The 57,671-nt window shown below is 38.5% G+C and carries 49 protein-coding genes and 1 pseudogene (1 of these 50 running past the window's edge); 22 read left to right on the top strand and 28 right to left on the bottom strand.

The genetic code is table 11. From position 1 onward, the window contains the following. Positions 1–2,177, bottom strand: partial view of a TonB-dependent siderophore receptor gene (locus HC728_RS11150; protein WP_190395498.1) — the 5' portion only. The gene continues 7 nt to the left of window position 1, outside the view; only the first 2,177 of its 2,184 coding nucleotides appear in the window; its start codon is at positions 2,175–2,177; the stop codon falls past the left edge of the window. A 558-nt stretch (positions 2,178–2,735) separates the two neighbouring features. Between HC728_RS11150 and HC728_RS11145 the strand changes: the two genes are divergently transcribed. From HC728_RS11145 to HC728_RS11120, 6 genes are read left to right on the top strand one after another with little or no spacing between them, the layout of a single operon-like run. Next, on the top strand, positions 2,736–3,179 hold the full coding sequence (locus HC728_RS11145; RefSeq protein WP_005421821.1) for a PTS sugar transporter subunit IIA: 444 nt from the start codon (positions 2,736–2,738) through the stop codon (positions 3,177–3,179). A 13-nt stretch (positions 3,180–3,192) separates the two neighbouring features. Beyond that, positions 3,193–4,590: a PTS mannitol transporter subunit IICB gene (locus HC728_RS11140; protein ID WP_190395497.1), complete on the top strand. Its 1,398-nt coding sequence runs from the start codon at positions 3,193–3,195 to the stop codon at positions 4,588–4,590. A gap of 50 nt (positions 4,591–4,640) precedes the next feature. Beyond that, positions 4,641–5,912: a zinc-binding dehydrogenase gene (locus tag HC728_RS11135; protein WP_190395496.1), complete on the top strand. Its 1,272-nt coding sequence runs from the start codon at positions 4,641–4,643 to the stop codon at positions 5,910–5,912. Positions 5,913–5,970: 58 nt separating this feature from the next. Continuing rightward, positions 5,971–6,489, top strand: a complete 519-nt coding sequence (locus HC728_RS11130) for an MltR family transcriptional regulator (protein WP_155650900.1) — start codon at positions 5,971–5,973, stop codon at positions 6,487–6,489. Positions 6,490–6,498: 9 nt separating this feature from the next. Continuing rightward, a complete protein-coding gene (locus tag HC728_RS11125; protein ID WP_012535470.1) occupies positions 6,499–7,233 on the top strand; it encodes a nucleoside/nucleotide kinase family protein in 735 nt (244 codons plus the stop codon). Positions 7,234–7,242: 9 nt separating this feature from the next. Then, complete coding sequence (locus HC728_RS11120) at positions 7,243–7,989, top strand: phosphatase (RefSeq protein WP_065604488.1); 747 nt, start codon at positions 7,243–7,245, stop codon at positions 7,987–7,989. Positions 7,990–8,077: 88 nt separating this feature from the next. On the opposite strand, the gene HC728_RS11115 is transcribed toward HC728_RS11120, so the two are convergent. Continuing rightward, positions 8,078–9,286 (bottom strand): MFS transporter, encoded by a 1,209-nt coding sequence (locus HC728_RS11115; RefSeq protein ID WP_190395495.1) that lies wholly within the window; start codon positions 9,284–9,286, stop codon positions 8,078–8,080. A gap of 9 nt (positions 9,287–9,295) precedes the next feature. After that, complete coding sequence (locus tag HC728_RS11110; protein ID WP_026029387.1) at positions 9,296–9,478, bottom strand: hypothetical protein; 183 nt, start codon at positions 9,476–9,478, stop codon at positions 9,296–9,298. Between the two features lie 380 nt (positions 9,479–9,858). On the opposite strand from HC728_RS11110, the gene HC728_RS11105 reads away from it, so the two are divergent. Next, a complete protein-coding gene (locus tag HC728_RS11105) occupies positions 9,859–10,632 on the top strand; it encodes a hypothetical protein (RefSeq protein WP_012534831.1) in 774 nt (257 codons plus the stop codon). Positions 10,633–10,685: 53 nt separating this feature from the next. Here the strand turns inward: HC728_RS11105 and HC728_RS11100 are convergent, their stop codons facing one another. Then, on the bottom strand, positions 10,686–11,147 hold the full coding sequence (locus tag HC728_RS11100) for a hypothetical protein (RefSeq protein WP_065598165.1): 462 nt from the start codon (positions 11,145–11,147) through the stop codon (positions 10,686–10,688). Between the two features lie 288 nt (positions 11,148–11,435). Between HC728_RS11100 and hnoX the strand changes: the two genes are divergently transcribed. Together hnoX and HC728_RS11090 are read left to right on the top strand one after the other, a co-directional pair. Next, a complete protein-coding gene (hnoX, locus tag HC728_RS11095) occupies positions 11,436–11,969 on the top strand; it encodes a nitric oxide sensor HnoX (RefSeq protein WP_012535379.1) in 534 nt (177 codons plus the stop codon). Positions 11,970–11,986: 17 nt separating this feature from the next. Continuing rightward, complete coding sequence (locus HC728_RS11090) at positions 11,987–13,714, top strand: ATP-binding protein (RefSeq protein ID WP_190395494.1); 1,728 nt, start codon at positions 11,987–11,989, stop codon at positions 13,712–13,714. Positions 13,715–13,780: 66 nt separating this feature from the next. On the opposite strand, the gene HC728_RS11085 is transcribed toward HC728_RS11090, so the two are convergent. The 10 genes from HC728_RS11085 to HC728_RS11040 all read right to left on the bottom strand — a co-directional run bounded on the left by HC728_RS11085 (position 13,781) and on the right by HC728_RS11040 (position 27,402). Beyond that, positions 13,781–15,256, bottom strand: a complete 1,476-nt coding sequence (locus HC728_RS11085; protein WP_190395493.1) for a peptide MFS transporter — start codon at positions 15,254–15,256, stop codon at positions 13,781–13,783. A gap of 265 nt (positions 15,257–15,521) precedes the next feature. Further along, positions 15,522–16,442 carry a M14 family metallocarboxypeptidase gene (locus HC728_RS11080; RefSeq protein ID WP_005421840.1) on the bottom strand — a complete coding sequence of 307 codons (921 nt, stop codon included), beginning with the start codon at positions 16,440–16,442 and terminating at the stop codon, positions 15,522–15,524. A gap of 22 nt (positions 16,443–16,464) precedes the next feature. Next, positions 16,465–20,859: a DUF6701 domain-containing protein gene (locus HC728_RS11075; RefSeq protein WP_190395524.1), complete on the bottom strand. Its 4,395-nt coding sequence runs from the start codon at positions 20,857–20,859 to the stop codon at positions 16,465–16,467. Further along, positions 20,852–21,286 carry an MSHA biogenesis protein MshP gene (locus HC728_RS11070; protein ID WP_065598160.1) on the bottom strand — a complete coding sequence of 145 codons (435 nt, stop codon included), beginning with the start codon at positions 21,284–21,286 and terminating at the stop codon, positions 20,852–20,854. Before HC728_RS11070 ends, HC728_RS11075 begins: the two co-directional genes overlap by 8 nt. After that, positions 21,258–22,052 (bottom strand): type II secretion system protein J, encoded by a 795-nt coding sequence (locus HC728_RS11065; protein ID WP_065598159.1) that lies wholly within the window; start codon positions 22,050–22,052, stop codon positions 21,258–21,260. The genes HC728_RS11070 and HC728_RS11065 overlap by 29 nt, the downstream gene beginning before the upstream one ends. After that, the gene (locus HC728_RS11060; RefSeq protein ID WP_190395492.1) at positions 22,052–22,606 is read right to left on the bottom strand and encodes a type II secretion system protein; all 555 of its coding nucleotides are present in this window, start codon (positions 22,604–22,606) and stop codon (positions 22,052–22,054) included. The genes HC728_RS11065 and HC728_RS11060 overlap by 1 nt, the downstream gene beginning before the upstream one ends. After that, entirely contained in the window at positions 22,596–23,120 is a 525-nt protein-coding gene (locus HC728_RS11055) for a Tfp pilus assembly protein FimT/FimU (protein ID WP_065621292.1), read from the bottom strand. The genes HC728_RS11060 and HC728_RS11055 overlap by 11 nt, the downstream gene beginning before the upstream one ends. 371 nt (positions 23,121–23,491) lie before the next feature. Next, entirely contained in the window at positions 23,492–24,337 is an 846-nt protein-coding gene (locus tag HC728_RS11050; RefSeq protein WP_190395491.1) for a DmsC/YnfH family molybdoenzyme membrane anchor subunit, read from the bottom strand. Between the two features lies 1 nt (position 24,338). Further along, positions 24,339–24,953 carry a DMSO/selenate family reductase complex B subunit gene (locus HC728_RS11045; RefSeq protein WP_005421848.1) on the bottom strand — a complete coding sequence of 205 codons (615 nt, stop codon included), beginning with the start codon at positions 24,951–24,953 and terminating at the stop codon, positions 24,339–24,341. Positions 24,954–24,963: 10 nt separating this feature from the next. After that, a complete protein-coding gene (locus tag HC728_RS11040) occupies positions 24,964–27,402 on the bottom strand; it encodes a DmsA/YnfE/YnfF family dimethyl sulfoxide reductase (RefSeq protein ID WP_190395490.1) in 2,439 nt (812 codons plus the stop codon). 335 nt (positions 27,403–27,737) lie between these two features. On the opposite strand from HC728_RS11040, the gene dmsD reads away from it, so the two are divergent. Continuing rightward, positions 27,738–28,322 (top strand): Tat proofreading chaperone DmsD, encoded by a 585-nt coding sequence (gene dmsD, locus HC728_RS11035; RefSeq protein ID WP_063649931.1) that lies wholly within the window; start codon positions 27,738–27,740, stop codon positions 28,320–28,322. Next, positions 28,322–28,879 carry a ferredoxin-type protein NapF gene (locus HC728_RS11030; RefSeq protein ID WP_017019899.1) on the top strand — a complete coding sequence of 186 codons (558 nt, stop codon included), beginning with the start codon at positions 28,322–28,324 and terminating at the stop codon, positions 28,877–28,879. Before dmsD ends, HC728_RS11030 begins: the two co-directional genes overlap by 1 nt. A 78-nt stretch (positions 28,880–28,957) precedes the next feature. Here the strand turns inward: HC728_RS11030 and HC728_RS11025 are convergent, their stop codons facing one another. After that, positions 28,958–30,052: a YdcF family protein gene (locus HC728_RS11025; protein ID WP_017019898.1), complete on the bottom strand. Its 1,095-nt coding sequence runs from the start codon at positions 30,050–30,052 to the stop codon at positions 28,958–28,960. A gap of 480 nt (positions 30,053–30,532) precedes the next feature. Here HC728_RS11025 and HC728_RS11020 point away from each other — a divergent pair, with 480 nt between their 5' ends. Next, on the top strand, positions 30,533–31,522 hold the full coding sequence (locus tag HC728_RS11020; protein ID WP_190395489.1) for a triacylglycerol lipase: 990 nt from the start codon (positions 30,533–30,535) through the stop codon (positions 31,520–31,522). Positions 31,523–31,563: 41 nt separating this feature from the next. On the opposite strand, the gene HC728_RS11015 is transcribed toward HC728_RS11020, so the two are convergent. Both HC728_RS11015 and HC728_RS11010 read right to left on the bottom strand, forming a co-directional pair. Continuing rightward, a complete protein-coding gene (locus HC728_RS11015; protein ID WP_190395488.1) occupies positions 31,564–33,411 on the bottom strand; it encodes a M3 family metallopeptidase in 1,848 nt (615 codons plus the stop codon). 160 nt (positions 33,412–33,571) lie between these two features. Further along, on the bottom strand, positions 33,572–35,128 hold the full coding sequence (locus tag HC728_RS11010) for a PAS domain-containing methyl-accepting chemotaxis protein (protein ID WP_190395487.1): 1,557 nt from the start codon (positions 35,126–35,128) through the stop codon (positions 33,572–33,574). A 476-nt stretch (positions 35,129–35,604) separates the two neighbouring features. On the opposite strand from HC728_RS11010, the gene HC728_RS11005 reads away from it, so the two are divergent. After that, a complete protein-coding gene (locus HC728_RS11005) occupies positions 35,605–36,975 on the top strand; it encodes an NCS2 family permease (protein ID WP_065598151.1) in 1,371 nt (456 codons plus the stop codon). A gap of 78 nt (positions 36,976–37,053) precedes the next feature. Here HC728_RS11005 and HC728_RS11000 read toward each other — a convergent pair whose 3' ends face one another. The 8 genes from HC728_RS11000 to HC728_RS10965 all read right to left on the bottom strand — a co-directional run bounded on the left by HC728_RS11000 (position 37,054) and on the right by HC728_RS10965 (position 45,653). Next, positions 37,054–37,662, bottom strand: a complete 609-nt coding sequence (locus tag HC728_RS11000) for a CDP-alcohol phosphatidyltransferase family protein (RefSeq protein WP_005421860.1) — start codon at positions 37,660–37,662, stop codon at positions 37,054–37,056. After that, complete coding sequence (locus tag HC728_RS10995; protein ID WP_005421863.1) at positions 37,655–38,302, bottom strand: ATP-binding cassette domain-containing protein; 648 nt, start codon at positions 38,300–38,302, stop codon at positions 37,655–37,657. The genes HC728_RS11000 and HC728_RS10995 overlap by 8 nt, the downstream gene beginning before the upstream one ends. A 13-nt stretch (positions 38,303–38,315) precedes the next feature. Beyond that, a complete protein-coding gene (locus HC728_RS10990; RefSeq protein ID WP_017019890.1) occupies positions 38,316–39,977 on the bottom strand; it encodes an ABC transporter permease in 1,662 nt (553 codons plus the stop codon). A gap of 17 nt (positions 39,978–39,994) precedes the next feature. Beyond that, entirely contained in the window at positions 39,995–41,140 is a 1,146-nt protein-coding gene (locus HC728_RS10985) for an ABC transporter substrate-binding protein (protein WP_065598150.1), read from the bottom strand. A gap of 240 nt (positions 41,141–41,380) precedes the next feature. Continuing rightward, entirely contained in the window at positions 41,381–42,058 is a 678-nt protein-coding gene (locus HC728_RS10980) for a TVP38/TMEM64 family protein (RefSeq protein WP_005421869.1), read from the bottom strand. 15 nt (positions 42,059–42,073) lie between these two features. Further along, positions 42,074–42,847: a (Fe-S)-binding protein gene (locus HC728_RS10975; protein ID WP_065639584.1), complete on the bottom strand. Its 774-nt coding sequence runs from the start codon at positions 42,845–42,847 to the stop codon at positions 42,074–42,076. Further along, positions 42,844–44,640: an FAD-dependent oxidoreductase gene (locus HC728_RS10970; RefSeq protein ID WP_065621276.1), complete on the bottom strand. Its 1,797-nt coding sequence runs from the start codon at positions 44,638–44,640 to the stop codon at positions 42,844–42,846. Before HC728_RS10970 ends, HC728_RS10975 begins: the two co-directional genes overlap by 4 nt. 29 nt (positions 44,641–44,669) lie before the next feature. Continuing rightward, complete coding sequence (locus tag HC728_RS10965; protein WP_017019886.1) at positions 44,670–45,653, bottom strand: sulfurtransferase; 984 nt, start codon at positions 45,651–45,653, stop codon at positions 44,670–44,672. A 404-nt stretch (positions 45,654–46,057) separates the two neighbouring features. Here HC728_RS10965 and HC728_RS10960 point away from each other — a divergent pair, with 404 nt between their 5' ends. From HC728_RS10960 to HC728_RS10950, 3 genes are all read left to right on the top strand, one after another. Further along, positions 46,058–47,755 carry a sensor histidine kinase gene (locus HC728_RS10960; RefSeq protein ID WP_190395486.1) on the top strand — a complete coding sequence of 566 codons (1,698 nt, stop codon included), beginning with the start codon at positions 46,058–46,060 and terminating at the stop codon, positions 47,753–47,755. Between the two features lie 8 nt (positions 47,756–47,763). After that, positions 47,764–48,381, top strand: coding sequence for a response regulator transcription factor (locus tag HC728_RS10955; RefSeq protein WP_190395485.1), 618 nt, complete (start codon positions 47,764–47,766; stop codon positions 48,379–48,381). A gap of 93 nt (positions 48,382–48,474) precedes the next feature. Beyond that, entirely contained in the window at positions 48,475–49,149 is a 675-nt protein-coding gene (locus tag HC728_RS10950) for an NAD(P)H-binding protein (RefSeq protein WP_190395484.1), read from the top strand. 55 nt (positions 49,150–49,204) lie between these two features. On the opposite strand, the gene HC728_RS10945 is transcribed toward HC728_RS10950, so the two are convergent. After that, on the bottom strand, positions 49,205–51,613 hold the full coding sequence (locus tag HC728_RS10945) for a glycoside hydrolase family 2 protein (RefSeq protein ID WP_190395483.1): 2,409 nt from the start codon (positions 51,611–51,613) through the stop codon (positions 49,205–49,207). Between the two features lie 539 nt (positions 51,614–52,152). After that, entirely contained in the window at positions 52,153–52,860 is a 708-nt protein-coding gene (locus tag HC728_RS10940) for a LuxR C-terminal-related transcriptional regulator (RefSeq protein ID WP_236733936.1), read from the bottom strand. 392 nt (positions 52,861–53,252) lie between these two features. Between HC728_RS10940 and HC728_RS10935 the strand changes: the two genes are divergently transcribed. Further along, positions 53,253–53,537 (top strand): hypothetical protein, encoded by a 285-nt coding sequence (locus tag HC728_RS10935; RefSeq protein ID WP_065621266.1) that lies wholly within the window; start codon positions 53,253–53,255, stop codon positions 53,535–53,537. Between the two features lie 34 nt (positions 53,538–53,571). Beyond that, a complete protein-coding gene (locus HC728_RS10930) occupies positions 53,572–54,000 on the top strand; it encodes a hypothetical protein (RefSeq protein WP_065621264.1) in 429 nt (142 codons plus the stop codon). Here HC728_RS10930 and HC728_RS10925 read toward each other — a convergent pair. Then, a complete protein-coding gene (locus HC728_RS10925) occupies positions 53,992–54,477 on the bottom strand; it encodes a hypothetical protein (RefSeq protein WP_012535577.1) in 486 nt (161 codons plus the stop codon). The two genes, HC728_RS10930 and HC728_RS10925, sit on opposite strands and share 9 nt — an antisense overlap. A 191-nt stretch (positions 54,478–54,668) precedes the next feature. On the opposite strand from HC728_RS10925, the gene HC728_RS10920 reads away from it, so the two are divergent. From HC728_RS10920 to HC728_RS10905, 4 genes and pseudogenes are all read left to right on the top strand, one after another. Then, positions 54,669–55,619 carry an HlyD family secretion protein gene (locus tag HC728_RS10920; RefSeq protein ID WP_065639602.1) on the top strand — a complete coding sequence of 317 codons (951 nt, stop codon included), beginning with the start codon at positions 54,669–54,671 and terminating at the stop codon, positions 55,617–55,619. A gap of 4 nt (positions 55,620–55,623) precedes the next feature. Beyond that, entirely contained in the window at positions 55,624–56,550 is a 927-nt protein-coding gene (locus HC728_RS10915) for an ABC transporter ATP-binding protein (RefSeq protein ID WP_012535171.1), read from the top strand. Continuing rightward, positions 56,547–57,270 (top strand): annotated as a pseudogene (locus tag HC728_RS10910) (ABC transporter permease); the annotation flags it as partial. The gene HC728_RS10915 and the pseudogene HC728_RS10910, both read left to right, overlap by 4 nt. Positions 57,271–57,397: 127 nt before the next feature. Next, a partial coding sequence (locus tag HC728_RS10905; protein WP_190395482.1) for an ISAs1 family transposase occupies positions 57,398–57,671 on the top strand: 274 nt, incomplete at its 3' end.

Below are 57,671 nucleotides of genomic sequence, written 5' to 3'. Positions count from 1 at the left end.
AAATTCCAACTTAATTCAGCATAGTATTGAGTACCATTTGCAAATGGCCCAAATTGCTCTGGGTATTCTTTTAATTGGTCACTACCTAGGTTCTCCGCACTGACTTTAATGCTTGGCCATGTTGGTTTGTGTTGCCAATTAATCGACATATCAATCGTAACGACTTCTGGCCAGATCGTATAATCGTCACCATAAGATTGATATGCTTGAATTAATGCTTCGTCAGGTTCTGATGCTGAAACATAATTCACTATTGATGAAACCCAGACTGTCGGATGAATATCCCACATCACGTGCAGTGTGGCATAGTGATGAGGTGTATTTTCTAGATCTAAAATAGGCAATTCATTTGAACTACAGATAGAGCCGTTACAGTCTCCCTCGATTGTCTTATAGCTGTAATTGGCATTGATTTGCAAGACATCGATTGGTTGCCATTGGATACTCACCTCCCCTCCCATAGTTTCTTGGGATAGAGGATCAACTAATTGAGCAAACATATCATCAATAATTGTGCCGCTAGAATGCTCAGAGCTATCAGGTGTAAAGTATCGATTTCCTCCTAGGCCTTTATAAGCTCTAACATTATCATGCTGACTATAGAATAGGCTTAGGCTTAATTGGAATTGATTATCTTGCCAATAACGGTAACCAATCTCATACGTATCGACAGATTCCATGTCTAAATCACGATTACCTAAGTAATGGTAGGACATCATGTAGTCATAATAATTTAGGCTACCATCAGGATTGACGGTATAAGCGCAACTACTGCAATAACTGTTCTCTTGAAATTGAGTATCTAACTCTAAACGAGAAGGTGTAATGACTGCTCGACCCCAACCCATCCATAAACGTTGATTGTCCGTTAATTTTTGTAATGCACGAACTTGAGGTTGTGAGTACCACTCTTCAGTAATATTGGCATATTGAATACGATTACCTAGTGTTATTTCTGTTGAATCGGTTATATCAACTGCCCAGTTTGCATATAAACCATAGCTTTGATTTAAGAATTTATGATCATCTATGGTGCGGACATAAGGTGAGAAGTATTGTTCTTTTTCAGAGAATTGAGCGTACTCTTCGTCAATAATACGGGCATTCGCACCAACTGTTAATATCCCCCAATCTTGAGTATTAAAGGTGTAACGAGTATCAAGATCGATACGAGTAAAACTTGCAGGTTCGTTGGTGCTGTCTGATTCACTATGAGTAACCCATACTTGGTTTTCCCATTGGTCGCCATCCAGTTTTTCATGAAGATATTGAAAACCAGCGAATAATTCTTGTGAATTCATTTCTGTGAAAAAAATATCATAATCATTTTTATGTGTTGCAGGCTCAAGAAAAGCAGGAGTGTAAGTTAGCCACTGATAATCTTCACGAGACTGGATCCCACCAAACTGAACAGAAACCGTATTTTGTAGGTTTTGGTAATCAGCACGCATACCAAAGCGTTCTGTTAATACTTTTAAATGCCTAAGGTCTTCAAAGTGCTTATCAGTGTCAGTAAACGGAGAGTGTTGCAGTGATTCAATATAGCCTGATAAATGAGTATTTTCGCTAATTTGGTCGCTGTGGTGAGCTTTAAATTCTTTGTAGTCAAAATTACCTGTCGAAGCACTTAGTTGTGCTTTGGGTGCACTTTCTGCATCTTTTGTGATGATATTTACGACACCATTAACCGCATTTCCTCCCCACATTGTACCAACTGGGCCTAACACCACTTCAATACGGTCAATACTATCTAGGCTGACAGGTAGAGTATCCCAGTTAACACCAGAGTACATTGGGTTAACTGCACTTCGGCCATCAATCATGACTAAAAGCGTATTATTTTCACCTTGGTTTTTACTGCGAGCTGAAATGGTCCAGTCGTAATCGGAAAATTTGGTAACATGAAGCCCTGGTGCAAGAATCAAAACGTCGGCAATAGAGCGCGCGCTAGAACGCTCTATCTCTTTCGAAGTAATGACATGAACAGAAGCTGGAACATCTGACAGACTAAGTGATGTTTTGGTTGCTGTGACAACTTTCGTATCGGCTAGTGATTCAAGCGGCATATTGAGTAATGCATCAAGATCATCAAATTCATTATCTGTGTTTGCGATAACGGGTGAAGATAGAGAGATACATAAAGCATACAAAAATGGAGCACGAGATAGTATCGACATGATATTGAACTAACACCAAACATAACTGAAATAAATACAAGGCATTAAGTAAATACCCATTTTGTATATTTTGATGCAATTCTTAAGTTTAAGATAATATTAGGAAAGAGATTTACGAGTTAACTCTGTATTTGTGTAATTTATTTCATCATATGGATGTGAAATTAGAATGTAATAAAAACACATTATGAGTTAATAAAAGAATATTGGTGAACTAAGTCACCTTTTGTTGTGTATTAAATCATGATTCATCAAAAATAAAATAAATATCTAATCACACTTTAAAGCTTGTCAATTGTTCAAATGTGATTGTAATCATAAAAAATAATTTTAAATATTTATATTAATTTGTGGGGTGTATCAAATTTAATCTATTGAAATGTAGTAAAACTAAAATTTGTATAAATATTACTTATTTGTTTTGTGAGATTTGTTCTTTCTTTCCTATTGACTGTGATTATTTTGAGTTATCGATCACAAAATGTCATCTATTGCCGACTGCCATCTTCTATATTGATAATAGTTCTATCAAATACAGACCAAGAAGAAGGCTCGCTCATGCTATACGATTTAATTGATCATGATTTAATTGATGTTGTTAATCACGATATTGATGCGTGGGAAGACGCAGTAAAAACAACAACGCGTTACTTAGAACAAAAAGGGTACGTAACGGCAAATTATGCCGATGCTATTATTCAATCCACATATGATAATGGCCCATATTATGTACTTTGTCCAGGTATCGCCATGCCTCATGCCCGCCCTGAGGCTGGGGTGATAAAAACAGGATTAGGCATTCATATATTCCCATCAGCCATTGAGTTTGGCTCTGATCTTGGTCCTGCCAATATATTACTTACCTTAGCTGCAAAAGATTCTGATACACATATTGAAGTTATTCAAGCATTGAGTGAGATGCTTGTAGATGAAGAAAACATTGCAAAATTAACCGCAGCAACTTCAAAAAATGAAGTGCTCGATATTATTAAAGCATATTAAGAAAGGATATCTCATGAACGCTAGAGCAAAAGTGCAAGCCTTCGGTGGTCACTTGACCGCGATGGTATTGCCAAACATCGGAGCCTTTATTGCGTGGGGCTTTATTACTGCGTTATTTATTCCAACAGGTTGGATGCCAAATGAACAGTTTGGTGAAATCGTTGGCCCTATGATTACTTATTTATTGCCGTTACTTATCGGCTATACCGGTGGACAGCTCGTCGGTGATAAACGAGGTGCTGTCGCTGGTGCTATCGGTACGATGGGTGTCATCGTTGGTGCTGATATTCCTATGTTCGTTGGTGCCATGATCATGGGACCTGTGAGTGCATGGGCGATTGTTCAGTTTGATAAACGAGTTGAACACAAAATCCCATCAGGTTTTGAAATGGTGGTGAATAACTTCTCTCTTGGCATCATAGGCATGATCTGTTGTTTGGTGGCATATGAAGTTGTAGGACCTGCGGTAACTGCGGCGAATTTATTTGTAAAATCAGGCATCGAAGCACTAGTAGCAACTGGCTTTCTTCCTTTACTTGCAGTCATTAATGAGCCTGCAAAAGTTCTCTTTTTAAATAACGCTATCGACCAAGGTATTTATTACCCACTTGGCTTACAAGCAGCAGCGGAAACGGGTAAATCCATTTTCTTCATGGTGGCATCTAATCCAGGACCAGGTCTAGGTATGTTGTTAGCTTATGCCAAATTTGGTCAAGGGCTAAGTAAACGCTCTGCACCTAGTGCGATAATTATCCATTTCTTTGGTGGTATTCATGAGTTGTATTTCCCTTACGTACTAATGAAGCCAATTATGATTGTAGCCATGATTGCTGGTGCCGCGACAGGTATAGCAACATTCAATTTACTGGATGCTGGCTTGGTTGCTGGTCCAAGTCCGGGCTCTATCTTCTCTTATTTAGCATTAACACCAAAAGGCAGCTTTATCGCGATGCTTGCGGGTGTAGCAAGTGCCACGGTTGTTTCATTCCTTGTTGCTAGTGCGATTCTTAAAATGAGCAAGAAAGAACAATCTGAAGATGAGTTTGAGCAATCGGTTATCGATATGAAAGACATGAAAGCCGAAGGTAAAGCACAGCCTCAAGCATCAGTAGAAAAAGCAGAAGCGCAACCAATTAAATTTGTCGCTTTTGCTTGTGATGCGGGAATGGGGTCAAGTGCAATGGGGGCTTCAACCTTTAAGAGAAAATTAGTTAAAGCGGGTTATGACATTGAGGTTAAAAACTTTGCGATAGAAAAAGTACCAAGTGATGCGGATGTTGTTGTAACTCATGAAAGTTTAGAAGAGCGTGCAATTAAAGCGACAGGATTACCTGTGATTACGATTACCAACTTTCTTAATGACCCTGCACTTAACGAGTTACTCAATACGATTCAGACACAACAGGCTTAACGATATTTATTTCTGGGGGATGGTACGTCCCCCAAGTAGGAGAAAAAATTATGACTCAAACAACAGCTGCGGTTATTTGTGGTGAAAAAGACATCCAATTAAGAACATTTGAATTACCGCCAATTTCTGCTGATGAATTACTGGTTAAAAATATTTCAAACAGCGTGTGTTTATCAACATACAAAGCGGCATTACTTGGTAGTAAGCATAAGCGAGTGCCAGAAAATATTGATGAAGTTCCTGTTATCACTGGCCATGAATATGCAGGGGTAATTGTTGAGGTTGGTGAGAATTTAAAAGATCAATTTAAAGCTGGAGACTCTTTTGTACTTCAACCTGCTATGGGGTTACCTACGGGGTATTCTGCGGGTTATAGCTATGAAACTTTTGGAGGAAATGCAACGTATTCAGTTATTCCTAAAACTGCTATCGATTTAGGTTGTGTATTGCCTTATGACGGTTCGTATTACGCAGATGCTTCTTTGGCTGAGCCAATGTCATGCATTATCGGTGCTTTCCATGCAAGTTATCATACAACTCAATACATATATGAACATGAAATGGGAATTAAAGAGGGAGGGACGTTGGCATTACTTGCATGTGCTGGACCTATGGGGATTGGTGCGATTGATTATGCGATTAACGGACCAGTAAAACCAAGACGAATAGTGGTTACTGATATTGATGAAGATCGCTTATCTCGTGCTGAAAGTTTAATCCCGGTTAGTGCAGCAAAAGCACAGGGTATCGAGCTGATTTATGTCAATACTATTGAGATGGAAGACCCAGTTACTTACCTTAAATCCCTGAACGATGATCAAGGCTATGATGATGTAATGGTATATGCTGCAGTTGCACAAGTATTAGAGCAGGCCGATGCACTACTTGGTAATGATGGTTGTTTAAATTTCTTCGCAGGTCCTACGGATAAAGAGTTTAAAGTGCCATTTAATTTCTATAACGTACATTATGAATCAACGCATATTGTTGGAACCTCTGGTGGTTCTACAGGTGATATGGTGGAGTCTTTAGAATTATCAGCGAAAGGTGATATTAATCCTTCATTCATGATTACTCATGTTGGGGGCCTACAAGCTGCGCCTCATACCATTTTAAATCAATTGGATATTCCGGGTGGTAAAAAACTGATTTATCCACATATCGATTTGCCTTTAACTGCAATTGATAATTTCACTTCACTTGCAAAGCAAGATCCGTTTTTCTCTGAATTAGATGCAATCTTAGCGAAGAATAATTATGTATGGAATCAACATGCAGAAAAAGCACTATTAGAGTTCTATGACGTGAGCTTAAGCGTTTAATTCTATTAACTTTATGTGGTAGCCTCTAGAGGTTACCACATACAGAGAGGTTTAAGCCTTGTCACAAAATGTTGAATTGTTAGAAACCGTAGAAGAATGTGATGATGCAACGTCATTTCTTCATGCTTCTAACAAATTAATTAATCTCAAATTAAAAGCATTACTACCGAATATCTTTGTTCAAGATGAATTGGTTATGGAGTATGCCGTTGAACCACTTTTAAAAGAAGATGGTCCGCTTGTGACAACAGATGTGGTATCTAAATTGATGTTTGCTATGGGAAAGATCTCATTGGAAACTTATGCAGATATTGGATTGTATGCCCAAGTTTTAGAATACGCGCAAAGTCAGCCAGATAAACTGTCATTTGGTGATGATATGATCTATGACTTTATTAGTAACCAAGCGATATTATCAACACAGCAAGACAGCTTTTATCTTGAGTCAATCAATCAGTTAAAGTTTTCTTCTTTTGAAGTCTTTTCTCAAATGAGATATGAATCTCTAATAAAAACCGTTCTCAAACTTTCTTGTGAAATGTTATTAGAAAAGCTAGAAGAGGAAATCACTCAATAAGGTTTCCAAATGAAAGTGAATTTAAATGTTAGTGGTTTTGATACCGAAGCGTTTTTTCCAGATAAAGACATCGCAAAAATTCACAAACCGTTAGTGGAAAAATTTACTCGGTTATACCAAGAGCAAGAAGAACGAGTCGTTATTTTTCTTTGCGCTCCCCCAGGAAGTGGTAAGTCAACATTGGCTGCATTTTGGGAGTATTTATCTCAACAATCTTCGTCCATTGAGCCTCTTCAGGTATTGCCATTTGATGGTTTTCATTACACCAATGAAATTTTAGAAAGTAATACTACACAAAGAAATGGCGAAACTATCTCGTTAAGAAGCATTAAAGGTGGATTTGAAACGTTTAATCTCACGGATCTTATTCGTAAATTAAAACAGCTGAAAACTCAGGCACCAAAGTGGCCTTATTATGACCGTAATTTGCATGATCCTGTTGATGATGCAATTCAGGTTAATAAAAATATTGTAGTTGTAGAAGGGAACTGGTTATTACTGGACGAACCTGTTTGGAGCGAACTATATAAACTTGCTGATTTTACTGTATTTATTGATACGGACGCGGAGTTTTTAAAAGACAGATTGGTTAATCGTAAAATACGAGGTGGAGTATCAGAAGAGGATGCATTAGCATTTTATGAGAATTCAGATGCGATAAATGTAGAGAAAGTACTCAATCACAGTATTAAAGCTGATTTGAATTTGTATATGAATCAAAATGGATCATTTGAAATTCAGTAGGAGAGGAAAATGAACGTTGTTGTTGATACCCACACACACACTCTTGCTAGTGGTCATGCTTATAGTACGATCATTGAAAACGCACAATCTGCACAGAATAAGGGGTTAAAACTTCTTTGTACCACTGATCATGCTCCTGAGATGCCGGGTGCCCCCCATTACTGGTATTTCAATAATCAGAGAATTTTGCCCCGCTTTCTTCATCAAGTTGGTATTCTGCGTGGTGTTGAAGCAAATATATTAAATGTGAAGGGTGAAATAGATTTACCTTTTTCATCAGATCAACATTTAGACTGGGTTATTGCGAGTTTTCATGAACCTGTATTTGCGCCTGCAAGTGAAGCAGAGCATACAGCCGCTTTGCTTAATGTGATAAAAAGTGGGCGTATTGATGTGCTCGGCCATTCAGGAAACCCTAATTATCCGTTTGATATTGAACGAGTCCTACAATGCGCACAAGAATATAACGTTGCGATAGAAGTAAACAATACATCGTTAACAGGAAAAAGCCGTAAAGGAAGTGATGTTCGCTGCGATAAAATTGTTGAAATAGGCAAAGAGATTGGTGTGTATTTTACAACAGGCTCTGATGCTCATTTTTGTGAGGAAATTGCGCGGTTAGATCTGGCGATAGCATTACTTGAAAAATACGAGATTGCAGAAGATAAGATCATTACGACATCGACATCTCGCTTTCTAAACTTTCTTTTGTTAAGAGGAAAGTTAGCTATTCCAGAATTTGAGCGTTTGTATTAATTGATAACATTGAATAGCTAATAGACAGCAAAAAGCCGATGCCCATGACGAGTATCGGCTTTGTTATTCATATTGCCTTGAGACGTATTTATACGCTTTGTAATCTCAGTCTTTCTACTGGTTTATCATTTATTGGTAAATGAATTAATGCCGCACAGAAAGCAAGTACAACTGTAGACCACCAAATTGGCTCATATGAACCGTAATAATCGTAAATACGACCACCAGCCCAAGCGCCTAAAAAGCTTCCTACTTGGTGAGTAAAGAACACTAAGCCATACAAGGTTGATAAGTAACGAGCACCGAAGATCTGACGAACTAAGCCTGAGGTCAGTGGTACCGTTCCTAACCAACAGAAACCAATTGCACCACCGAAGATAGCTGCTGTATGTTCAGTAACTGGTAGCGTTACAAATGCACCAATCACAATAGTGCGGACAAAATACAAGGCAGACATAACATGACGTTTGTTGAATTTGTCACCCATTACACCCCAAAAATAAGAACCAAAGATATTGAAGATGCCAACATAAGCCAGAGCCATGGCCGCACTTGATGCAGGTAAGTGTTTATCCGCTAAATAACTTGGTAAATGCGTTGCAATAAACATGACATGGAAGCCACATACAAAGAAACCAGCATGAATTAACCAGTACCCTCTGTGTGAAAATGCTTCTTTTAGCGCTTCAGTAAGAGTTTGAGTATCTTCTATTACTGCTGTTTGTGAGCTTGGTTTGGCGGTTTTCATGAATAATGCAAAAGCCACCATCAGTGCACATAACATTGCAAACACTTGTATTGCGATTTGCCAATTAAAATCATGTAGTAGTGTTTGTGCGCCGGGGATCATGGCAAACATACCAAATGAGCCCGCAGCTGTGGTTAAGCCAAATGCTTTAGCTGCATGTTCAGCAGGAACGACTTTTGCCACTGCACCTAAAATGATCACATAACTTGTCGCACTTAATCCAAGACCAACTAATGCGCCAAGAGAGACATAAAGCATACTTGATTCAGTTGCTATAGACGTTAAAGCAAGGCCTGCTGCATAAGCGATAGCACCAATAATAATGATACGTTTAGAACCCCATTTGTCAGATGCCATGCCTATAAATGGTTGGAACATTCCAAATAAAAGGTTTTGTAGTGCAATAGCAAAACTGAAAAATTCACGACCGGTTTGGAAGTGCTCTGAAATTGGCATCATAAAAATGCCGAATGATTGTCTGATCCCTAGACTGATAATTAAAATCCCGATCCCAAGCCATACTAGTGGTGGAAAACGAAAAATACTCATAATGTGCTCTTAGTGATGATGGTGAGAATGATGATGGCTATGGTCTTGACCTGTTTGCTGGTGGCAACCGCTATTTACTGCTTGTTGAGCAAGTAAATTTAATAAAGCGGGTGAGTTATGAACAGCTATTAGACTTAAAACCAGTAACACACTCATTCTGACCAATTGAGCGAAAATGGATTGTGAAAACATGCCGCGCTCTTAGGGTTAAAAAATAAGAGCGCGAATAGTAGGGAAAGCGAGGTAATGAGGCAAATGACCATTTGTAAAGTTGCTTATGCGTTTTTTGCATATATGACGACAATAGGATCGTTTTATGATGAATAATGCGTATTTATTGTCATTTTTATTCTTTATTTTAATGCTTGTCGTTTTTATTTCAGATATTTATTTTTATATTAATTAAGTTTAAATATGTACGTTTTTTATATTAAAGTGTTTTTTGCTTAAATATTTGCATATTCTGTTGGTTTATTTAAATAAGTATTGAGTGATGTCTGTATATATTAGTAACATTTTTCCGTTAATAATAATTAACGTCAGTTTTTAATATAAATATATGGAATATGAAAATGAATAAGATCTTTAAAAAAACGCTATTATGTTGCTCGACTGCAATTGTTTTTTCTAGCGTAGCTTCTGCATCTGTTGTTATTCATGAACAACAAAAAACACCCGCTTATTTTCAACATGATGGCGTGACAAATACTCAATTAGTTACTGATAGTTTAACGACAGTTGTTGCTGATGAACAGTACATGATTTTAGAAACAAGTAATGTTGATACTGAAACAGCTGGTACAAACTCTCATACTATTACTGTGTTTGGTTTAACAACGGGCTCTCAAGATACATCAACGGTTAAATATGATGTAATCGTTAATGATTATACTCAAGATATCGTTCCAAAATATGTTCTAGGAACAAGTGTTACAGGTACAAAACTGCTAGATGATGCAGGTATTCACATTTATTCACCTAGCACTGTTACCCTTGATGGAAAAGAATTAAATGAAGCTATTGATGCAAGTGCTGGTGCTGCTTCATATAGTTTACCATTAATTGTTGATGGTGAGTCAGTTGCTGATGTTGAATATAAGATTGAATATGGCAACAACATCATCGTAACTCCAGGAACTAACACACCGTCATATGGTTTGAACCAAGCGGTTACTCCTGAGCAATTATTTGTAGATTCAGGTGCAACTGTAGATAGTAATGAAGAAGTTGCTATTATCGGTGGTGTGAATACAGCTGAATCAGGTAGCCATACATCTAATTTAAAAATTATTGGTTTAACTACCGGTTCATCTGAAGATATCGCTATTAATTACTCAGTAAACTAATACTTTAAAAAAGTTTTTAATAGATAAGCCATGGTAGCTACTACCATGGCTTTTTATTTTATTTCACCAACAATAACTTCTTCAACTTTACTGTTTAAAAATAAATTACGTTTTATAATTGGGTTTACTGCAGCTAATGATGCAGAGACGCCAGCCCATCCCTCTGTATTTGCTTTTAATTCTACATAAGCAATATTATTTTTAATTCTAAAGTGCGTTACTCTTCCCGCATCTTTGTAGGTGGCATCGAAAATTTCTTGAGCACTTGTTTGAGATAAATCTTTAAATGATGTTTTTGGAATACACTTATTTTTATAAGAGGTCGACTGTAATGGGTTAGTTCCACCTATTTGTGAAAACTCAGCCATCGCATGACGATATGCAGAAATATCTTCAGGTAACGACAATATATATTCGTCATTATTACAAGTTACTGTATTTGAGATTAATTGGGATTCAGGACTACAGCCAGAAAGAAGTGCTAATAATGATATGAACGAAAGAGGTGCTTTCATTTTTGATTTTCTGCAAGTTAGTTATAAGTATATTTAGTTAGTTTATAGAATAAACTGTCAAAAAGGTGTCTTTATTTTGATAATTATGGAAGCGAGCGCAGACTTTATAGGATTTGGTATCCATATAGAAGATATTTATATATTAATTATTCGAATGTAATCCCAAATTGTATTTTTATTATCTATTTTGTCTGTTGATGTACTTTATTTGCGGCCTCCTTATCTTTTTGAGTATTGGTAAATTTTCTAATTTTTCCTACACTTAAATGAAGATAAAAAGGAGTGTTTATGAAAGGGATCATTTTTTCAGAGTTTTTAGAGTTAGTTGAAGATAAATTTGGGTTAGACGTTTGTCAGCAAATGTTGGATGAAAATGATGATGAAGGGGCTTATACCGCTGTTGGTACTTATGATCACAAGCATTTGGTGAAGCTTATTATATCATTGAGTAAAGTCACTGGCATAAGCATTGAAGATTTACAACAAGTGTATGGTAAATCCATTTTTCTTACCTTGTTTCAAAGTATGCCAGAGTTAGATGGACAGGCATTAAATACGTTTGAATTTATCAAACAAGTAGAAAGCTACATTCACTTAGAAGTGAAGAAGTTATACGCCGAAGCTAATCCCCCTCGCTTTAAGTTTATATCAAGTACAGAGACTGAAATGGTGATGGACTATATTTCTGCTCGTTGCTTCTCTCATGTTTGTTTTGGATTAATTTTAGGTTGTGCAGAGCATTTTAATGAGAGCATTGATATCCAGATGGCTCCTGTTTTAGATGATGGTTCTCAAGTTCGTTTCACCTTAACTAAATCATAAAAGATTAAGGCAAATAAATGGATGCGGATAAAACAATTGAATTATTGAATCGGAAAATTAAACGAGAAAAGGCAGCAAGAAAAGCGGCTGAAGAGCTATTGGAACGTAAAAGTCATGAACTCTATATGGCAAAGCAATTAGTAGAAGATACATTGTTTACTGTCCAAGAGAAGGCGGAAAAAGACGTTGTTTTACTCGAGTTTAAGAGTTATCTCGATTCTATTTTATTGGATTACAACCAACGATTATTAAGAGAGCAACCTACACAAATGTTGTTGCAGAGCTTAGTTAATGATTTAGGTTGTCTCAATAGTATCCAGTCAGTGTGTTTGTCTTTTTCATCTAATGTTAATGGTACACTCACTCAATTATACGCTGGGAAAACGCGTGATTTTGAGCCTCTTTCTCATGCTGCACATCCTGTTCAATGGAATGAAAGTCTAACTCAGATGACAGTTTTCTTTGAGCTTGAAAATATTGAATCGGGCGCAATTCAGCTTATTTTTACTGCCTCTCCAAATACAATGTGGCGCGATACAATCGAGAAACAGTTTAGTCTGATTTCTGAAATGATTAACGCTGCGTTTGAACGTAAATATTTACTTGATAAAACCCTTAAAGAGAAAAAAAGAGCAGAAAGCTCAGAAAGGGCTACAAGGGATTTCGTCGCTATGATAAACCATGAGTTAAGAACGCCGTTAAATGGTTTATTAGGATCTGCTGAACTGATGGAAGATACACAAATAACGGATTATCAAAATAAACTTCTAGAGACGATTCATCAATCAGGTCAAATGCTAAGGATCATAATTAATGATTTGCTTGATTTTAGTAAGATGAGCGCGGGAATGTTAGAGCTTAAAGTGGCGAATTTTAAACCTTGTATCTTAGTGAAAACTATCGAGCAGATTTTTACACCACAGATGGCAGAAAAGTGCTTACGATTTGATATTCATATTGCTGATAACTTACCACCTGAGCTTTTAGGTGATATTGATAGGATCCAACAAATATTAGTAAACTTAATTGGTAATGCATTTAAATTTACCAAAAAAGGATACATCAGTTTACAGGTTGGCTGGCAAGATAAGGCCTTATTGTTGATCATTTCTGATACGGGATGTGGGATCCCACAAGACAAGCAAAAATTCCTTTTTGAGCCATTTACTCAAGTTGATAACTCAAGCCAAAGGCAATTTGAAGGTACGGGGCTTGGCTTATCTATTTGTAAATTACTCGTTGATGAAATGTCTGGCGAGTTAAGTTTTAAAAGTGAGTTAGGTAAAGGTTCTGAGTTTCAAGTTAAGCTGCCATTAACTGTGGTTTATGAACAACAAATGCGTTCAAGTGAAGATAATCAGTTGTCTTTTCCAATTGAGAATCTGTCTATTCTCGCGGTTGAAGATATTAAAATGAACCAAGTAATTTTAAATATGATGCTAAAGAAACTTGGAATAACTCCTGATTTTGCCAACGACGGTATGGAAGCGTTAACCTATCTACAAGATCATGAGGTTGATATTGTTTTAATGGATTGTCGAATGCCGATTCTTGATGGATTTGAAACAACAAAGCGTTTAAGAGAGCAAGGGTATAGAAAACCTATTTTAGCATTAACCGCAGGAACCACCTCAATAGAGGTTAAAGCGTGTATAGACGCTGGAATGGACGATACTTTAAGTAAACCTTATAAAGCTGCGGAGTTGGAAGCAATGCTAAAATCGTGGGGAGCAAAGAACATATAAAAAAGCCTCACAACATTGTGAGGCTTTGAATTATAAGAATGTCTATTTGAATATTAGGACAAAGCGTTATGCTTTTTGCTCTTTCAACTCTAATTCTTCAGCTTGTTTACTGCTTTCAAGCATCTTACGAATGATTAATGAAGCAATAAAAGCGATGGCAACCATCACTACCGCAAGTACAGTGAGTAATTGGAAATAACTACCATATACTGTTTGTACAAACTCTTGAGTAATGACATGGCCTTTTTCTTGCGCAATAGATGTCGAGAATACTGCGCCAATGATGCCACTTAATGCCATCGCAACAGAGAATAGACTTACGGAGAAGCCTTCGATATGTTTTGGTGCAACAGACAGAATGAAGGCTACCACTAAGCTACCTACAATTACTTCTGCAAATGCTTGGAAGAAGTGAATAAGTAAGAATACTTCTGGACGAATAATCGCATCTTCACCCACTCCCATTACCGCCATGGTTAAAATACCAAAAGCGGTCGCAGTTAAGATGAATGCGAAGCCGATTTTTGTCGCTGTCGAAAAATGAATATCGCGTTTTTCAAGTGCTGAGAAAATCATCGCAATAACTGGACCTGCAACGATACACCACAGTGGATTCATTGCCATAGATGCTTCAGGTGCGATAGGAATAAGGTCGAATAAATCACCGCGCATAGTATTGATCGTTACCATGGTCATTGATGTCATCATTTGACCGTAGTAGACAAAGAATGCCGTTGTTAGCGCTGTCATGATTAGGATAGTGCCCATTTTAAGCGCATCCGATTTCTTTGATTTCAGCATTAAAATTACGAAGTAACCGATAGCTGCAAGACCAATGGCATAAACAATGTTTTGACCAATATCCATGTTTGAGAACATGAAGAAAACCAAGGCAATCATTGCTACTGATGTGATTAGAAATGACATCCAGTTTTGCATACTTACAGGTTTTTGATCAATATGAGCACCAACGGTTAATAGTGGTTTACGGAAGATCACTAGAGTCGCAAAAGCTAATAAAGCAAGAACACATGATAATAAGAAACTTCCGTGGAACCCTAAAACAAGAACAAACATCGGGAATAGATATTGGCCTAGTAGAGCACCAACGTTATTGACTGAATAGTTTACTGGGTAGCAGTTTTCAAAATGCTCTTGAGTATCAAAAGTACGTTTGTACAGGCTTGGGTAAGAAGGCGACATTAAGCCTCGGCCGTAGCTCGCTAATGCAATACCACACAACGCCATTGGAACATTTGTAGTATATGAACCAAGCACTAGTAGTGCATAACCAGTAGCAAAACCAAAGTAACTAATGGTTAGTGAGCGGTAAGCACCTAAAAATTTGTCAGCAATGAATCCACCAGCAATCGCAAATAATGGACCAATTGATGAAAAAGCACCAACAACCATCATGGTGTCAGCTTCACTGTAATTTAGTTCTTCAAGGAAAAAGCGAGTTAAAATAACCATTACGCCATAAAATGATAAGCCAAACATCATTTGGCAAAACATCATGGACTTATTTAGTTTGTTCCACATAAGGGGTCTCTGTTAGATAATTACTTTTCGTATTTTATCATCAAAAGAATGTAACAAAGTACGATATTCTCAAAAAAGCATCGTTTAAATATTGTAAGTAATGGTGTTTTGTGGTCGTTTGTTTCGTTATTTTATATTATTTGTTTATAATATGTTTTTTATTGTTTCTTAAGTAATCAATAATGAGAGAGGGAATAGATGAATCATTCAAAATGATTTCTTTTTGAACGATATCATCTATTTTTTAAATAAGAGAACGAAATCGTTATCGTTGAGCTAATAGGTATTCTAGAGCGCCTACAATTGCCGCAACTTGAGCGTCATTACATTCCTGATCGGTTACTTTTTCGCTATCTGGGTAGACTTCCGTTGTTGATACGTAATCTGCATCAGTTAAGCCTGCGCATAATCCTAGCTTTTTAGTCGGGTAATTAATGACTCCTTCTTGAACCACATCAGAGCCGATAATTTGGTTGTTTTCATCTGGTGGCGCAATGTGAGTTACGGTACGAACTGAATCAATAATGGCTTTTTGGAACTCTGGAGCTGGTTTTTCTGTATCTCCAACCGTATAAAAACCATCTGGAATGTAGCCTTCAATGTAAGCGATACCATCACGAGCAGCCAATGCTGGGCGAAACTCTGTTTCATCACTATCGGTTGTTTCGTGCAAATCGATATGAGCAAATACTGGTGCATCTAATGAAGCAACTAATGCCATTAACCCTGCTGACTCTTCTGCTGGGCTATTTGGATAAAATGAGCGGTTAGGATCCGTCGCTGTTGGGTTCCAACGGTTGATCACTTCATAACCCCATGGGCTTACGCAAGGAGCAACAACAATATTGAACCATTGGCTGTAGTGCTCAGCTTTTGTATCGACAAATTGCAGCGCGCCATGAACTCCAGAGGTTTCGTAACCGTGTACGCCACCACTGATCAGCAATGTTGGTTTTGTATCATCCCATTGTTTTGTTTTGATACACAGAAGCGGAAAGCGTTCAGTATCATAAGATAAAGCACCATATTGTGATACGTCGAAACGCTCAGATAGAGCCGTGATTTTCGTTACGACTTCTTCTTGATATGAGCGTTTTACTGTCATCGTTGAAAGCCATGCTGCTTTTTCTTGCTCTCCCCAAGGTTGGCCTTTAATGCCAATTGGGTAACTGTATTCGTCTTTCATTATCAATCCTTACTTTTGATGATCAGTTTGTTTGTTCTCTGTTCCATATAATACGATCACTTCCTCTATAAATGCCAAAATGAATGATCGCTTTTATAGAATCTTCAAAAGATTGGTTATTATCAGCATCTTGTTGCAACCACGGTAAGTTTAATAAAGAAAGCGTTGGTACAACTTGTCCTTGGTTGCCATTACCTGGTGCTGTGAATGTCATACTTGTTGAGCCATCTTCAACATGACTATTATCTAAACTTGCTTTTGTTGTCCCTTTTCCTACGGGTAGTGCATTAGGATCTTTACCTACATCAAAACTGAACTCAGGCATAGATAAAACGGTACAGCTGTCATCGATTTTGACGAATCGATTGCCGGTATAAGATTCCGTTTGTATTTTAGATTCAAGATCATTCAATTCAGAGCCATATGCATCTTCCATAGTGATACGACCCCATTCTTGTCGTTGAGTATCTGTGGCTGGAAATGCGTAACCCAGACAAACACCAGAAGCATTGGTTTTATGACAAATTTGGTCTTGGTCTCTTAAGTCATCTGCCGCTAATTGCAGCGTTATTGTATCTTCAACGGGGGCTTTAGGGTTGAAAGGTTTGATGTAGCGTAAATTCGCCCCTTGCAGCTGCATTTTAGCTTGTGCTGGTAACTTAATTACGCTTCCCGGCGTTGCGAAACCAGAGCGGTGACCTAAAACGGAAAGGGTTTCACTATCAATGATAGACATATTGGATGGTGAAGCCGTATAGGTTCTTAAATTCCAACCGTTGTTATAACGCCACCATGAACCAATTGTGTAGTTTTGTAATAAGGTTCCCGTTTCAGATAACGGATAAAGACTTAATGTTGGCGATTCTGTAAAGTTGAACGTTTGTCCCATGTAAGTAAAATCATTACAACCCTTTTGAATGCTTGGTTTATCTCCCAATACATTAAAGTAAGCAGGAGTAAATCGACCAATAGAGCCTGTATTTGCCGCTTTAATTTGATAAGCAGAACTGCCTAAATAGCCTTCTGGTGGGGTAACCGATATGTCAAATACACCCACTTCACTAATACTTTGAGGGACACGGTTGGTACTCCCTTGTGCTATTTGGTGATCGTAGTGGTTGGTCGATAAGTTACCTGTATTTCCTCCTAACTGTTGAGAAGGAGCAATTAACGTATGATCCAAAATTAAGTTATCTTGAGCGTAGTTTGGTGTCACTGGGTTATCAGCAAGATAGGTGTCGTTATCTCCCATCCATGCATGCGCTCTTACATTTAAATTAAAGGTTTCACCGGCGTGAGCAAAAATAGAGCAGCTTACGTCTTCAGATGAACAATTGCTGTTAGCACTTGAGTTATTTTTGTCAGTAACATAAGCACTTAAACCAACAGGAATACTGACAAATAAGTCACTGCCTTCAATGTTTTGATAGTAACTTTTTTGATATTTAGCATTTAGTTGCAGCTGGCCAGCATCTGCGTAATTTAGCGTTATTTTTGCTTCGTTATTGGTAAAGTTTAATGCGAATGTGGTTGCGGCACTTTCTTGTTTTCCAATGTCTTTCCATGAATTATTTACTAATCCATACAGTGTAGGTGAGCCAATTAAATTACTTTGCTTTGGTGTAATGTAATCAGACCATAGCTGAATGTTTTTGGTACCAGTAAATGAGCTGCCACAGCCTTTGATGGTAGCCTCAACCGGTTTATTGGCTAATTTATCAGGAACAATAACCGTCAAACCTTCTGATTCGAAGTTAAGGGTACAGTTTTTATCACTCAATGATTGGCCATTAATGCTACATAGCGTGTGACTAAATGGTTTTGTTGATGGTGATGAACTCACAACATCCAATTTAACGTTACCTTGGGTTGGTTTACCTATTGATAAATTAGCAATCCCGTTTCTAACCGTAATATTATTGCCATTTAACCAATAACCATCGCCACCTAAATTATTGGTATCTAAGGTAACATCAACATCTTCAGTAAATAGAGTTGAGCAAGATTCGTCAGCACAAGCACGTAATGTGACATTAGAAACATCACAAGTAGACCCTTGTCCTGAATGATCAAATTCAAAGTGATCAATTTGCTCTCCAATTGGTTTTGAGTAAAGTGCACACACTTTGAAATTATCAATCTCATGGGTGTTATAAAGCTGACCTGTTGAACCGGTTAATGACATGATGAAATTTTCAGGTGGCTCATCTTGATTGTATTGTGGTCTTAATACGTCAATAGGCCCAATCACTTTATTAAAGTTAGGTGCGTGCCCTGCATTTACGATACTACGCTCAACCGTTACATTTGCGTTATTTCGGTTGGTTGAGTCAATAGTAATACGGTAACGATGTGTTCTATTGTAGCCATTATTATTGTCAATATCTGGAGATACACGAGTCCCTGTGATGTAGTTATAGCCTGAATATCGTGCACCAGAACCACGTAAAACAATAGATTGAGCTGTATTATAAGAGTTGTAGTTTTTAGACCCGCCTTCTTTTGAATAGTTACCGTATTCATCGAGACCGATACCAAGCCAACCGCCCGTAAATCCGGGTTTAACGGCCTCTGAGTTATTTTTAAAGCCATAGCCTAATGGGCCACCAAAAGCACCAGCTTGTGGGGTTACCTCGGCATCAGAAAATACAATAGCTAAGCCATCAGCTCCGTTGCCGCCATAGGCCATGTAATCAAATTCAACTTCGATTTTATTACCAAGCGCAGGGTACAAATATTGGTAAGAAGAGGCGGTTGATTGTGCTCTTCGCGCTTGTGTTAATTGCAGACGGCCATTTATGACTGTTGGCGTAAAAGAACCGCTGCTTCGGCTTGTTACCCAACTTGTGGTTAGACTGTCGAAATTATCTTCATAACAGGTCATTTCGACGTTATCAGGACATGGGTGGCGTTGCTGATAAAGTTGATTAACTTGCTCATCAGTCAGTGCTTGATCATAAACGTTTACTTCGTCAATCAAACCATCAAAAGTACGTGTTAAATCGTAATCATTACCCACTTGTAATGGTTGTGTATTTTCTTTTAAGTGTTTGAGAGGATAGACTGGCTCTATAATTGAACGAACTTCCACGCCATTAACGAAAATAGACGCTTTATGTGTGTTATGAGCGTCATAGCGGATCACGATATGTGACCAACGGTTAAGAGGAATGCTTTCTCTTGTGGTTAAATTTATTGGATAGTAAGTATCTTTTAGTTCCCAATACCAATTTATTTGGCCTTGAGAGTTTAGGTGAAATTCATAGTTTCCATTTTTAGATACAATGGTATTTAAGCGATTATAAGAAGGGTAAGAGCTAGGGTTGATCCATGCACTTACTGTAATCGTATCTTCGTTAGATAACTTACTATTATGTGGTACTTCAATGTATTGCGTTTGGCTTTTTTTGAAGTCACCGTAGCCACATGTCCCCATGTTTGCCATATCAACAGGCAGTGCCGGGTTGTCTTTCTTTGGTTGAATTCGGTTTTTGGCTGTGCCGTTAAAATCGTTACCAGAACTGTCTTTAACTTCACCAATTGCACCACTCCATGAGTTCTCATCTAAGCGTAGAGATAACGCCGCTGGTGGAAGTATTGGCGGTGGGGTTAGTGTTTTGTTGATATAGGCATCGCCTTCCATAAATAGACTTCGACTAGAGGCTCGACCATCAATATGAGATTGGTTGTTTAAGGTTAATTTATCATAAGCGTAAACATAGCCTTCGATATAACTATTATCGTTGAGGTAAATATCATCATAACCAATAACGAAAAGTGAACCATTTCCTGTTTTAGTTATTTTTGCATCGTTGTTTAATTGAATGTCATTTTTTACAAATAAACGAGCGCTCCCAGTCACATTAATATGTGCTGTTCCGAACATATTTAAATTCTCGACCCAGTAATCGCCTGAACTTAAAGTGACTTGAGTGCTTTCTAATGTTAGCGTTTTGATTAGCTGCTCTTGGCTATTATGACCTAGGTAACCATCACAGGTGCCACGTAAGGTGATATTCGAATATTTTTTCTTATCAAAGTAAGATGTGCCCGAATCACAAGTTTCTGAGCGAGAAGAGTTGTTGTGAATAAATGAACCTAAATTAAGGGCTGGTGTATTTCTTCCTGTGATTGAACATTGGTGATAGCCACCATTGCCATCATCACAGCTGTCATCTGGCAATTCGTATTGGCTGATACTTGAACAAAAGTCCAAACTACGACCTTGTGTACCTTCGATTTTTGCATCGTTGTACATGGTCAGTTGTTTTGGGCTAGAGCACTTTATTGAATGCCCTTGAGCTATCCCCGGAAAGTAAGTATTTGGATTAATCGTTGGAAAAGCGAATGCGCTCAATGGCATTAAACATAAGCTAAACGCTGAAATAATCAGTGAACGAGAGAAAGGTTTAGTCATCACTACGAATACCTACTTCAATAATACGTTGCAAAGTGGTGGTTCCAAATTTACAGGTGGCTGTGCTTGTTAAGCTGTATACTTTTCGGCCAGAATCTAATGTTCCAATAGGTTTGCATTTTACTTGTGCTTCACATTGCGATAATCCATCACCCGAGAAGATATAAACACTTGGTGGATTACCTGCAACAAAGCAACTGCCTGATTTTTCCATATAGAAACGACTGATCTCAATTTGTGTCCCAGATTGAGCTGCCATATTAGTGCGAGTTCCCATAATAGAGGTCACGACATGTGTGCTCATTTTTTGTTGGTTCTTCGTTGCCATCAACGCAATAAAACCGACGACGATAAGAACAAAAATCGTCAGGATCAGAGCGGAACCTCGTTGAGATTTATTAAGGCGTATTGGCGATAAGGACGTCATGATCCAACTGCACCTCTTCATTGTTATCAGTGAAAACAAATTGCATTTTTACTAAGCCATTACGAACTAAAGACGCTTGTTCAACATTGAATGTGGCGAGTTTGATTTTTTCAGCCATTAATTGACGAGTGCCTACGCTAAGTTCATGTGGTGATAATTCAGCACGAGAAAGAGGGTAATCCGCATAGCGATATAATCGACTTCCTTCTAAGCAATAAGCGACGGGTGTTTTATAAGCATACAGTCGGTGAGCTGGAGAGTTTGCACTAAAGCTAGTTGAGCGAGTGAGTATCACATCAATCATGTGTGCATTTTCACTTGGCTGAAAATCGATATCACGCTTTACTTCAGCCATGCGACTTACGCCATTGGTTGGTAACGTTGAACGTAAATTTTGAGCGTTAACTGGCATGATGACGATGCGATCACCCGCTGAGAATCCATGTTCAGGTAACACTCGAATTTCGGTTGATTTAGCAGGTGCTAAAGGTAAGGTTTCATAAACCGCCGTATTTGTGATTGGTAGCCACTCTATGCATTGTGTCGTTTGGTTGACTTCTACGCTGTTCGGTACCGCATCACGAATTTCTTTGTGCATACGTTCCGTTACAAAACGTCCTTGAAGGATCAACTCTTCTCTCGTTGTTGTGTCCGCATAAAGAGACATACTGTGCTGAATTATGGCACCAAGAGACAAACCAACCACCGCAAGTAAAATGATAGAAATAATCATCTCAAGTAGAGTAAATCCAAGAGTTCGTTTCATTAAAAGTTACCTCGAATCACTGAAAATACGTAGTGTTGTCCTGATGGGTCGACCACATCAACAACAATACGCTTTCTGTTTCCACTAATAGCATCAGGTTCTCCATCTAAATTAGCGTCGTAGAAAACCTTAATAGAAATAGAGAAGTTAGGGTAGATACCAGCTAAATCGTTACCTAATACATCTTTTACTGAGCCAGATAGTTTATTAAAGTCATCGACATCGTTGTAGAGGGTTCGATTTGATTCTTCTACACCGGTAATAGGGTTCGTATCTTTTCCTAATCCGCTAATGGTTGTACATTGTTCCCCTTCAGGGCTATTACATGGGGGCAATCCACCATTAGGGCCACTGTTTTGGTCAAATTGACGACCTACAATTTCATCCATCACCGCAGCACCCAATTCAGATGCTTTTGTTGAGTACATTAATTCAGCATTATGCTGTGAACGAGGAACGAGTGAAGTGGTTACGATAAGTAAAGCCGCACTCATTATAATTATCGATAACACAATCGAAATTAAGCTAAACCCTTGTTGATGTTTAACAAGCATGGATATAGCCCTCTTTTTCGATACAAATTTTAGTTTGTGTTTTGGCGGTAATTAAAATTTCACATGATGTGTTTTGGCACTGTTTTATGCGTCCCATTACATCAAAATCAAAAGCAAAAGGCGTCGCTAATGTTTTGTATTGGTTTCCTATCTGTAATGCGAAATAGGCATTTTGTTTTTCTAAAATAGCCACGTAGGTGAGGTCTTGGTTTTCAAGATACTCATTATTGCGCTGGGCATCTGGGAATGAGGTTGCACATTCAGTTTCTTTATCAAGGCTAACTTGTTGTGCACGATTTTCGTTAATTAGCCATCGGTTACAGTAACCGTTTCGATTCATAGCTCGAGTTTGGGTTAAACGTAATGAACGCAATAATTCCGTTTCTAATGTTTGTGCAGAAACACTACTAATTCCTGAGAAATAGCTGTTTGCGCTGAGTGAGATAATTGAAATTAAAACAATTACTGCAATAAGTTCAATTAATGTAAATCCATCTATTTGATTACGAGTCATTTTTTCGTTACAAAATATTTAAACCGTATGAAGGTTGGGTAGTTTACGGATAAAAGTTTTTAATAGAAGTAAAATAAGAAGCATTAAAGTGAACAATGCATTATCTATGTTGTTTTTTTATGTAAAAACTCATGAGTATTCATCAAAGTTATTGCGACGAGGTTCAAATTATAATTTTTACCGAAAATACTCGTATTTTTAAAACTGTCAATGGATAAGTGAACTGTGGAGTGAAAAGGGAGAGGTTGAACACTTTAATCGAAAATATAAGTGGTTATTTTAGTATTCGTATTTGATAAGAAGTAGATGTAAAAAAGGCAATAATGCATGAAACATTATTGCCTAAAAGTAGCCGATATATGGTGTTTAAATTACATGCCTACTGACATGTGTAATCCATAAAACACGCCTCGGTTGATAAGTTCAGACACGAGAATACAAACAAAGCTTAATAATATTACTGGAAGCTTTGGTTGGCTTGACATCAAACGTGGTGAAAACATCAGAATAAAGCCAACAAATAATAAGCCAAGGCGTAAAACTTGAAGTGTTGCCATGTTAGGTATGATGTCAGATGCAAGAATGATTGCAGAACTGATATGGCTCAACCCAATCAATTGGCTAACCGTTGCAATTAAACTAATAGCAAGAGCAATTGATGCAAATACTGGTAAAGCATTATTTAACTCTGCGTGTTTATGATTAGTCGCGACCAATAACGTGTGAGCAAATGCTAGACCAGATATAGCCATGGTTAATAGGAACATTATTGGTGTGTAAATGCTGTTCCATGTTGGTACGGTATTAATTAAATACACCTTGATCATGGCATACATAAAACCAATACCGATAACCATAGAGATGAGCAATAAGCCTTTTTTCAATGCATCAGAGCCTTTATTCACCACTTTTAACAGCCAGTAAAAGCCACCTGCGGCAAAAAATAAGCTAGAAGCAAAGATCTCATTTGATAACCAAGAGCTACCAACACGATTAAGCGCATTAAATGCTCTAAGTGGACTACCTAAGTGCATTGTTGATGCGATTAATCCTAGTCCCATTAATACCCAGATAAAGAACATATTACGATGTAATCGTACATCTTCATCTTGTGATAATTTACCACTTAACGTTACGCAACCTAATACTAAAAAGGCACCGACAGCAGTTTGAGAGAGTACCGTGAATAAAATCAGCGGCCATTCATGCCAAGCCATGTTATACCTCCTTAGGGTTTGCTAGATGACCCGTTTGATCATCTGTTGGACGAGCGTTACGGTTTGGTTTAATCACAATGTTTGGTTTTGTAATTAATGATGAAGGCAAAGGAGCGACATCTGCATTTGTTCCGTATTTTTCACGTAACTCTGCAATTGGACCAAATTCAAGAGCTCTTAATGGGCAAGAACCAACACAAATCGGCTCTAAGCCTTGGCCAACACGTTCATAGCAACCATCACATTTTGTCATATGACCTTTTTCTTCATTGTACTGAGGTGCACCATATGGGCAGGCCATCGTACAATATTTACAACCGATACAAACTTCCTCGTCGACAACAACGAATCCATCTTCTCGTTTATGCATTGCACCTGATGGACATACTTTAGTACAAGCAGGTTCATCACAATGGTTACAAGCAATAGATAGGTAGTATGAGTACACACTTTGGCGATAAATTTCGCCTTCTTTTAGCCAATCACCACCTGCATACTCATAGATACGACGAAAATTAACACCGACATCCAAGTCTTTGTTATCTTTACAAGAAAGTTGGCATGTTTTACAACCAGTACACTTACTTGAATCAATATAAAAACCGTATTGTTTCATTATTTAACCCTTATGCCTTCTTAACCAGTTGCACATCTACTAAGTTCGTATGTTGCGGATTACCTTTTGCTAACGGACTTGGACGTTGAGTTGTTAGTACGTTAATACAACCGCCGTGATCAACTCTTTGACCATCAGGGGCATACCAACCACCTTCGCCAAGAGCAACTACGCCCGGCATCATACGAGGGGTCACTTTTGCTGCAATATGCACTTCACCACGGTCATTAAAGATACGGATTAAATCACCATTGTTAATGCCACGTTGCTGAGCATCCATTGGGTTAATCCACATCTCTTGAGGTGCTGCATCTTTTAGGATGCTTACATTTCCATAGGTTGAGTGAGCTCGAGCTTTATAATGGAATCCAGTTAATTGAAGTGGGTAATTACCCGTTTTTGATTCTTCATAGCCTTCAAAGTTAGGTACATAAATTGGAAGAGGATGAATAACTTCGTCTTCTTTTAGTGTCCACGAACTTGCTAATTCAGCCAGTTTTTCAGAATAAATTTCGATTTTTCCTGTTGGTGTTTTAAGCGGGTTGGCTTCAGGATCTTTACGGAACTCTTTATAAGCAACGAAATGTTCGTCAACTTTACGCTTATAAATACCTTGTTCACGCATAGCATCAAATTCAGGTAAGCTTGGATCTTGAGCTCGTGTTAATTGGTAGAGGTGACGTAGCCAACCTTCTTGATCTCGATCTTCAGTAAATGCTTCTTTCACACCTAATTTATCAGCAAGGCCGGTACAAATATCATAAATACTTCTCGCTTCAAATTGAGGTTTGATCGCTTGAGAAGCAAAGATAAAGTAAGGCATGTTACCTGCAGACGCATCCATACAGAAATCAGATTGCTCAGAGGTGGTTAGATCAGGTAGAACGATATCCGCGTATTTTGCAGATGATGTCATGTGGTTATCAATAACCACGATCATTTCACAGGCGCTGTCATCTTGTAAGATAGTATGCGTACGGTTGATATCAGCATGTTGGTTAATAATACAGTTACCAGCGTAGTTCCAAATAAACTTGATTGGCACATCCAGTTTCTCTTTTCCTCGGATACCATCTTTCGTTGCTGTCATTTCAGGGCCACGAACGATTGCATCTGTCCATAAGAACATCGGAATAGAGGCTTCTACTGGGTTACTAAGCGTTGGGAAGCGAACAAATGGAATGCTTGAGCTACCTTCACGAGCACCAGTACCACCACCGTTAATACCGACATTACCAGTTAGAAGAGCTAGCATAGAGATTGCACGAGAAGCAATTTCACCATTAGCGGTACGTTGTAAGCCCCAGCCTTGGATAATTGCACACGGTTTTGTTGAAGCGATTTCACGAGCAGTTTTAATGATAATGTCTTCAGGAATACCAGTAATTGTTGACGCCCATTTTGGTGTCTTTTCAGTATTATCACCACCAAGACCTAAAATATAAGACTTATAATCACTATTTGCAGGCGCTGATGCTGGAAGTGTTTTTTCATCGTAACCAACACAATATTTATCAAGGAAGGCTTGATCAACTAAGTCTTCTTTGATCATGACGTGAGCCATCGCAGCAATGAAAGCTGTATCGGTTCCTGGACGAATAGGGATCCACTGATCTTCACGGCCACCTGCGGTATCAGTATAACGCGGGTCGATAACGATCATGCGAGCATTAGATTTCGCTTTACCTTCCATGAAATGATGGATAACACCGCCACCAGACATGCGAGTTTCAGCTGGGTTATTACCAAATTGAACGATTAATTTGGTATTTTCTAAATCTGATGGTGAGTTATTAGCTGCAAAACCACCGTAAGTATGGTTTAAACCTTCAGCAATTTGTGCCGTTGAGTAGTCACCATAATGGTTAAGATAGCCACCATTCAAATTCATTAAGCGAGCAATCAAGCTGCCACCTGGAGGCCAAGACTTAGTAACAGTACCACCTAGAGTACCTGTTCCGTAGTTTAGGTAAATTGCTTCGTTACCATATTCTTTTTTAATACGGTTAATGTTGTCTGCAATTTCTGTAAAAGCTTCATCCCAGCTAATACGTTTAAATTTACCTTCACCACGAGCACCAATGCGCTTCATTGGGTATTTTAAACGGTCAGGATTATAAACACGACGGCGCATTGAGCGGCCACGTAAACAAGCTCTTACTTGGTGATTTCCATATTCATCATCACCAGTATTGTCAGTTTCGACCCACTTAATTTCACCATTAGACACATGCATACGTAATGGGCAGCGGCTGCCACAGTTAACAGTACATGCACTCCAAACGACTTTATCTTCAGCCGTTGCAGGTTGTGGTGCAGCAGAAGCAGAGCGAGAAGCAAAAGGAAGCGCTATACCACTAGTAATAGCTGTGATTCCACCCAATATAGACCCGCCTTTTACAAAACTGCGGCGGCTTATTTTTGGGGTTAGCAATTGTTTTAATTTCATGTATCGACATTCTCTAAGTTATATCTTGGGATTGATATGTTCCGATGGAAATTATTATCATTACGATCACTACCTCTCTATGGGTAGTTATTCACATAATTTAATTTTTATATATAAATAAACATTGTTTTTGATCAAGCAAAAGAGACTGAGTTATAAATATGACTATTAATAAGCTTAAATGTATCGATTTTGGGAATGTTGTTTCATAGGAAGAATAACTTTGCTAAATATTGAATATATTAATAGTGAATTTAGTTGAGCGAGAACAAAAAAAACCTTAACACTTATAGTAAGATTTAAATCAATGGTTAAATTTTTATATAAGAATATTAATGGAAAACATAAGTGCTGCGGCAAAATTATTTGGTAGTCTTTTTTATTATCCACTAAATAATGAGAATAATACTCAATACATAAATTATATTAAGCAAAGTGAAGATTTGGATGATACTGAGTTTTCAGATTTTATCCGAGCGTATGAAGCGACAGATAATGAACTTGTTGCAGATGATTTTCAGCGTTTGTTTGAAGGGTGTGATGTTATGCCTGCACCACCTTGGGGTTCAGTATACCTAGATAGAGAACAAGTTATATTTGGTGATTCAACTTTACGTTTCCGCCAGTTTTTACTTAGCCATAATATTGAGTTAAACACAGGAATGAGGGAGCCAGAAGATCAGTTTGGGCTTTCTTTATTAGCAATGGCTATGATGATCGATCAAGAAAAAGATGAAAGTGTTATTTCAGAGCTACTTTCAGAGCATTTATTGCCTTGGTCATATCATTATTTAGAGTTAGTTAAAAAACACAGTAAAACTGATGTATATAAAACATTATCGGATATTACTGTTGGTTGGTTAACTGCATTACAAAAAGAACTTAATATTACACCACATGAATATAAGTTGTATTTTTAATGAAAGATAAAAGAGATGAAAACTATTATCGTTCTTATTTAGAGCATAAAACAGTAAGCCGACGTGGTTTATTTCGTGGGCTATTGTCTGGTGCAAATAAATCGTTAAAAGAGTCATCTCAAAATACAATTAAACCAACAGTCGCAAGGTCTCCTTATGCTATCGAAGAGGGGCTATTCAGAGAGCTTTGCCAAGATTGTGAACAGTGCGCTACTGCATGTCCTCAACATGTAATAGAGATGGTGGATGCTCGTCCTCAATTGAATCTTGATTACAATCACTGTACTTTTTGTGGAGAGTGCCAGTTGGTATGTGATTCAGGCGCTCTAGGTAAAGAGTTAGGTGTTATCAATTTACAACCTGAGTTTATTTCAAGTTGTAATAATAAACTTTCTGGAGGGTGTGAAGTGTGTGCTGATGCCTGTCCGCAGAAAGCGATAATTATAGAACCTAGAAAGTTGCCACAAGTGGACGCCTCTTTATGTAATGGCTGTGGTTTATGTCGTTCTGCATGCTTTATTGGTGCAGTACAAATGACTTTTGTTGTTCCAAGCTAGTTTGTATTTAAATGTATTAAAAAAGGTGACGATTGAATGTCACCTTTTTTATTATTATGGGAGAGCATAACCAGCGTATTAACGCTGCTCTAATGGGTAAGAGCGGTAACTCCACATACCATAAACGCGTAATGCATCTCGGTAGATACCTAATAGTTCTTTATCTGTAGGCACTTTTAGCTCTTCAAGTGGGCGATCATTGGCAGAGTAAGTATCAAACGTGATCCCTTTAGGGCCTGTTTGCCAACTTGCAACTTCAAATAATGCTTGTCCACGACGAACGTGACTTGCAGAACTGATGATAGTGGCATGATCGATATTATGTCGAGCTAATGCATAGCTACTATATAAGGCATTTTCAACAGTGCTTCTTGCGTAATTATCTTCAATGATACGTGATGCATCAATGCCGTTTTTCACCAACCAATCAGCCATCAGTTTGCCTTCGGTTTTGTGGTTTTTAGGAACGCCTCCCGTTACAACAATGTATGAGTTAGGGTTTTTCTTCGCCATATCCAATGTTGCGTTTAAGCGATCAATCAAGATTGGGTTCATACTACCATCTGGGTTCAGAGCATAGCCTAAAGTAATAATGGCATTTTTGCCTTTACCTTGTTTTTTGATGGTATTACTCAATGGTGTTTCAACGATTCGGTCAATGGTTGACATTATCTTCTTCAGATCTGCAACACGGCCTTTATTAAGTTGCTCTAATGCCGTTAAGTGGCGTGTAACTTCGCTTTTATTCCCTTTGAAGTTCTGCCAGATCACAAGATAAGAATGTGCATCTACATCATCTGGAGCCACGCTTAAAATTTGAGTAAAGAGTTCGATTGCGCGGTCAACATTGCTGTTATAGATCTGAGCATTAGCAGCAGAAAAAAGTAGATCAACACGATAAGGTTCAAGTTGGTAAGCTTCAAGAAGACGGTTAGTGATCATCTCCATGTTGCTTGGCATCTTCGCCGTAAACCCTGCATGTGAAATACGTGAAGGGTTCTTAAATACCTGATAAGCGTCATTTAAAAGTTGATCCACAACCTGACGTTGAGAGGTCATCTCTGTATAGTCAACTTGTGGTTGAACGGTATCTAAAGCAGCATCAACATTCGTCGAGTACAGTGAGCCAGAGAAAATAACAGCAAGAGAAAGGGTAAGTAGGGTGCGTTTCATTATTTTTTATTCCAAAGAGTAAACATAGTTTAATCCTATTACTTGAAAATAAAGAGTATTGTGAGCGCAATCGTATTTGGTTTTATTGGATTGAAGTGAATCCTAATAGTGTGAACTAATGTCACACAAGAAAATAGGGCTGGAATGGTTAAGTATGTGATAAAAGTTACTTTTCTTGTGAGCAAGATGAAGGTACTTTTGGTTGTGCTATAGTGTCCTTCTCGCCCTCTTGAAAATAGGAAAAAACTAAAGTCATAATAACAACGCCTATTAAAGCAAGCCTTTTATTGATAATTAAAATGCGCTCTTTATTCATATTTACCACTTGTTCTGTTTAGAGTCATTGCTTAAAAGATCAAAAAGAAATTCGATAAACTTCACAAGGCTCAAATACATGCCTAAAGAATCTACGTATTACAGTAATAATAGACTAAAAAATACTCTATCATTATGTGTATCTTTGATAAGTAGGTTGGCTTAATGAAACAAAAGGATTTTTTTCTATATGTCATTATGAGTGTACTTTTGGGAATGCAGGGATGTGCATCACCTTCAGACATAAAACCGGACGTAGATACCTCTGAGGTTGCTCATACAAAACAAACATTACAAATTGCTGGTTTAAAACATTGTAATAACGAAGGTAATGACTCAATTCACTTAAACCCAGATGAACCCTTAACGATTATTGTTCATGGGTGCTTTTCGTCTGCTGGACGTTTTCAGACTTTGGCTGATGTATATGGATTATATGACCAACAAGCTATTTGTTTTGAATATGATGATAGAAAGAGTTTAGAAGAAACCTCTGGTGAGCTAGTAACGGCTTTAAATCAACTATCAACTCAAAACCCGAATCAAGATCTGCATGTCATTGGTCATAGCCAAGGAGGATTAGTTGCTCGACGTGCATTAACTTCAGAAAGAGAAGACCAACAAACGGTCACGGCTAAGAAAGTGCAATTAACAACGGTCTCGTCTCCCTTTAATGGTATTGAAATTTCATCGCATTGTGGAATAACGCCACTACGTATTCTCTCGTTAGGTATTGTCGATTTGATTTGTTATGCCGTGACGGGAGAAAAATATCAACAGATCCCACCTAATGCTGATTTTATTGAGCAACCAGGTGAACTTGTTGCATCTGTCTCTCAGCATTTAGTAGTCAAAACCGATGAGCGTAATTCGTGTCGTAAGGAAAATGACAAAGGAGAGTGTATTGAGGACGATTACGTTTTTAGCGTTAATGAACAATCAAATAATCAAGTTGATGATGGCGTGAACACGGATTTAGTAACCGTAAAAGCAGGTCATGTTGAGATTGTTGGAAATGGTGAGTCAGTACCAATAGATTTAATTAATATATTAAAACAGCAAAAAGTATTGGTGGATAAATCAGATATCAATCAGCAAGAACAAGCGCGTTTACTTCAACTTCTTTATTCAACACCACAAGAATCAAATCTATAAAAAACCAGCCGATGGAGGCTGGTTTTTTTACACTACGATAGTTATCTACCGTATGTTTTTTTAATATAAGCTTCAAAATCATCACACATTTTTTGATTAGACTCAGCATTGCTTGCTAATGTTGTTGGGCCATCAACAATCGTGATGTTGGCATGTAGAGGTGCAACGTCTGCTTGAGTTCGAGAGTTTAACTCTGCGATTTTATCTTGCTCTACTTTCCATGCATCTTGTGCAGATAAGTTACACTCGTCAGCTAAGTATTTCGCGTTAAACCCTTCTCCTGTCAATGCAATGATAGAGTCATTGTGACTAACACTATTACCCGCATTCCAATAATGTTTTGCAAGCAATGGGCCGATCTCAGGGTTATCAGTTAAGTAGCCAAATTTCTCAGTGAAATAAGCGCGAGTTTGGTATACCGCCATGTGCGCAAGTAAATAGCCATGATAAGCACAAGCGGCTTCATCTGACACTAAATGTGGTATTGCCATTAGTGGGCGAGGGCTGCATGCTAACCCTAAGATTTTCTTCTCTGAAGCACGAGCTAGTGCAGTGATGTTTTCTGGCGTGAGTTCTTCGTCACTTAATCGATATAACGCACGCTCAAAGTAAGGTACAACCAAAATACTGCGCTCTTGGTATGCTTTAAACGGCTGTTTGGAATCAATGATAGCCTTAATAATCTCATCAGGAACAGGAGTACCATTATCATCTAATGCGTATTGTTTTAACCAGTCAGCATCGGTTAATAAGCTGTCACAAAACATCGATTGAGTTTCAGCGTATGCCATTGATGTGGGAGCAAACTCTTGAGAAAAACACGGAGCGTTCATTTTTACATTTGAGAAGTGAGCTGCATGACCACCTTCGTGGAATAAGGTATTCATACCATCATAACCACTACCAATTTGATCTGGCTTAGCGTTACTGGTGAAGTTAACTTTTGCTGCAACCCATTGGTTTTGATCGTAGAACGAAGGTATTGGACCATGACAGAATCCATTTGGATATTTACCTTTACGATCTAATAAATCCAATGTTAACTCTGCACCTGAAAACTCAATATTCAAGCGGCCAAATGATTCAACCCAACGACGTAATGATTTAGAGAAAGGCACATAGGGATCTAAATCTCGCATAGCATCGCCAGCAAATGAGAAAACGAAGTTATGTGCAAGTAGTGCGTCTTTCCCTTTATCAGCAGCTAGTTGGTTTAAGCTTTGTTGATGACATTCATGGGTACGCTTTTCAAAGTCATCCAAAATGGTAAATAACTCATCAGCACTCATTTTCTCTTTTTTCGTTACTGAATAATCAAAGAAAGTCTCAAATCCTTGAGAGCGAGCAAATTGGTTACGCAGTTTGATCAGTTCAATAAAACCATTTTGTAGTAGCCATTGTTCTAAATCGAGAAAGGCTTGGTGAGCAGAGCGACGTGTCGCTTCATTAGAGCTGGTACGAACAACAGATGCAAGAACAGGAAGAGACCCTTCAACGGTATCACCCGCTTCATTCACATAAGTCATGGTGTGGTTTTGTTTTTTCTCAAACAAACCGGCTTCAAATTTTATCAGTTCTGATTTTAGCTTTTGTGCGGTTTCAGACTCAATAGCGTGTGATTCAAATGTAGCTAACCAGCCTTGTAATCCAATCAGAGTTTGCTCTTTTTCCTCTGTATTTGTAATGGATTCAGCTTGTTTGATTTGTTGCTTTATAGCTGGAATTTGTGTGGCATCACTTAAGAATTGCGTCCAAGCCGTTTCAGCTTCTGTTGAGCCGTTATGATCATCACTCAGCCCCATGTAAGTATCCCAGAAGAAGTTTTCTTTGGTGCGATGAATAGATAAATAACGTTGGTTTAAGTCATTAAGATAAGCGGTAGCAGTCATTTTCTTCCCTTTAATGCAGACTTGTGAACTGTGATTATGGCATAAATTAAGTAAGGAGAAAGTCGGATAAATAAAAAGCTCAATTTGTAGTTAAAAAGACGCAGATTTAAAGACGAAAGCCCTAAGATGAATCACATTGGGCTTTGTCTTTATTGGATATTTATACGTTTCGGAATTGAGCGACCAGAGCTCCTTGAGAATCAATTGTTTCTGAGAGAGTGCTGCACTCTTTCATCGTTTCATTTGCAATGTTGTGTGTATGCTCACAGACATTATTAATTGATTGAATGTTTGTATTCATGTCTTCGGATACTTTGACAATTTGCTCAATCGCAACGGATATTTGAGTGTTTTTTTCAGCAATTGCACTCACTTGCTCAAAGGATTCTTGTAACGTATGGCCTGATTTATTTGCTGAATCTACGCATACGCCAGATAGTGATTTTCCTTGTTCCATTGCTTCAACGGCATCTTGTGTACTTTGTTGTATCTGTTTGATCATATCTTGAATTTCTTTTGCTGAATCTTGACTTCGCTGAGCTAATGCTCTGACTTCATCAGCAACAACGGCAAATCCTCTGCCTTGCTCTCCGGCTCGTGCAGCTTCGATTGCCGCATTTAATGCCAATAGATTTGTTTGTTCTGCAATGGCTTGTATCACGGTTAACACAGAACCAATTTCGTTTCCGCGAGCTTCCAGTGTTGCAATGATATTGGAGGCATTGGTTAATTGTGTTGAAAGCATTTGGATTGAGTTTACTGTCTCTGTGACTGTTGCCATTCCCTCAGAAGTGACTTGATATGCTTCTTCTGTTGCTTGAGCTGTACTTAGAACATTTGTCGCAATATCGTTAACGGAAGCTGACATTTCTTGGATAGCATTAGCAACTTGATTGGTTTCTTGAGTTTGTTCGTTTAGGTTATTAACGGTATCTAGGCAGTTAGAAGTTGATGATTTCGCTAGTGTTTCAATCTGCTCATTAGAGTCTTGAATACGTCCAATAATGGCGTTAATTTCAGATTGACGCATTTTTAACGCCAGTTCTATTTCTGAAATATCATCCACATGATTCGTGTAAATTAATTCCATTAGTGGATTATCAAAGACCGCTTTTGCTTTAGTTGATAATTGCTCTAAACGACGAGTTAATGAATAGACACTCAATAGCGAAAGTGTACTCAAGAGGCTTAAACCAAATAAAGGGGACCATTGATATGAAATCAGAGCCGCGACAATAAAACTAGGTATTAATGTTAAAGCAAAGCGTTGCCATAAACGAGTTCTTGGCAATGTTAGTTTAAATGGTTTCTTACCTGATTTTAATGATGCATATACTTTTTCAGCGTTAGCAATATGCTCTCGAGAAGGACTTAATCTAACAGATTGATACTCTTTTATTTCACCATTTTGAAGGATAGGAGATGCGAAGGCGTCAACCCAATAGTAATTTCCGTCTTTACATTTATTTTTAACTAATCCCATCCATGATTTTTTGTTTTTTAGGTGAGACCACATATCTTTAAATGCTTCACTCGGCATATCTGGATGGCGAACGATATTATGGGGTTGTGAATTCAGTTCATCTAACGTAAATCCAGCTACTTCACAAAAATTGCTACTTGCGTAGGTAATATGACTTGATGGGGAGGTGATTGATAACAAGTTATATTCTTTGGGAAATAGAACTTCTTTATTGTTAGACGGATCTGTCTTCATGTGTTTGTCTCTTGTTGTCTCGATAAATTTCAGCAGTGAAATGTAAGCAAATATTACACCATACTGTATTTTTATTGAGGTTTTGTGACTGTTTTTTCTTGATACCTTCTATAACCTTGTCTTATTTATTATTTATGTTGTGAAATCAAATCTGATTCATTTCCGTTATGTGATGCTTTAGTGGTCTTATTTAAGGCGAGTTTTATTTTTTTGTTAAATAAAAGCTGGGTGAATCTGGTGGGTCATATTTTTGACAAGGAAAAATCAATAATTATTAAAAAAATATGTGAACGTATTAGTTGATATTTTTCTTTTAAAAATCAATAAATCACTTCATTTCTCATTAGACTTTTATTCACTATAACCTCTTGAATTCTCATTACGGTAACGATTGCTTATTTATATCTCGCTCAGTTTATGTGAAAATGCGCGCAAATTATGACTGCAACTTAACGCACTTTAGTAAGGATAGTTCCATGTCTCAGGACAATGCTCAACAAGTTGAAACAACATCAAATTTTGGAAAGAAATTGGATGGATTTTTTAAGATTTCACAACGTGGTAGTTCAGTTCGAACAGAAATGATCGCGGGTTTAACTACTTTTTTAGCGATGGTTTATTCGGTTATTGTTGTACCAAGCATGTTAGGAGCGGCAGGCTTTGATACTGGTGCAGTATTCGTTGCTACCTGTTTAGTTGCTGCATTTGGCTCATTGTTAATGGGGTTATGGGTTAATTTACCAATGGCAATTGGTTGTGCTATCTCACTAACCGCGTTTACTGCGTTCAGTTTAGTATTAGGTCAAGGCGTAAGTATTCCAGTTGCCCTTGGTGCCGTATTTATTATGGGTGCTTTATTTACACTTATTACGGTAACAGGCGTGCGTCAGTGGATTTTAAATAACTTACCATCAGGTATTGCTCATGGTACTGGTATTGGTATCGGCCTTTTCTTACTGTTAATTGCAGCAGATGGCACGGGGCTTATCGTAAAAAATGCACATGCGGGTCTGCCTATTATGCTAGGTGACATTACTTCGTTTTCTGTGATCATGTCAGTACTTGGTCTTGCGGCTATCTTTGGTTTAGAAAAGAAACGTGTTCCTGGTGGCATTTTATTAGTGATTGTTGCTATTTCAATCATCGGTTTAATTTTTGATCCAAGCGTAACTTACAATGGGTTCTTTGCTTTGCCGAGTTTAGAAACTGCTGACGGTAGTTCATTGATCGGTTCTATGGATATCATGGGTGCTTTAACACCTGCGATTCTTCCTGTTGTCGTGGCTTTAGTTATGACGGCAGTGTTCGATGCGACTGGTACTATCCGTGCGTTAGCAGGCCAAGCAAACTTATTAGATAAAGACGGTAAAATCATTGATGGTGGTAAGGCATTAACAGCGGATTCTGCAAGCTCAATGGTTGCTGGTTTTGTTGGTGGTGCACCGGCTGCTGTTTATATTGAATCGGCGGCAGGTACTGCTGCTGGTGGTAAAACAGGCCTTACAGCAACTGTGGTTGGCGTATTATTTTTAGTTATGATTTTCTTATCGCCAGTAAGCTACTTAGTACCTACCTATGCAACGGCTCCTGCACTTATGTACGTTGGTTTATTAATGCTAAGTAATGTATCTAAACTGGATTTTGAAGATTCAGTTGATGCGTTATCTGGCCTTGTGTGTGCGGTATTCATTATTCTTTCTGCAAACATCGTAACAGGTATCATGATCGGCTTTACTACACTTGTTGTTGGCCGTGTTTTTGCTGGCGAGATTAAGAAACTGAATGTTGGTATTGTCTCTATCACGATTGCATTGATTATTTTCTATGTTGGTGGTTGGGCTATTTAAGTTGCCATAATAGATTGTTCAAAATTAAAAACGGATGGCATAAACCATCCGTTTTTTTATGCGTGGAGTTGATGAAACTTACGGTTTTAAAGTATGGAACCCAGAGTAAATGCGAGTAAAGGTGGTAAACCAGCAAGCGGCACCAAACACATAGGCGATAATGGCAAAATGGGTTGGAAACAGACAAAATGCGATAAAACACGCAATGGTTTCTGTTCCTTCGGTTAAGCCACTCATGTAATAAAGGGATTTGTGTTTATAAACTGGATTATCAATTCCTTGTTTACTTGCCATAATAGCAAAAGCCAAAAAGCTGCTTCCTGTCCCAACAAATGAGAAAATTAAAAACGCACCCGCAATGGCATTTTGATCAGGGTTGGCGAGAACAAATCCAAAAGGGATCAGAGAATAAAACAGAAAATCCAAACTGATATCAAGAAAGCCTCCTGCATCAGTTATGCCTTGTATTCGAGCTAATGCCCCATCTAATCCATCACAAATGCGATTCAAGACAATAAATACTAGAGCCAACAAATATTGCTCTGCAATAAGAGCAGGGAAGGCTAAGCAACCTAAAACAAAGCCAAATAGCGTCGTTTGGTTGGCGGTAATTCCCAGTTTATTAATGAGCTTGGCACTTTGCGCTAAAGGCCAACGAATCACTTTAATACTGAAACTATCAAGCATGAGTTATCTCCCAAGGCCAAGTAAGTACTCGACTTCCTTGTGGTACATCTTCTTTATCGTGTGTCACCATTAAAGCCGGAATATTGGCTTCTTTTAGCTGTTCAACCACCCAATCTCTAAATTGAATGCGAAGGTCTTTATCTAGTTTACTAAATGGTTCATCCAGAAGGGCCACTTTGGGTTTTGCAAGTAGCATGCGAGTTAAACTGATGCGAGCTCGTTGACCACCAGAAATCTGAGCAGGAAAAGAGTTGGCGAGTTTAGTTAATGAGATATGCTCTAATGCTTGCATTGCTTGTGTCTTACGAGCACTTCCTTTGATGGCATTGGGTAGTGCAAATGCTAAGTTTTCCCAAACGGTGAGGTGAGGAAATAACAAGTCGTCTTGAAATAAGATCCCGACATTACGTTTGTGAGCAGGGAGCTTGGTTAAATCAGTACTGTCTAGAGTTAGGTTTCCAGAATAAGAAAATTCATCAGAAAGATGGCCAGCAATGACATCTAATAAAGTGGATTTTCCACAGCCACTAGGCCCCATTAAAGTTAGGATTTCTCCTTTTTTTACCCTCATGTTTAGAGAGGTAAATAGAGCTTCGCCACCGGTTTTATGAATGGCGAGGTTTTCGAGATAAAGACACATTCGGTAATTAACCTTAAATAGAAAGACGGCGACATTTCATCGGCAAACGGCTGATCATAATCGCAAAGGTAAAGAAAAATAACGGTAGTAAAGCCTGCCAAATTGCGTATATCGCAGTCACTCTACGATCAAAACCGCTTGAAAGCGCAACCGCTTCAGTTGTAATCGTGCTAATTCGACCCGCGCCGAGCATTAATGTCGGAAGGTATTGCGCTAAACTCACGCTGATCCCAACCGCCCACGCAAAAACAATAGCAGGAAGTAAGATCGGCATTTTTACCTTCCACCACGCTTGAAATGGTGATTTTCCTAAGCTTAGAGCAACACGAGTAAGACCCGTATCAAAACTCTTCCAAGGACCATCGAGAGCTAAGTAAACAAATGGGAAAGCAAAGAAAACATGTGCCCAACACACCCAGAAGAAATAGGAATCGCTACTTAGATAAAGTGTCACCACTTGCAAGCCAAATAATATAGAAAGTTGAGGGATAAGCATTGGAATCGCAATGATATAGCCCGGAACTTGCCATTTGTATTTAATGCGGTATTCATGAGCTAACACGGCAAGCACTAGCGCAATAGAAGCGGTAATGATAGCAATGGAAAGACTCTGATTTATGGTGCTTAAAATGCTGTCCCATTCTAGTTGCCAAAATCGTTCACTATAACGACTTGGTAATAAATCTGGGAAGCGCCAACGTTGTGCAAAACTCCAGATAAGCATTAATGGCACCATTAACACTGTGAGTGAAATGATGAGTAAGAAAAGTGATTTACCAGGAAGAGAAATACCGCTACGGCCTGAATATTGCCAGCATCTAATGCCTTTTGTTATCGTCCATTCAACCAAGCGAGCAAAAGCGATTAATAGAGAAGCAATAGCGAAAAGTACAACAGCTCCAGCCGCTGCACGAGGCAGTAAACTCAAGTCAGGCTCGGTAAACCATTGCCAAACTAAAACCGCAAAAGTCGGTGGGTTGGTTGGCCCAATAATTAATGCGACATCAACAACAGATAAACTGTACGCAATAACCGCAAGCATAGGGAAACGCAATTTTGTTAACCATTGTGGAAACACGCATTTCCACCACATTTGTGCTTTGCTATAACCCAAAGAGGCACTGACTTTCTCAATTTGATCAATTTTGAGTTGAGTAAGAATTGAGATGCTCATTAGCAGTAAAAACGGCACTTCTTTTAATGCCAGCATCACAATTAAACCAAGTGCATGAGGGTCTTTGATTAAGAATGCGAGATCATTAATGTCTTGAGGTGAAGCATCGTAACCAAATAGGCTATGAAGAGCGCGAACTCCCATTCCTGTTGGTGCAAACAAAAAAGCAAAACCAATAGCAAAAGCGACATGGGGTGTAGCTAATAAAGGCGATAGTGATAACTCCACTTTTCGCCAAAATTTACTTCCCCATGTGGCTTGTAAAACAGCGAAGGTGATCAAACACGCTAAGTAGCTGCTTGCAATGGCTGAATATATTGTGAGCCCGATTGAGCGCCATACTCCCTCCCAAGAAAAGACCAATGCAAAACCATCTAAAGAGAAGTGATGCATACCAAGAGGTGGAATATAGCCCAGAGCAGACACTGCAACTCCCAGTAAACCGGGAAGTGTAGGCAGAATACAGACTGCAATAATAATAAGATATAGAGCTCGTAACATACTAATTTTACTTAAACTTAACTACCGAAGCGTTTTAACCATTCTTTTTCGATAGCCGCTTGCCAACTTGGGTGCGGTTCAGAAACAGATTTAAATTGTTGTGTATTATTTGCGCTACCCGTTAGGTATTTGCTACTTAATACAGAGGGATCACCCCAGACATTCAAATCCCCTTTACGAGATTGTGCCTCTGGGCTTAATAAGAAATTAATGGCAACTTGTGCACCTGCACTTGCTTTTGCATTCCATGGAATGGCTAAAAAGTGAATGTTAGATAGTGCACCAGAATCCATGGCATAAGCTTTAGTCGTATTAGCTAAGTTACCATTGGCTTGTGCAGAATATACAGCGTTTGGATTGAAAGTAACGGCTAAATCAAGCTGTCCATCATCAAGTAGTTGAATGGTTTCTGATGTACCTGCAGGGAACTGCTTACCGCCACGCCAGGCCACTTTATGGAATTTTTCTAGGTAATCCCACAGTGGTGCGGTTACGGCATTAAAATCCGATTCAGAAACGGGTTTTTGCAGCGCAGGATTATTATCGGTTAGCTCAATCAACATAGATTTTAAGACGCTCGTCCCATGAAACTCTGGTGGGCGAGGGTAACTTAAGCTGTTTGGTTTTTTCTGAGCATAACTTAGCATTTCAGCAAATGAATGTGGTGGGTTCGTTAGGTTCTCAGAGTCATGAATAAATACCAGTTGACCCACTCCCCAAGGCGCTTCTAAACCATCGGTTGGCTCTGAAAAGTCTACATCGACTGGTAGCATTTTATCGACGTATTTCCAACTTGGTAAATCTTGAGTAAACGGACCAAACAATAATTGATTGTCCTTCATGGATTTGAAGTTTTCACCGTTAATCCAAACCATATCAACACTGCCATTGGTGTTTTTATCCGCTGCTTTTTCAGCGATAAGGCGTGGAATAGTTTCAGATATATCACTGACTTTTACGTGTTTTAAAGTCACTTGGTATTTTGATTGCAGTTCTTTATTTGCCCATTGAAGGTAATGGTTAATCTCTTGGCTACCGCCCCAAGCATGAAAATAAACCGTTTGTCCTTGAGCTTCTTTTTCAATTTGTGTCCAATCGGTGGCAAAAGAGGAGGTTGCAAAAAGTGAAGCCATGATCCCGATGGTGGTAAGTTGCTTATTCATAAAGTCATCCGTTGAGTATTTTATTGGTTATAGCAAGCGTACTGTTTATTACTCTTATTTATTATAAAAAGTGTGATAGCGGTAAGAGTTTTTTGTTGTATTAGTAGTAACAACAAAAGGACAGTAATGTGTTCTTAACTATTATACCTCTGGTATTAATAATAGTTTCAAACAATTACCATCCTTTTTAATAACGTTTAGCAATACGTTGGATACCAATGTTCTAAGGTTATCGCTTTATTATTTTGCTAACTCTTCCATATTGATGCCTTTTTTCTTCGCAATGTATTTTGGAATAAGAGACATACCAAATAGGATCAGACCAGCAACTGCAAATTTAACTAATAACATTGCTGATACGCCGTTTGTTGCAATATCACCTGCCATGTAAGCAAAGATGAATGCGCCCGGTGCCATTGTGATTAAAGAAACTAAAGCGTAAGTGCCTAAGTTTAAGCTCGTTAGACCATAAGCGTAGTTTTGTAAGCTAAATGGGAACACAGGAACTAAGCGAGTTAAGATTAAGAAGCTTGTACCGTTCTTTGCTACGCCATCATCAATTTTCTTAAAGATTGGGTTATCGCCAAACTTTTTCATGATGGTATTACGAAGTAAGAAACGAGCAACGATAAATGCTACAACTGCGCCTAATGTCGCTGAAAATAGCGCTAAAACGCCACCTTTGATAGGACCAAATACGATGCCTGCCACAATGGTGAATGCACTGCCTGGTAGTAAAAATACACAAGCAAACACAAATGCTGCGACAAATACTATGTAACCCCAAGCACCAAAGCCTGCGATCCACTCTTGAAGACTCTTGATATCGGTAATGATCTCAAGAATACCGGTTTGTTTTGCTGCAAATAATGCCAGTGCAATCACCGCAATGATAAGTGCAATTTTTACGAATTTCATTTTACATCCCTTTAATTAGTCAACAGACATACATTTGATTAAGCCAGCTTTTGATTTATAGCGGTTGAACCATGATTTCACAGGACTTGCTAATACGTTGACTGGTGGTTCATCACCATTCATGATCACGGGACCGAACATTAAATCAAGGATATGCCACGCTTTAGTACCTACGCCCATCATAGAGGCACGACATGCAGAGCAATACACTACAACGTGACCCGTTTTAAACTCTTCAACACGACGCTTAATAACACGTCTAGCAACATCAGGGTTTGCAGGAACCACCATGCCACCAAAGCCACAACAACGTGTGTTCTCTTTTGTGTATTCTGGTTCTGCAATTTGGTAACCAAGTTCAGTTAAGATCCAACGAATGCCAGCTTGAAGCTCACTTTCATAACGTGTAGAACAAGAGTCATGAATGGTGAATACCACATCGCTGTTTTTTGCTTTACCAATTAACTCAGCAGGAAGGCCGATTTGAGGTAGCAATTTCCATAGTGATACCGGTTTTTGATTACCCCCCGATTTTTTAATGACCGCATAGCAGCTTTGACAAGCCACGATCACCTCTTGTGCATCAAGCTTATCGAAATCCGCTTGCAGTTGACCGTAACGCTCTTTAAATAGATCTGTTTGACCGATAGCTGATGTTGGTTTACCACAACACTTTTGTACTGCACCCATATCTGGGTACACTTCTTTTAGATATTTTGCGATGCTTGCAACGCCTTCTGGCGAGTAGGATGGCAGACTGCATCCTGGCATAAATACTTTATTACTCATTTTGAAGCCACCGTACGTTTAGCCATAGTGAAGAATTTAGAGAAGCCAAGCTTCTGGTGCATATTGATTGCTTTGTGTCCCGGAATTGGAGAGTTACCGCCATTGGCATTAACAAAATCCACACGAGCACTTAAGAACATCTCTTTCATTGGATAGTCTTTAGGGCAAACAATCGTACATTGGTCACAGGCATTACATGAATAAGCCAATAGAGGGTCCATGGCTTTGTTATTGATGAAGTCACTAAATAAGGTTTTAGGGCAATCGCCAAAATCATTCATCATCACACATTCATTCATGCACAACTTACATGTACATTGCAGACAGCGAGACGCTTCTTGCTTGATTTGTTCTTCAGAAAAACCAAGATCAACTTGTTTGAAATCTTGTTTACGTTCTTCAGAATCACGTAATTGACCGTGTAGGCGAGGCGTGTCAGTTGTACCTTTTGGAAGTGGAATATCAAGGCGAGAAGGGTAGTTATACTCTTTCTCAAAATCACGATTCTCAGTAAGAGGGCGTTTAGCGAATTGACGTTCAATACTAAGTGCCGCTTTATGACCGAGTGCCATTGCCTCAACAACAATGTTACCGCCACAGGCATCACCAGCAACGTAAACACCGTCAACAGAAGACGCTAAAGTGTGCTTATCAACCACGTAACGGCCGCCACGAGTTTGTTCCAGTGCACCATCAGTAATGTCTGCGACTACTTGCCCTGTGGCAAAAATAACGGTATCCACAGCAATCGTGCGGGTTTCATCCGAGTAACTTGGTGCAAAGTTGCCATTTTCATCAAAAATAGAAATGACTTTTTTAAGTACGATTCCAGTTACTTTTCCGTCTGTTTCTTCAATTGAAATCGGTCCCCAGCCAGCATTAAATAACACGCCTTCTTCTAGAGATTCATCAATTTCAATTTGGCTTGCAGGAAGTTTCGCCATTTCTTCTAATGAACATTGGTGTACTTCATCTGCACCGATGCGCCATGATGAACGAGCACAGTCCATAGCAACGTCTCCGCCGCCAATGACCATGATTCGCTTACCTGCACGAGGGAAATCACGAGTTTCTGATACTTCTTTTAGATACTCAACCGCAGAAAATACACCTTGTGCTTTGTGACCTGGAAGCGGAATGATTGAACCAACATGAGCACCGTGAGCTAAAACAATAGCGTCATGAGAAAGACGAAGTTCATTGAAAGAGATGTCTTTACCTATCTCTACACCGAATTTCGTTTCAATGCCCAGCATATCTAAATAACCGTATTCAAAATCGATAACATCGCGTGGTAAACGGTATTCAGGAATACCTACACGCATCATGCCACCGTAAACATTCAGCTTTTCATAGATTGTCACTTGGTGACCACTGCGGCGAAGTTCAATTGCCGCTTGTGCACCAGCAGGACCTGCGCCAACGATAGCGATTTTTTTACCGCTGTCATTGGCAACAGTGAGATCCCAATTGCTTTGTTTATCCATTTTTTCGGCAACAAAGCGTTTGATCCCTGCAACACTGATTGGTTGGTTATACTCTGTATTACGACGACACGCTGCTTCACATGGATGAGCACAAATACGGCCAAGAGTTTGAGGTAAGAAAAGTTTTCCGCGGATCAGATCTAAGGCTTCTTGGTAGTTACCTTCACCCGCTAAGCGTACATATTGTTTCACATCCGTGTGCATTGGACATGCAGTTTGACATGCTGGGTCGGCATCACCCATGCAGCCATCTACGACCATTTGAGCGGTATCGTAGAGTTTTTGACTAAAAATTACATTGCTCATTTTTATTATGATTCCAATTTAAGATTGAATTAGATTTGGCCGTTGATAACGGTAACGTTCGGCTGTTTTTCTTCATAGTGAGCGTGGCTGTACTCAATCCATGAGCCGTCATAGTTGTAAACTTCCTCTGCACCAAGCACGTTTTGTAGAATCATGGTTGTATGCGCAGAGCGAACGCCTGATTGACAGTAGGCAATGACTTTTTTGCCTTTAATAACGTCACCGTATAGCGCTTGTAATTCTTCTGCTGATTTCAGTGTGGTGTCTTCGTTTACCGCTTTAGTCCAGTTAATGTGTACGCTCTTTGGAATCGTTCCTGGTCCAAATGCGCCACCAACCGTTGTTGTGCCATTAAATTCGTCGTTACCACGCGTATCAATGATTACCCACTCATCATTGTTTTGAGCTTCAATCACCATATCTAACGTAGCAAGAGCTGTGTGTTTATGTGCAGGTTGTGATGCTTGATAATCACTTTGAGCAACCGATGGATTTGCATTACCTGTAGGTAAATCAGCACCAACCCAAGCGTTTAAGCCGCCATCTAGATAGCGAATATCGCTGTGGCCTAGTGCTTCAATTTGCCAAAATAGGCGAGCGGCATCGTGGTGTGATGTTGCTGCATAAACAACAATAGTCGATTCAGGCGTTGCACCATAAGAGCTTAGAATTTTTTCCATCTCTTCGGTTGTGTTACTCATGCCATCGAACTCATAAGTGCCTTCTTTTGCCGAGTAACCATCACGCCACATGGTAAAAGAGCCTTCGATAGGAGCATCAGGTTTCATTGGATTTAATGCACCAATAACCACAACATTGTCGCCATTATCCATCATTTCTTTTAGATCTTGAGCGGCAATGAAGTGTTCAGGGTGAGCATAATGCGAGAATTTTTCTGTTAGATGTTGTTCGCTGATCTCAAAGGAAGGAGCAGAAAACATAGATTTGTAAGTCGGGTACCCTATTGCTACTGCAGCGGCTAAAACACCGATGGCAATCGTTGATTTTTTCATTGTGTATTTTCCAGTAAGTTTAAAGTTTTTGTGTTTTGTAAAAACAAAACAGATTGAATTTTTGAACCTAAAACTGGAGGAAGTGGCCGCTAACTTTTTTATTTTAATTTGGTGTTAGAAGTGACACAAAAGGGTGTTATCCCACTTACCTCTAAGGTAGTAGTGAGATTTTGAGTTATTCATTAAATTGTCACTATTGTGGTAAACCACAATAATGCTAAGGACTTGATCTAAAGCAATAAAATTATTGTGAAAATCGATGATAACTGCATTCCTAAATGTGATGTATAAGGCCCTTTTCATTGACTGATAACTATTACCAAAAACGACTCTCATTTCTTCTATGCAGTTGCTTATTTGTCTTACTGATTTGTCCTACAGTTTGCTATGCGAATTCGGTAAAAATGAAACAGTATGACGTTGGTGTTTTGGCATTAAGAGGGCACTACCACTGTAATATTGCGTGGGAACCAACGATGAGGTGGCTGGAATCACAAATCCCAAACAGTAAGTTTGTATTGCACTCCTATAACTTTGATGGGTTAGAAAGTGCATTTCAAAATGGCGAGTTGGATTTCTTATTAACCAGTCCAGGGCAAGCCACCACATTTGCAAGACGATTACCTATTAACTGGTTAGCGACTCAGAAAAAAGGGCATGAACTTCCTTTTAGTAAAGCCATTGCCTCTTCTGTGATCGTTAGGGCTGATTCGCCATATCATTCTTTACAAGATATAGAGCACGCCAAAATAGCTGCCGTATCAGAAAAAGCTTTCGGTGGTTTTATCGCTTTTCATTTTGAGATGGATAAATTGGGTTATTTTAATTCGTCTTTTTTTGATCGTATTCAATTCACTGGCCCACCAACGGACAATCTGATCCGTTCGGTAGAGAATGGAGAGTTAGATGTCGCGATAGCCCCGGCTTGTACACTGGAAGAAATGGTCGAAGAAGGATTTATTGATCGTTCTGATTTTCGTGTTTTAGGTCAGCAAGAGCATGATGGATTCACTTGTGCAGTCAGTACACCATTGTATCCAAATTGGACGTTTGCAAAGACGGATCGCGCTTCTAATGAAATTGGTAAGAAAGTCACGCAAGCCTTGTTGGCTATGCCTGCTAATGCCTTTGCCGCCGAATCGGCAAAAAACGTAGGTTGGACACTTCCAGAAAGCAGTTTAAATGTAGATAAGGTATATCAACATTTTGATATGCACCCATTGCAGAAGCCGTGGACACAGCAGATGGAAGATTGGCTACACCGCAATCCATATTTAGCGTTAATGTTGATTGCAGGTCTATTTGGTCTAAATATCTACCATGTGCTGCTTGAGTTGCGTTTTAAACGCAGTAAAAAGGTGTTACGTAAAACACTAGAAGATTTGCGAGAAAAAAGCACCATGCTTGAACATGCACAACGAATTATGATTGTGGGGGAATTAGGGAGCAGTCTGGCGCATGAAATAAATCAGCCATTGTCGGCGATCAAAAACTATAGCCAAGGAGTAAAGCTGCGTATTGAAAAAGGCAATAAGTCTGAAGATCTGCTTCCTGTTATGGAAAAGATCCAACAACAAGTGACGGTTGCCAGTGATATCATTCAGCGTTTAAGAGATCTTATCCATAAAAAACCAATAGAGAAGCGACGCTTTTGGTTAGGCACGCTAGTTAATGATACTTATCGTTTGATTGAACATGATTTTCAGCGAAATAACATAGCGATAGAGATTAACAGTAACGGTGAGCCTAATATGGTTTCAGCGGATTATACTGGCCTACAACAATTGCTACTTAATCTATTAAATAACGCTAAAGACGCTTGCATCAAAATGGGTAAAATAACTGACCCTCTTGTTGTGAGAATTGAGCTAATTTATTTACCCGATCAAGTGCGTATTATGATCATAGATAATGGAATTGGTATTGAAGACGAAACAACGCCGTTAGAACAAGCATTTTATACTACGAAAAAAGACGGTTTGGGATTGGGTTTAGCGATTTGTCGAGATGTGATTGAAAATCATGATGGAATGATGAAATACAGCTCAGTTAAACCAAGAGGCTGCTGTGTTGAGGTAATTTTACCTTATCAAAAGGGATAAAAAAGGAAATGGATAAAGGATATACCGATTTAAGTGTTCCAAAAGTGTATGTGGTTGATGACGAACACTCAGTACGAGAATCATTGGTTTTCATGCTTGAAGGTTACGGCTTTTTTGTGTCTGAATTTAATAGTGGTCGAGCGTTTTTAGACTCTGTCGATGTGTCGGCTCCTGGTTGTGCGATTTTAGACAGTCGAATGCCTGATTTAAGAGGCCAAGACGTACATGAATTACTGAATCAGCAAAGTAGCCCTTTAAGTGTTATTTTCCTTACTGGGCATGGTGATATACCCATGGCGGTGGATGCACTAAAAGCTGGAGCTGTGGATTTTTTTCAAAAACCAGTGGATGGTGAAGTGCTATTTACTGCTATTCAGAATGGATTAACGGCATCAGAAAAACGTTATAAAAGCCAAGATGCACATCGCTCTTATCTTTCTTTAACAGCCAGAGAGCAAGAAGTACTTAAATTGATTGTTCAAGGAATGAAAAACCAACAAATGGCTGATTCAATGTGTGTTTCTTTACGCACCATTGAGGTCCATCGTTCTAATCTAATGAAAAAACTGGGCGTAAATAGTGTGGTGGATTTGATCATGCGCTACGGAAATAGCATCAGTAATTAGCTAAACCAATAACAATGAATAACCAATTTTTGTTTCCGTTTATGTAATTAAGCTAAAATTATAATGATAAGTGCAAATACTCAGGAGTAAATTATGTTTGATTCAGCATCGATCATAATCGCAGGTTCGACAGGATTGATAGGCCACCATTTATTGAATTTCTCATTAAAAAATGAATCCGTTGATCGAGTTTATAGTTTATCTCGTCGACCACTTGATGAAACGAGTTCAAAACTAGTTCAAATGGTGAGCGATGATTTATCTATAGATAAGCAGCAGATAGAAGAAAGTGCTCCTGAAATTGGTTTTATTGCTTTAGGTACAACCATCAAAAAAGCAGGCAGTAAAGCTGCATTAAAAGCGATAGATACGGATCTTGTTATTTCTGTTGCTCAATCAATGCGAGAGGTTGGGGTTAAGCATATTTATGTTGTCTCTTGCATTGGCGCATCGTCTTCTGTTTTTTCGCATTATTTAAAGTGCAAAGGAGAAATGGAAGACAGCGTATCTCTGTTAGGATTCTCTAGTGTGACTTTTATGCAACCTGGACCATTGTCTGGTGATCGAAGTGAAACCCGAAAAGATGAAGTATTATTGCAAGGGATCATGAGTGCCATTAATCCAATAATGAAAGGATTTTTATTAAATTATAAGCCGATAGAAGGTGAAATAGTTGCTCAATGTATGCTTGATTTAGCGTTAAGTACTCATCAGGTATCAGGTGTTCATCGTTATACTTCAAAAGCGATGTTTGAAAAAAGCCAATGACAGTCTCATTGGCTTTTGGATTAATGTATTGATAAAAGGTTAGTTACTGATTTATTTAGTAACTATTGGATAAATCATACACTCTAAGTGTATTTTTTAGAGTTTCGATATCATCACCAAGGTACTCGATGGTTACCGGTTTTTCAGGTAATAATGTAAAACTCGAGTCACTAAATCGTCCTTTACCGTCATGTTCTAAGTGAACAAAGAAAGCAGGATTATCTGATTGAAGGGTAAGCATCGTTCCCGATTGAATAAGATTGATTTTAGCCTTCTTCATTGTCAACTGTTTGAGTTTAGGTGTTGCAAACCACGTGTTTTGAACAGACTCACCGTTAACTTCGATTTCAATAAAGAAAAAACTATTATGCTCACTAACTTGGAATTTTTCTTTGCTTAATGACCAAATAACATCATTGCCATCTTCCTCAATGGTGTAATTTACAGCCCATTTACCCAGTAGTTCCCCATTAAAATCCATCCAATAAACCGTACCATCAATGTGACTTTCAGTTCGACGATCATTCACCGCTCGAATGCGTAATTCAGAACCTGTTTCTTCAAAAGGCACGTAAGTTGGCGCGAAGAAGCGTTTCGCATGGTAATGAAGCTGCTTCCAACGGCCGCTGTATTCAATACTCGACCATGAACTTACAGGCCAATTATCATTGAGTTGCCAATAGAGCATACCTCGACATATAGGGCTGATTGCACGCCAATATTCACAGCCTGTTTTAATCGCAATAGCTTGCTGCACTTGGCTTAAATACAGCATTTGTTCAAAGTTAGATGGAAAGCGGAAGTAACGAGTAAACATCTCAGTGATGATGCTGTTACCACGTCCATTTTTTTGGTGTCCTTCAAATGTGGGTGAAGTGACATTCCAGTCTTCTTCAGGAACAAAGGTTTTTATCTCTGAAAAAGAAGGCCAAGATTGAAAACCAAATTCAGAACAAAAGCGTGGTTTGATATCTTGGTAAGCATCGAATGATTTTCCAGAGTGCCAAACATCCCAAAAGTGCATATCACCGCGGTTATCATTATGCCAAGCATCACCAAAATCCATATCGCCATTACAAGGAGAGCTAGTCCAGAATCGACGGCTTGGATCTTCTTCTGCAATCCATTGAGCAATATTGCGATTTAAGCGATCGTAATTAACCGTATAGGTTGTTTTATTGTTCTTAGATTCATCGTACCAACCAATCGCTCCAATAACTTCGTTATCGCCACACCAAAGAACAATGGATGGGTGATCTTTTAAACGTTGAATTTGTTGTCGGATCTCAGGTTCAACGTCTTTTAAAAATGCATCTGTAGAAGGATAAAGGGAGCAAGCAAACATCATGTCTTGCCATACCATTAATCCTAACTCATCACAGAGATCGTAGAATAGATCTGACTCATATTGACCACCTCCCCAAACACGGATCATGTTCATGTTAGCGTCTTTGGCGCTGGTTAATAATTCTCGGTAACGGCTTTCAGACTCAAGGCTTGGCATAGCATCCATAGGGATCCAATTCGCCCCTTTTGAGTTAATAGGAAAACCATTAATCACAAATTCCATCGCAGAGCCAATGTCATCACTTTTGTTATTAAGCTCTAATTGACGTAAGCCAATTCTTTTTGTGATTGTTTGTTCATCCAGTTCAACAGTGAGTGAATATAAGGGTTGTTCACCGTAGCCAGAAGGCCACCAAAGTTCAGGATTTTCAATATGGAAAATGGTGCTTGTTCCACCGCTCTCATGGCTAATTAACGTGTGAATTTCGTCATTGAAATTAACGGTAATTGCTTGTCCTGCAATACTCTCATGCTTCACATTAACCGTGAGATCAACAGCACCTTGATACCAAATTTGTGCTGTTTCGATTGAGTTCAATTCAACCTTTTTTACAACCTCAATATAAATTGGATCATAGATACCAGAAACCATTAAGCAAATTCCCCAATCCCAACCAGAGTGGCATTGTGTTTTTCGTATTAGGTTCATGTGTGGAAGCTGATTATTCCCTACCGCCCATGGGATAGGCATAGGTAATTTCTTCGCTCTTGATAGCGCCTCTTCATCGACTCGAGAGAAATGAACCGAAATCGTGTTATCACCCGGTTTAACAAATGGTTTGATATCAATACGATGGCGTTGAAATTGGTTAGTAGAGCTTAAAACAAGTTCATTATTAATAAAGACATTAGCCAACGTATCAACACGACTTAAATTGAGTATTAAAGAGGCTGCACTCATCTCTTGTGGTGAAAGTGAAAATTCTTGAGACAGATGCCAATCGCATTCTCTCACCCATTGAACCTCTTTTTCGTTTGTTCCCATATATGGATTGGTAATGATCCCTGCTTGGTATAAAGCATGGTAATTATCACCGGGAACCGTCATTGGAATTGCAAGGTGTGAATGCGCTGGAGAGGTGAGTATCCATTTGCCATTAAGAGAAATTTGCGACATAAAAAATCCTTCTGATGCCGTATATAGTGAAGAAATTGCAAGAAGTGTATGTCTGAAAGCAGAGAAAATATGTGACTCTATTCTCGGATGAGAGTGAATCCTTTTTTTAAATTCAATAATTTAGAAGGGAAACACAATTCACAACCATTATCTGAAGAGTTACGTGAAATCGCGACTCGTTTGAACAATCAAGTGAACTTGTTTAAGTATTAATAAAATCCCCCTAAAAAAATAGCCTCTTTCATTTAGTGACAGCTAAATTTAAGAGGCTTTTTTATTAGAGAGCAAAACAAATTATAGATTCTTTTGGGGGGAAAGAACCTAATAACTGTTGATTAACCTTCTATTCCATAGTTTTGAGCTATAGCAAAATGCAGTTTTGCTTTTAAGTGCTGTCGCTTTAATTGCTCTTTTTTAGTAACTATGTTGTAGAACTTCATGATTAATTTCATTGTTATCTCTATCGTTGTAGGTACACGTTATATGTGAGATAAATTTTATTGAAATTGGTTAAAATTAATACCGTAAAACTACCGCATTTAAGGATTATATTTTTTCCCTAAATCATTACGTAGCGCAAACTGTATTAGCTCAGAGTGATTCTCTAATTGAAGCGTTGTCAGCATTCTATATTTATGTGATTCAATGGTTCTAGGGCTAAGGTTTAGCTTCTCAGCACATTCTTTTGCCGAATGCCCTGTCGCAAGTAAGTTAAGAATAGTCGTCTGCTTCTTACTGAGTAATAGCAGTTGCTCACCTTCATTAATATGGCGTTGTTCTTCACTTTGTAAGTTGCGGGTAAGCACAGAGTGCTGCCAATAACATAACCACATTTCACATAGCATTTTTAAACGATTTATTTGTATATCATCGATTTCTTTTTCAGCTTGATCCAATCGACCTAGCGTTGCTGCTCCCCATACTTTACCGTGCATTGATAGTGGGATGATGCAATGCCATCTAGCGCCATCTTGGTAAAGAGAGCGTAAAACCTCTAAGTTACTATTTTTCAACTCATAGGCAGAAAAAGTGATGGTTTGTTTAGAAGAAGAAAGCAGTTTTAAATATTCTGTTGGTTTTTTACTTGAATACTTTGCTCTTTGGACTTCAGCAACCCCTTGTCTCTGGGCATTAATGAGCTTTCCTTCATTGAATAGAATAAGAGAGTTTGGAAAAAGGGATAATCTATCAATTTTAAAAAGTTCTAAAGCTTCAACGGCGCATTCTCTCCACGTAATTTCGAACAAGGAAGGCTCACATTTAAGTAACCGATTAGATTGAGTTATTAGCAATGATTCAAAAACAGTATGCATACAGATAGGTAATTCTTAATTAAATAATATTTCTATCAATAGATACTAGCAAGGAAGTGTGTTGTTCGTTAAAAGGGATTTTCAGTATTTATAGTATTTTTGCATGTGTCTTACCTTTGTATTTATTTTGTGAACCTATTGCATGCAATCATTACAGTGCGTGATGGCGATCATCCTTTTGGCTTATACTTATTGTTAATCATAGCGAATATCTTTAGATTAATTCATGTAATTTATAAGTTACTTAAGTTTCATTTCTGTAAATAAAGTATCGAAACCAATTTAAACCCTATTTTGAGACGTTTTATTTAACAGAGGAAACCAATATGGCTAAGTACCAATTTTTTTGCATTCCCAATAGTGATCGTAAAAAATATACCTTCCTAGATATGGCATCGGAGTCTTTTTTAAAAGAGAAGTCCGTCATACTCGCACAAGGCTTTGAAGTTGAAGATGATGTTATCTATGCAGAAACGTCAGAAGAAGCCGTTGAAAAATTCCAATCTAATTTTGTTTATGCGGTAGATGAATATGGAAAAGCTGATGTCAGTTATGGCTTTGCTATTTTTATTCAATCTATTTATAAAAAATTATTTAAGAAAAGCGCATAAGTTTTATTTTAATAAAAACAAAAGGATGAGGATTATGGATAAGGTGTTTTTTGATTCTAATGGATATAAGGTAACGAATACCTCTTTTACTTACAAAGGATATAAAGACAATATTGATAATGTTATGAGCCTTAACATTATTGAATGGAGCAAAGCTCAACGTATTAAATATGGATTGGGTCTTGGTATTTTTAGTGTCGTTATGTTTTATACCATTGGTTGGTTTTTAGTGTTACCGATATTAGGGGCGCTCAGTGAAGAAGCACCTTATACCTATATAACAGAGGTAGTGACTTCAATTGTATTCATTATTTTCAGTATTATAGGATATATTTCGCGGAAAGGGTGTACGTTAGAATTAGAGCGAAATAATGGCAATAAAGGGACGATAGGCAAAAGTTTGAATCGTAATTATTTTGATGAGTTGCTTAGTGCTTTTGTGCTGGCTAAAAAGCTAAAATAGATCATCAAAAGAGAGCTCAAGATGGTGCATGAGTATTATCCCTTTTGAATCCGGCACAATCCCATTCACTAATGATAGAGAGATTGTGTCGGTAATAGGGTAAGAAATAATAAGCTCAGGTATAAGATAAAGGCTAATATCTTCGTTTATATAAGTGATGATTTCATCCTGTTTATAGCCAGTTACCACACCTAAAACCACTCCCGCATCAAATGATAACTTGCTAAGCATTACGGCGTCATCTGTTTGAAATTTCCAGCCAACAAGCGTTGATTTTCGATTATACGAATTAGTGAAATTCGCAACACTAAAACCGTTATTGATGCTAAAACCTATCAGCTTATGTCGTTCGTTATAGTCATAGTCTCTATCAACATAATGGTTACTGTAACCAAGGAAAGCCACTTCGACTGACGTCGCCTGAACGGGGTGATAAAGAGCAATAAGTAGGAATGCAAATACAGAAATCCATTTCATATTTATCCTAAAATTTGAGCAAACATATTATTAATAGTAGTAGGCAGTTATTTGTTTTGCTTACTTCTTTTATTGAATTTGCCATAATTTTCCCCTTTTTGTTTATTATCGCAATATTAGTATTAAGGGATTTAATCGTATTTTATTAGGAGTAATATGATAAAGACTAGGTAATCACTTAAGGGATGAAAATGCGTAAAATACTATTAGGATTAGCATGTATTATGACACTGCAATCGTGCTCGCCAGATAAAGGTGATGAAGCATTAGGTACATTAGAGCGAGATAGAGTGACTTTTTCTGCTACCTCAAATGAAATTATTCGAGCATTACCAGTTAAAGAGGGGAGTGAAGTTAAAGTCGGTGATGTTTTGGTGCAGTTAGATACCAAAAATCAAGAAGCGATTCTTGCTCATGCCATTGCGAATACGGCTAAAGCGCAAGCGTATTTATTACGTTTAACAAATGGAGAACGCCCTGAGGATATCGCCTCTGCGCAGGCAAGGGTTGATCAAGCGAAAGCTCAACTGATTGATGCTGAAAAAACGTATCGCAGAATGGTCGAGTTAGTAAAGAAAAACCTTGCCAGTCAATCAAATAAGGATGCCGCATTAGCATCAAGAGATTCAGCCATAGCGGCATTAAATTCGGCAAATGAAGAGTTTTCAAAACTGACCGCTGGTGCAAGACCTGAAGATATTGAGCAAGCAAGAGCTGAACTTGATGCAATGAAAGCTGAAGCTATTTTACAACAACAAAAATTGGATGAATTAACCATTGTTGCTACTCGTGATGGAATTTTAGATAACCTTCCATATAACCTCGGTGAGCGTGTTCCTGTTAATGGTTTTGTCGCTGTTATTCAAGCCAATAGAGTTCCTTATGCTCGTGTTTATGTTCCCGCATCGTATCGTGTAGGTTTTGTGCCAGGGGAAAAATTCTCCGTTAAAGTTGATGGTATTGATACGCCTTTTGAGGGAACGGTACGATGGGTTGCAACGGATCCATCATTTACACCCTATTACGCATTAACAGAAGAAGATCGTTCACATCTCGTTTATTTAGCTGAGGTTGATTTACCCGAATCAGCCGCTCTATTACCTTCAGGTGTACCTGCTCAAGTTCAATTGAGTAAGGATTAAGTATATGACTGAATTGGCAATTCAAGCAAAAGAGGTAGTAAAAAAATTCGGTGATTTTACCGCGATTGATGGGATTAACTTATCCGTACCTAAAGGCAGCATTTATGGTTTTTTAGGGCCGAATGGGTGTGGTAAATCAACGACTATCCGAACCCTAACTGGTTTATTAAGCCCAACATCAGGAACCGTTGATGTATTGGGTTTATGCATACCAAAAGAGTCGGAAGCGTTACGCTTAAAGATTGGTTACATGACTCAAAAGTTCTCGCTATACGATGATTTAAGTGTTGAAGAGAACCTAGAATTTATTGGCCAAATCTTTGGTATGGAAAAGCAATTATTAAGTGCACGAGTTTCTGAACAATTAGCGACATATGGCCTTGATCAGCTACGTAAACAACGAGTGTCAGGAATGAGTGGTGGTCAAAAGCAGAGATTATCATTGGCCGCTGCCACTATGCATAATCCAGAACTTTTGTTTTTAGATGAGCCTACATCGGCAGTTGACCCTGAAAATCGACGAGAGTTTTGGGAGCAGTTGTTCGATCTTTCAGATAAAGGTACCACCATTCTCGTGACGACTCACTACATGGATGAGGCGGAACGTTGTCATCGTTTAGCGATTATGGAGTCAGGCATTATTCGGGCTGATGGTGAGCCAGAAGAACTCATGGCAAACATGGGGGTTAATATTGTCGAGGTAAAAGCAAATAACTTACGAGCGTTAAAAGCAAAATTAATAGTTTGTGATGAGGTACGCTCTGCTGCGCAGTTAGGGATCCGTTTACGTGTGCTTATTCATCAACATATTGATGACCCTATCTTATGGTTAAGAACGAATTTTAGTGAATTAAAAGACGCGGAAATGAATATCGCCCGTCCTAGCTTAGAAGATGTTTTCGTTACTGTAACAGGGAAGGGACGTCAATGAAATCAATGAATCGCATGAAAGCCATCATGATGAAAGAAATACGCCAGCTGTCTAGAGATAAGTTGACGTTCGGAATGGTTATTATGATCCCATTAATTCAATTGTTGTTGTTTGGCTATGCCATTAATACGGATATTAGGGATATTCCGGTCGCTGTTGTTGATCAAAGTGAGAGTACATTAGGGCGCTTAATTACGGAGTCAGTTAAAGTAACTCAAGTGGTTAGTATAAAGCAGTATTACCCTACGGTTGAAGAGGCTGAAAAGGCGATTCAACAGGGTGTGGTTCGTGCCGCCTTAGTCTTACCAAAAGACATCACTCAACGAGTCATGCAAAAAAGAGAACTTGGCCAATGGATAGTTGATGGCTCAGATACTATGATCAGTGCTGCTATTTTATCATTACAAACTATGCCATTGGCTGATTTGGATTTTGATGTAAGAAATACAGCCAAAGCCAAAACATTTGAAGTCACTTTGTTTTATAATCCTAGTCGACGCTCTGCAGTTAATATCGTTCCTGGTTTATTAGGCGTTATATTAACCATGAATGACCATGGTGCTTTTTACTAGCTCTGCGATTGTTAGAGAGTGTGAAAGAGGTAATTTAGAGTTATTGATCACCACTCCGATCCGCTCATTTGAACTCATGGTCGCAAAAATCATCCCTTATATCTTTGTAGGCTTAATTCAAGTTTTGATCATTCTTGGTTTAGGTTACGCTCAGGGCCGGCGCATGTATAAAACGCGGTATTTTCCAGAAATCTAGGTGAAAATTTTAAAAATCACTACTAATCATCATGAATGTGTGATCTTATACCTTTCTAAAGCAAAGGTGGGAACTCCAGATGAATAAGACCAATCTATTTGAGCAATTTTTAATACTTTCAGACCCTAGACAAGAAACTAAGATAACACATAACTTTTTCGATATCTTATTTCTTACGCTGTGCTCCATTCTTTGCGGAAGCAAAGGATGGAAAGAAATAGAAGCTTTTGGTGAATGTAACTTAGATTGGTTACGCAACTTCAGAGAGTTTGAAAACGGTATACCAAGTCATGATACCATCGCTAGAACAGTCAGTATGGTCGACCCTGATGAGTTTTCAGTTTGTTTTGCTC

The organism is Aliivibrio sp. S10_S31 (assembly GCF_014694495.1).
Lineage (GTDB): Bacteria > Pseudomonadota > Gammaproteobacteria > Enterobacterales > Vibrionaceae > Aliivibrio > Aliivibrio fischeri.
Note: the sequence above shows the minus strand (reverse complement) of the source record. Positions and strands in the feature narration are given on the sequence as shown.

Excerpts from the sequence above, each read along its gene's own strand:
- HC728_RS11060 (WP_190395492.1), bottom strand. The coding sequence starts at position 22,606 with ATGCTTGTTAAACATCAACAAGGGTTTAGCTTAATTTCGATTGTGTTA.
- HC728_RS10950 (WP_190395484.1), top strand. The coding sequence starts at position 48,475 with ATGTTTGATTCAGCATCGATCATAATCGCAGGTTCGACAGGATTGATA.
- HC728_RS11030 (WP_017019899.1), top strand. The coding sequence starts at position 28,322 with ATGAAAGATAAAAGAGATGAAAACTATTATCGTTCTTATTTAGAGCAT.
- dmsD (WP_063649931.1), top strand. The coding sequence starts at position 27,738 with ATGGAAAACATAAGTGCTGCGGCAAAATTATTTGGTAGTCTTTTTTAT.
- HC728_RS10955 (WP_190395485.1), top strand. The coding sequence starts at position 47,764 with ATGGATAAAGGATATACCGATTTAAGTGTTCCAAAAGTGTATGTGGTT.
- HC728_RS10975 (WP_065639584.1), bottom strand. The coding sequence starts at position 42,847 with ATGAGTAATAAAGTATTTATGCCAGGATGCAGTCTGCCATCCTACTCG.
- HC728_RS11090 (WP_190395494.1), top strand. The coding sequence starts at position 11,987 with ATGGATGCGGATAAAACAATTGAATTATTGAATCGGAAAATTAAACGA.
- HC728_RS10935 (WP_065621266.1), top strand. The coding sequence starts at position 53,253 with ATGGCTAAGTACCAATTTTTTTGCATTCCCAATAGTGATCGTAAAAAA.
- HC728_RS11050 (WP_190395491.1), bottom strand. The coding sequence starts at position 24,337 with ATGGCTTGGCATGAATGGCCGCTGATTTTATTCACGGTACTCTCTCAA.
- HC728_RS11085 (WP_190395493.1), bottom strand. The coding sequence starts at position 15,256 with ATGTGGAACAAACTAAATAAGTCCATGATGTTTTGCCAAATGATGTTT.
- HC728_RS11105 (WP_012534831.1), top strand. The coding sequence starts at position 9,859 with ATGAATAAGATCTTTAAAAAAACGCTATTATGTTGCTCGACTGCAATT.
- HC728_RS11055 (WP_065621292.1), bottom strand. The coding sequence starts at position 23,120 with ATGACTCGTAATCAAATAGATGGATTTACATTAATTGAACTTATTGCA.
- HC728_RS11020 (WP_190395489.1), top strand. The coding sequence starts at position 30,533 with ATGAAACAAAAGGATTTTTTTCTATATGTCATTATGAGTGTACTTTTG.
- HC728_RS11010 (WP_190395487.1), bottom strand. The coding sequence starts at position 35,128 with ATGAAGACAGATCCGTCTAACAATAAAGAAGTTCTATTTCCCAAAGAA.
- HC728_RS11070 (WP_065598160.1), bottom strand. The coding sequence starts at position 21,286 with ATGACGTCCTTATCGCCAATACGCCTTAATAAATCTCAACGAGGTTCC.
- HC728_RS10965 (WP_017019886.1), bottom strand. The coding sequence starts at position 45,653 with ATGAAAAAATCAACGATTGCCATCGGTGTTTTAGCCGCTGCAGTAGCA.
- HC728_RS10945 (WP_190395483.1), bottom strand. The coding sequence starts at position 51,613 with ATGTCGCAAATTTCTCTTAATGGCAAATGGATACTCACCTCTCCAGCG.
- HC728_RS11140 (WP_190395497.1), top strand. The coding sequence starts at position 3,193 with ATGAACGCTAGAGCAAAAGTGCAAGCCTTCGGTGGTCACTTGACCGCG.
- HC728_RS11005 (WP_065598151.1), top strand. The coding sequence starts at position 35,605 with ATGTCTCAGGACAATGCTCAACAAGTTGAAACAACATCAAATTTTGGA.
- HC728_RS10980 (WP_005421869.1), bottom strand. The coding sequence starts at position 42,058 with ATGAAATTCGTAAAAATTGCACTTATCATTGCGGTGATTGCACTGGCA.
- HC728_RS11100 (WP_065598165.1), bottom strand. The coding sequence starts at position 11,147 with ATGAAAGCACCTCTTTCGTTCATATCATTATTAGCACTTCTTTCTGGC.
- HC728_RS11025 (WP_017019898.1), bottom strand. The coding sequence starts at position 30,052 with ATGAAACGCACCCTACTTACCCTTTCTCTTGCTGTTATTTTCTCTGGC.
- HC728_RS11080 (WP_005421840.1), bottom strand. The coding sequence starts at position 16,442 with ATGAAAGACGAATACAGTTACCCAATTGGCATTAAAGGCCAACCTTGG.
- HC728_RS10920 (WP_065639602.1), top strand. The coding sequence starts at position 54,669 with ATGCGTAAAATACTATTAGGATTAGCATGTATTATGACACTGCAATCG.
- HC728_RS10995 (WP_005421863.1), bottom strand. The coding sequence starts at position 38,302 with ATGTGTCTTTATCTCGAAAACCTCGCCATTCATAAAACCGGTGGCGAA.
- HC728_RS11125 (WP_012535470.1), top strand. The coding sequence starts at position 6,499 with ATGAAAGTGAATTTAAATGTTAGTGGTTTTGATACCGAAGCGTTTTTT.
- HC728_RS11015 (WP_190395488.1), bottom strand. The coding sequence starts at position 33,411 with ATGACTGCTACCGCTTATCTTAATGACTTAAACCAACGTTATTTATCT.
- HC728_RS11110 (WP_026029387.1), bottom strand. The coding sequence starts at position 9,478 with ATGTTTTCACAATCCATTTTCGCTCAATTGGTCAGAATGAGTGTGTTA.
- HC728_RS11075 (WP_190395524.1), bottom strand. The coding sequence starts at position 20,859 with ATGACTAAACCTTTCTCTCGTTCACTGATTATTTCAGCGTTTAGCTTA.
- HC728_RS11065 (WP_065598159.1), bottom strand. The coding sequence starts at position 22,052 with ATGAAACGAACTCTTGGATTTACTCTACTTGAGATGATTATTTCTATC.
- HC728_RS10930 (WP_065621264.1), top strand. The coding sequence starts at position 53,572 with ATGGATAAGGTGTTTTTTGATTCTAATGGATATAAGGTAACGAATACC.
- HC728_RS10990 (WP_017019890.1), bottom strand. The coding sequence starts at position 39,977 with ATGTTACGAGCTCTATATCTTATTATTATTGCAGTCTGTATTCTGCCT.
- HC728_RS10985 (WP_065598150.1), bottom strand. The coding sequence starts at position 41,140 with ATGAATAAGCAACTTACCACCATCGGGATCATGGCTTCACTTTTTGCA.
- HC728_RS11120 (WP_065604488.1), top strand. The coding sequence starts at position 7,243 with ATGAACGTTGTTGTTGATACCCACACACACACTCTTGCTAGTGGTCAT.
- HC728_RS11115 (WP_190395495.1), bottom strand. The coding sequence starts at position 9,286 with ATGAGTATTTTTCGTTTTCCACCACTAGTATGGCTTGGGATCGGGATT.
- HC728_RS11000 (WP_005421860.1), bottom strand. The coding sequence starts at position 37,662 with ATGCTTGATAGTTTCAGTATTAAAGTGATTCGTTGGCCTTTAGCGCAA.
- HC728_RS10925 (WP_012535577.1), bottom strand. The coding sequence starts at position 54,477 with ATGAAATGGATTTCTGTATTTGCATTCCTACTTATTGCTCTTTATCAC.
- hnoX (WP_012535379.1), top strand. The coding sequence starts at position 11,436 with ATGAAAGGGATCATTTTTTCAGAGTTTTTAGAGTTAGTTGAAGATAAA.
- HC728_RS10960 (WP_190395486.1), top strand. The coding sequence starts at position 46,058 with ATGAAACAGTATGACGTTGGTGTTTTGGCATTAAGAGGGCACTACCAC.
- HC728_RS11145 (WP_005421821.1), top strand. The coding sequence starts at position 2,736 with ATGCTATACGATTTAATTGATCATGATTTAATTGATGTTGTTAATCAC.
- HC728_RS11040 (WP_190395490.1), bottom strand. The coding sequence starts at position 27,402 with ATGAAATTAAAACAATTGCTAACCCCAAAAATAAGCCGCCGCAGTTTT.
- HC728_RS11045 (WP_005421848.1), bottom strand. The coding sequence starts at position 24,953 with ATGAAACAATACGGTTTTTATATTGATTCAAGTAAGTGTACTGGTTGT.
- HC728_RS10915 (WP_012535171.1), top strand. The coding sequence starts at position 55,624 with ATGACTGAATTGGCAATTCAAGCAAAAGAGGTAGTAAAAAAATTCGGT.
- HC728_RS11135 (WP_190395496.1), top strand. The coding sequence starts at position 4,641 with ATGACTCAAACAACAGCTGCGGTTATTTGTGGTGAAAAAGACATCCAA.
- HC728_RS10970 (WP_065621276.1), bottom strand. The coding sequence starts at position 44,640 with ATGAGCAATGTAATTTTTAGTCAAAAACTCTACGATACCGCTCAAATG.